55 protein-coding genes, 1 pseudogene and 1 riboswitch (1 of these 57 only partly in view) are annotated in these 57322 nt (G+C 61.3%); of the genes and pseudogenes, 14 read left to right on the top strand and 42 right to left on the bottom strand.

Features of this window, described 5'->3' with window-relative positions:
* The 6 genes from FY112_RS36415 to soxR all read right to left on the bottom strand — a co-directional run.
* A protein-coding gene (locus FY112_RS36415) for an NADH-quinone oxidoreductase subunit NuoF (protein ID WP_151520489.1) crosses the window boundary here: on the bottom strand, positions 1-1085 show its 5' portion. The gene continues 472 nt to the left of window position 1, outside the view; the window shows 1085 of its 1557 coding nt (coding positions 1-1085); it begins with the start codon at positions 1083-1085; the stop codon falls past the left edge of the window.
* A complete protein-coding gene (locus FY112_RS36410) occupies positions 1082-1561 on the bottom strand; it encodes a formate dehydrogenase subunit gamma (RefSeq protein ID WP_017962350.1) in 480 nt (159 codons plus the stop codon). Before FY112_RS36410 ends, FY112_RS36415 begins: the two co-directional genes overlap by 4 nt.
* Positions 1562-1695: 134 nt before the next feature.
* Positions 1696-2589, bottom strand: a complete 894-nt coding sequence (locus FY112_RS36405) for a LysR family transcriptional regulator (RefSeq protein WP_003543441.1) — start codon at positions 2587-2589, stop codon at positions 1696-1698.
* 184 nt (positions 2590-2773) lie between these two features.
* Positions 2774-3121 carry a metalloregulator ArsR/SmtB family transcription factor gene (locus tag FY112_RS36400; protein ID WP_151520509.1) on the bottom strand — a complete coding sequence of 116 codons (348 nt, stop codon included), beginning with the start codon at positions 3119-3121 and terminating at the stop codon, positions 2774-2776.
* A 103-nt stretch (positions 3122-3224) separates the two neighbouring features.
* Positions 3225-3995 carry an SDR family oxidoreductase gene (locus tag FY112_RS36395; protein WP_151520508.1) on the bottom strand — a complete coding sequence of 257 codons (771 nt, stop codon included), beginning with the start codon at positions 3993-3995 and terminating at the stop codon, positions 3225-3227.
* 121 nt (positions 3996-4116) lie between these two features.
* The gene (gene soxR, locus FY112_RS36390; protein WP_151520488.1) at positions 4117-4581 is read right to left on the bottom strand and encodes a redox-sensitive transcriptional activator SoxR; all 465 of its coding nucleotides are present in this window, start codon (positions 4579-4581) and stop codon (positions 4117-4119) included.
* Between the two features lie 310 nt (positions 4582-4891).
* A riboswitch (TPP riboswitch) is annotated at positions 4892-5005 on the top strand.
* Between soxR and FY112_RS36385 the strand changes: the two genes are divergently transcribed.
* The 6 genes from FY112_RS36385 (at position 4996) to FY112_RS36360 (ending at position 10658) form a co-directional block, all read left to right on the top strand.
* Entirely contained in the window at positions 4996-5628 is a 633-nt protein-coding gene (locus FY112_RS36385) for a YkoF family thiamine/hydroxymethylpyrimidine-binding protein (protein WP_151520487.1), read from the top strand. It overlaps the preceding riboswitch by 10 nt.
* A gap of 89 nt (positions 5629-5717) precedes the next feature.
* Positions 5718-6524 (top strand): ABC transporter permease, encoded by an 807-nt coding sequence (locus tag FY112_RS36380; RefSeq protein WP_131720001.1) that lies wholly within the window; start codon positions 5718-5720, stop codon positions 6522-6524.
* Positions 6521-7333 (top strand): ABC transporter ATP-binding protein, encoded by an 813-nt coding sequence (locus FY112_RS36375; RefSeq protein ID WP_131720000.1) that lies wholly within the window; start codon positions 6521-6523, stop codon positions 7331-7333. The genes FY112_RS36380 and FY112_RS36375 overlap by 4 nt, the downstream gene beginning before the upstream one ends.
* Before the next feature lie 67 nt (positions 7334-7400).
* The gene (locus FY112_RS36370) at positions 7401-8411 is read left to right on the top strand and encodes an ABC transporter substrate-binding protein (RefSeq protein ID WP_131719999.1); all 1011 of its coding nucleotides are present in this window, start codon (positions 7401-7403) and stop codon (positions 8409-8411) included.
* Positions 8412-8532: 121 nt separating this feature from the next.
* The gene (locus FY112_RS36365) at positions 8533-9753 is read left to right on the top strand and encodes an acyltransferase (protein ID WP_151520486.1); all 1221 of its coding nucleotides are present in this window, start codon (positions 8533-8535) and stop codon (positions 9751-9753) included.
* 167 nt (positions 9754-9920) lie between these two features.
* On the top strand, positions 9921-10658 hold the full coding sequence (locus FY112_RS36360; RefSeq protein WP_151520485.1) for a sugar transferase: 738 nt from the start codon (positions 9921-9923) through the stop codon (positions 10656-10658).
* 111 nt (positions 10659-10769) lie between these two features.
* Here the strand turns inward: FY112_RS36360 and FY112_RS36355 are convergent, their stop codons facing one another.
* From FY112_RS36355 to FY112_RS36295, 13 genes are all read right to left on the bottom strand, one after another.
* Complete coding sequence (locus tag FY112_RS36355; protein ID WP_132611258.1) at positions 10770-11177, bottom strand: F0F1 ATP synthase subunit epsilon; 408 nt, start codon at positions 11175-11177, stop codon at positions 10770-10772.
* Positions 11177-11416: a hypothetical protein gene (locus tag FY112_RS36350; protein ID WP_003543462.1), complete on the bottom strand. Its 240-nt coding sequence runs from the start codon at positions 11414-11416 to the stop codon at positions 11177-11179. The genes FY112_RS36355 and FY112_RS36350 overlap by 1 nt, the downstream gene beginning before the upstream one ends.
* Positions 11416-12852: a F0F1 ATP synthase subunit beta gene (gene atpD, locus FY112_RS36345; RefSeq protein ID WP_017962360.1), complete on the bottom strand. Its 1437-nt coding sequence runs from the start codon at positions 12850-12852 to the stop codon at positions 11416-11418. The genes FY112_RS36350 and atpD overlap by 1 nt, the downstream gene beginning before the upstream one ends.
* Positions 12853-12875: 23 nt before the next feature.
* A complete protein-coding gene (locus FY112_RS36340) occupies positions 12876-13760 on the bottom strand; it encodes a F0F1 ATP synthase subunit gamma (protein ID WP_131644488.1) in 885 nt (294 codons plus the stop codon).
* Between the two features lie 28 nt (positions 13761-13788).
* The gene (gene atpA, locus FY112_RS36335; RefSeq protein ID WP_131619955.1) at positions 13789-15318 is read right to left on the bottom strand and encodes a F0F1 ATP synthase subunit alpha; all 1530 of its coding nucleotides are present in this window, start codon (positions 15316-15318) and stop codon (positions 13789-13791) included.
* The gene (locus tag FY112_RS36330; protein WP_181018331.1) at positions 15318-15884 is read right to left on the bottom strand and encodes a F0F1 ATP synthase subunit delta; all 567 of its coding nucleotides are present in this window, start codon (positions 15882-15884) and stop codon (positions 15318-15320) included. The genes atpA and FY112_RS36330 overlap by 1 nt, the downstream gene beginning before the upstream one ends.
* 255 nt (positions 15885-16139) lie before the next feature.
* Complete coding sequence (locus FY112_RS36325) at positions 16140-16529, bottom strand: DUF4345 family protein (RefSeq protein ID WP_027666861.1); 390 nt, start codon at positions 16527-16529, stop codon at positions 16140-16142.
* Between the two features lie 80 nt (positions 16530-16609).
* Complete coding sequence (locus tag FY112_RS36320; protein ID WP_151520484.1) at positions 16610-18826, bottom strand: primosomal protein N'; 2217 nt, start codon at positions 18824-18826, stop codon at positions 16610-16612.
* A 106-nt stretch (positions 18827-18932) separates the two neighbouring features.
* Positions 18933-19823: an ABC transporter ATP-binding protein gene (locus tag FY112_RS36315; protein WP_151520483.1), complete on the bottom strand. Its 891-nt coding sequence runs from the start codon at positions 19821-19823 to the stop codon at positions 18933-18935.
* Positions 19820-20854 carry an ABC transporter ATP-binding protein gene (locus tag FY112_RS36310; protein ID WP_151520482.1) on the bottom strand — a complete coding sequence of 345 codons (1035 nt, stop codon included), beginning with the start codon at positions 20852-20854 and terminating at the stop codon, positions 19820-19822. Before FY112_RS36310 ends, FY112_RS36315 begins: the two co-directional genes overlap by 4 nt.
* Positions 20855-20858: 4 nt before the next feature.
* On the bottom strand, positions 20859-21716 hold the full coding sequence (locus tag FY112_RS36305; protein WP_017962367.1) for an ABC transporter permease: 858 nt from the start codon (positions 21714-21716) through the stop codon (positions 20859-20861).
* 6 nt (positions 21717-21722) lie between these two features.
* The gene (locus FY112_RS36300; RefSeq protein ID WP_029870994.1) at positions 21723-22727 is read right to left on the bottom strand and encodes an ABC transporter permease; all 1005 of its coding nucleotides are present in this window, start codon (positions 22725-22727) and stop codon (positions 21723-21725) included.
* 67 nt (positions 22728-22794) lie between these two features.
* Positions 22795-24696, bottom strand: a complete 1902-nt coding sequence (locus FY112_RS36295) for an ABC transporter substrate-binding protein (protein WP_131719994.1) — start codon at positions 24694-24696, stop codon at positions 22795-22797.
* Between the two features lie 351 nt (positions 24697-25047).
* Between FY112_RS36295 and FY112_RS36290 the strand changes: the two genes are divergently transcribed.
* Positions 25048-26676 carry a beta-xylosidase gene (locus FY112_RS36290; protein ID WP_151520481.1) on the top strand — a complete coding sequence of 543 codons (1629 nt, stop codon included), beginning with the start codon at positions 25048-25050 and terminating at the stop codon, positions 26674-26676.
* Between the two features lie 59 nt (positions 26677-26735).
* On the opposite strand, the gene FY112_RS36285 is transcribed toward FY112_RS36290, so the two are convergent.
* Together FY112_RS36285 and FY112_RS36280 are read right to left on the bottom strand one after the other, a co-directional pair.
* Complete coding sequence (locus FY112_RS36285) at positions 26736-27407, bottom strand: GntR family transcriptional regulator (RefSeq protein WP_131619961.1); 672 nt, start codon at positions 27405-27407, stop codon at positions 26736-26738.
* Between the two features lie 31 nt (positions 27408-27438).
* Positions 27439-28464: a Gfo/Idh/MocA family oxidoreductase gene (locus FY112_RS36280; RefSeq protein WP_151520480.1), complete on the bottom strand. Its 1026-nt coding sequence runs from the start codon at positions 28462-28464 to the stop codon at positions 27439-27441.
* 240 nt (positions 28465-28704) lie between these two features.
* Here FY112_RS36280 and FY112_RS36275 point away from each other — a divergent pair, with 240 nt between their 5' ends.
* From FY112_RS36275 to FY112_RS36265, 3 genes are read left to right on the top strand one after another with little or no spacing between them, the layout of a single operon-like run.
* The gene (locus FY112_RS36275; protein WP_151520479.1) at positions 28705-30417 is read left to right on the top strand and encodes an IlvD/Edd family dehydratase; all 1713 of its coding nucleotides are present in this window, start codon (positions 28705-28707) and stop codon (positions 30415-30417) included.
* Positions 30414-31286, top strand: coding sequence for an amidohydrolase family protein (locus FY112_RS36270; protein WP_151520478.1), 873 nt, complete (start codon positions 30414-30416; stop codon positions 31284-31286). The genes FY112_RS36275 and FY112_RS36270 overlap by 4 nt, the downstream gene beginning before the upstream one ends.
* A gap of 14 nt (positions 31287-31300) precedes the next feature.
* Positions 31301-32233 carry a dihydrodipicolinate synthase family protein gene (locus FY112_RS36265; protein WP_131619965.1) on the top strand — a complete coding sequence of 311 codons (933 nt, stop codon included), beginning with the start codon at positions 31301-31303 and terminating at the stop codon, positions 32231-32233.
* Here the strand turns inward: FY112_RS36265 and FY112_RS36260 are convergent.
* Both FY112_RS36260 and FY112_RS36255 read right to left on the bottom strand, forming a co-directional pair.
* The gene (locus tag FY112_RS36260) at positions 32214-32711 is read right to left on the bottom strand and encodes a GNAT family N-acetyltransferase (RefSeq protein WP_151520477.1); all 498 of its coding nucleotides are present in this window, start codon (positions 32709-32711) and stop codon (positions 32214-32216) included. The two genes, FY112_RS36265 and FY112_RS36260, sit on opposite strands and share 20 nt — an antisense overlap.
* 14 nt (positions 32712-32725) lie before the next feature.
* Entirely contained in the window at positions 32726-33676 is a 951-nt protein-coding gene (locus FY112_RS36255) for a GNAT family N-acetyltransferase (RefSeq protein ID WP_131619967.1), read from the bottom strand.
* 139 nt (positions 33677-33815) lie between these two features.
* Between FY112_RS36255 and FY112_RS36250 the strand changes: the two genes are divergently transcribed.
* Together FY112_RS36250 and FY112_RS36245 are read left to right on the top strand one after the other, a co-directional pair.
* Positions 33816-34751 (top strand): tyrosine recombinase XerC, encoded by a 936-nt coding sequence (locus FY112_RS36250; protein ID WP_131619968.1) that lies wholly within the window; start codon positions 33816-33818, stop codon positions 34749-34751.
* Between the two features lie 181 nt (positions 34752-34932).
* The gene (locus FY112_RS36245) at positions 34933-36009 is read left to right on the top strand and encodes a TraB/GumN family protein (protein ID WP_151520476.1); all 1077 of its coding nucleotides are present in this window, start codon (positions 34933-34935) and stop codon (positions 36007-36009) included.
* Between the two features lie 131 nt (positions 36010-36140).
* On the opposite strand, the gene lpdA is transcribed toward FY112_RS36245, so the two are convergent.
* The 16 genes from lpdA to sdhC all read right to left on the bottom strand — a co-directional run bounded on the left by lpdA (position 36141) and on the right by sdhC (position 53304).
* Positions 36141-37547 carry a dihydrolipoyl dehydrogenase gene (gene lpdA / locus FY112_RS36240; protein WP_151520475.1) on the bottom strand — a complete coding sequence of 469 codons (1407 nt, stop codon included), beginning with the start codon at positions 37545-37547 and terminating at the stop codon, positions 36141-36143.
* A gap of 97 nt (positions 37548-37644) precedes the next feature.
* Positions 37645-38397, bottom strand: a complete 753-nt coding sequence (locus FY112_RS36235; protein WP_151520474.1) for an SDR family oxidoreductase — start codon at positions 38395-38397, stop codon at positions 37645-37647.
* On the bottom strand, positions 38394-38924 hold the full coding sequence (locus tag FY112_RS36230) for a hypothetical protein (RefSeq protein ID WP_151520473.1): 531 nt from the start codon (positions 38922-38924) through the stop codon (positions 38394-38396). Before FY112_RS36230 ends, FY112_RS36235 begins: the two co-directional genes overlap by 4 nt.
* On the bottom strand, positions 38921-39664 hold the full coding sequence (locus FY112_RS36225) for a DUF4241 domain-containing protein (protein WP_151520472.1): 744 nt from the start codon (positions 39662-39664) through the stop codon (positions 38921-38923). Before FY112_RS36225 ends, FY112_RS36230 begins: the two co-directional genes overlap by 4 nt.
* A gap of 13 nt (positions 39665-39677) precedes the next feature.
* Complete coding sequence (gene odhB / locus FY112_RS36220; protein ID WP_131619971.1) at positions 39678-40955, bottom strand: 2-oxoglutarate dehydrogenase complex dihydrolipoyllysine-residue succinyltransferase; 1278 nt, start codon at positions 40953-40955, stop codon at positions 39678-39680.
* A gap of 39 nt (positions 40956-40994) precedes the next feature.
* Entirely contained in the window at positions 40995-41303 is a 309-nt protein-coding gene (locus tag FY112_RS36215; protein WP_011653809.1) for a YciI family protein, read from the bottom strand.
* Between the two features lie 15 nt (positions 41304-41318).
* Positions 41319-44303: a 2-oxoglutarate dehydrogenase E1 component gene (locus FY112_RS36210; protein WP_131644501.1), complete on the bottom strand. Its 2985-nt coding sequence runs from the start codon at positions 44301-44303 to the stop codon at positions 41319-41321.
* Between the two features lie 171 nt (positions 44304-44474).
* Positions 44475-45377: a succinate--CoA ligase subunit alpha gene (gene sucD, locus FY112_RS36205; protein ID WP_151520471.1), complete on the bottom strand. Its 903-nt coding sequence runs from the start codon at positions 45375-45377 to the stop codon at positions 44475-44477.
* 19 nt (positions 45378-45396) lie between these two features.
* Entirely contained in the window at positions 45397-46590 is a 1194-nt protein-coding gene (sucC, locus tag FY112_RS36200) for an ADP-forming succinate--CoA ligase subunit beta (protein WP_151520470.1), read from the bottom strand.
* Between the two features lie 36 nt (positions 46591-46626).
* Positions 46627-47589, bottom strand: coding sequence for a malate dehydrogenase (gene mdh / locus FY112_RS36195; protein WP_003543522.1), 963 nt, complete (start codon positions 47587-47589; stop codon positions 46627-46629).
* A 177-nt stretch (positions 47590-47766) separates the two neighbouring features.
* Positions 47767-48930 carry a cell division protein ZapE gene (gene zapE, locus FY112_RS36190; RefSeq protein WP_151520469.1) on the bottom strand — a complete coding sequence of 388 codons (1164 nt, stop codon included), beginning with the start codon at positions 48928-48930 and terminating at the stop codon, positions 47767-47769.
* Between the two features lie 47 nt (positions 48931-48977).
* Positions 48978-49487 carry a protease inhibitor Inh/omp19 family protein gene (locus FY112_RS36185; protein WP_151520468.1) on the bottom strand — a complete coding sequence of 170 codons (510 nt, stop codon included), beginning with the start codon at positions 49485-49487 and terminating at the stop codon, positions 48978-48980.
* Between the two features lie 384 nt (positions 49488-49871).
* Positions 49872-50651, bottom strand: a complete 780-nt coding sequence (locus FY112_RS36175) for a succinate dehydrogenase iron-sulfur subunit (RefSeq protein ID WP_003567268.1) — start codon at positions 50649-50651, stop codon at positions 49872-49874.
* A gap of 18 nt (positions 50652-50669) precedes the next feature.
* The gene (sdhA, locus tag FY112_RS36170; protein ID WP_151520466.1) at positions 50670-52511 is read right to left on the bottom strand and encodes a succinate dehydrogenase flavoprotein subunit; all 1842 of its coding nucleotides are present in this window, start codon (positions 52509-52511) and stop codon (positions 50670-50672) included.
* A gap of 6 nt (positions 52512-52517) precedes the next feature.
* Entirely contained in the window at positions 52518-52898 is a 381-nt protein-coding gene (gene sdhD, locus FY112_RS36165) for a succinate dehydrogenase, hydrophobic membrane anchor protein (protein WP_131628299.1), read from the bottom strand.
* A 10-nt stretch (positions 52899-52908) separates the two neighbouring features.
* Positions 52909-53304 (bottom strand): succinate dehydrogenase, cytochrome b556 subunit, encoded by a 396-nt coding sequence (sdhC, locus tag FY112_RS36160; RefSeq protein WP_151520465.1) that lies wholly within the window; start codon positions 53302-53304, stop codon positions 52909-52911.
* Between the two features lie 315 nt (positions 53305-53619).
* Here sdhC and FY112_RS36155 point away from each other — a divergent pair, with 315 nt between their 5' ends.
* Entirely contained in the window at positions 53620-54111 is a 492-nt protein-coding gene (locus tag FY112_RS36155) for a hypothetical protein (RefSeq protein ID WP_151520464.1), read from the top strand.
* A gap of 127 nt (positions 54112-54238) precedes the next feature.
* Here the strand turns inward: FY112_RS36155 and FY112_RS36150 are convergent, their stop codons facing one another.
* From FY112_RS36150 to FY112_RS36140, 3 genes and pseudogenes are all read right to left on the bottom strand, one after another.
* Positions 54239-54592 carry a RidA family protein gene (locus tag FY112_RS36150; protein WP_131628296.1) on the bottom strand — a complete coding sequence of 118 codons (354 nt, stop codon included), beginning with the start codon at positions 54590-54592 and terminating at the stop codon, positions 54239-54241.
* Positions 54593-54835: 243 nt separating this feature from the next.
* Positions 54836-55705, bottom strand: coding sequence for a LysR family transcriptional regulator (locus FY112_RS36145; protein ID WP_172426319.1), 870 nt, complete (start codon positions 55703-55705; stop codon positions 54836-54838).
* 130 nt (positions 55706-55835) lie between these two features.
* Positions 55836-56071: pseudogene (locus FY112_RS36140) on the bottom strand (TOBE domain-containing protein); the annotation flags it as partial.
* A 181-nt stretch (positions 56072-56252) separates the two neighbouring features.
* Between FY112_RS36140 and speB the strand changes: the two are divergent.
* On the top strand, positions 56253-57314 hold the full coding sequence (gene speB / locus FY112_RS36135) for an agmatinase (protein ID WP_179039174.1): 1062 nt from the start codon (positions 56253-56255) through the stop codon (positions 57312-57314).
* The last annotated feature ends 8 nt before the right edge of the window (positions 57315-57322 follow it).

Genomic DNA, 57322 nt, shown 5'->3' with positions numbered 1-57322 from the left:
TCTCCGAGCGAAAGACCGAAGGCCGTCTCAAAGAGGCCGCCATATCTGACATTGCCGGCAATCTGCAGCGGGATGGTGCCGCGTGAGCGGCCCATGCCGAAATCGCGGTAGAAGGCCGCACCCTTTTCCATGATGACCGGCACCGAAGCCAGCGAGATCACGTTGTTGATGACGGTCGGACAGTTAAACAGCCCCTTATGCGCCGGCAGCGGCGGCTTGGCACGCACGATGCCGCGCTTGCCCTCGAGACTGTTGAGCAGCGCCGTCTCCTCGCCGCAGACATAGGCGCCGGCGCCGGTGCGCACTTCGATATCGAAGGCGCGGCCAGAGCCGAGCACCGATGGTCCGAGAATGCCGGCCTGGCGCGCGATGCCGACGGCCTCGGTCATGACAGCGATCGCATGCGGATATTCCGAACGCGTATAGACGAAGCCCTTGGTCGCCCCGGTCGCGAGCCCTGATATCGCCATGCCCTCGATCAGCACGAAGGGATCGCCTTCCATGATCATCCGGTCGGCAAAGGTGCCGCTGTCGCCCTCATCGGCATTGCAGACGATATATTTGCGTTCGCCGGCGGCATCGAGAACGGTCTTCCACTTGATGCCTGTTGGAAAGCCGGCGCCGCCGCGTCCGCGCAGGCCGGAATCGGTGATTTCCTTGACGATATCGACTGGTGTCATCGAAATGGCGCGACGAAGGCCGGCAAGACCGCCATGCGCCTCGTAATCGCCAAGCGAAAGCGGATCGGTGACGCCGCAGCGGGCGAAGGTCAGGCGGGTCTGTTCCTTGAGGAACGGGAGGTCTTCAACCTCCCCGAGACAGAGCCGATGCTCGCCTCCATCAATCATCCCGGCGTCGAACAGATCAGGCACATCTGTCGCCTTCACCGGTCCATAGCCGATGCGCTTGCCGTGGACCTCGACCTCGACCAGCGGCTCCAGCCAGAACATTCCGCGCGAGCCGTTGCGCACGATCTCGGCATCGAAGCCGCGGGCGGCGATCTCCTGGGCAATCGCCTTTGCCACCTTTTCGGCCCCGAGCGCCAGCGCTGCGGCATCGCGCGGAACATATATCCTGACCGTCATCGGCGTGCCTCCGCGACGAGTTCCACCACCGTCTGATCGTCGACCCGGCCATAAACCTCGCGGTCGAGCATCGCCGCCGGCGCACAGGCGCAGAGCCCGAGACAATAGACCGGCTCCAGCGTCACGCCGCCATCGAGCGTCGTCTGATGAAAATCGATGCCGAGCAGCGCCTTGACACGTTCGGCCAGCGCATCGCCGCCCATCGACTGACAGGCCTCGGCGCGACAGAGCTTCAGCACATGCCGGCCGGCGGGATGGTCGCGATAATCGTGATAGAAGGTCACCACGCCATGCACCTCGGCGCGGGAGAGGTTCAATTCCTCCGCGATAACAGGCATCGCTTCCTGCGGCACATAGCCGAATTCTTGCTGAACCTCGTGCAGAATGGGAAGCAGCGGCCCTTCGAGAAAGCGAAGATCGGCGACGATGGCTCGGGTGCGTGCTGCAATATCGCCTTCGGCGATATGAATGGTCATAAGGCAGCCCTCCCAGCCGCTTGCTCGTTGCGAAATAGCGGGCCTCCCCAGCCGAGTGCTATTCCGTAACCACCATCTCAGGGAAGCAGCCGGCGATCAATAAAGCTATCTCGTTGCTTGATAGGTTTTTTCTATCAAAGTTCTTCATCTTGCACGAGCACTCTTGCTTCATGCAGCAAAGCCGAGACAAGCGGCGTGAAGGGCTCGCGATAAGGCGCAACAAGGCCGACCAGATGATGCGCCTCCGGCTCAACGATCGGGATCATGCGGATTTCCACCGGAAATCCGAAGGATTTGGCGACGTTGCGCGGCATGATGCTCGCCCAGCGTCCAGTCCTGACATGCGAGAACAGCACGATCATCGAGTTGGATTCGAGCGTCGGATGCGCTGTGGCGCCTGCTTCCGTCAAGTGGCGATTGATGATCCGGCGGTTCTGCATGTCGGCAGTCAATAGACAAAGCCGAAGGTCACCGATCTCCCGCCAGGTCACGTTGTCGCGATCGGATAGCGGGCTGCCGGCAGCCGTGATCAGATTATAGCGCTCGGCATAGAGGGGAACGGTCGTGACGCGGCCGAGCGGCTCGTTTTCGAGATAGGTGATGCCGGCATCGATTTCGAGGTTTTCGAGCATGCTCAGCACCTGCAACGAATTTCGCGAGACGATCGAGAAAGTCACGCCGGGATGCCGCTCCTGAAAGGGCGTGGTGATGCGCGACAGCATGGCAAGCGCGGTCGGAATGGCGGCGAGGCGGATGTGGCCGGAAAGGCCGCGGCGCGCAGCGCGCATCTCCTCGCGCATGGTGCGGGCATCGCCGACGATGCGCCGGGCCCATTCGAGCACCCGCTGCCCCTCCGGCGTCAGTCCCTGGAACCGCGAACCGCGCTGCACCAGCATGACGCCGAGCTGATCCTCGAGCTGCCGGATGGCCGCCGAAAGCGTCGGCTGCGAGATCCCGCACTCCTCCGCGGCGCGGCCAAAATGTTTTTCGTTGGCAAGGGCGATGAAGAATTCCAGCTTGTCGATCATCCGGTCTCCCGATCCGGCATGATATCATCCGGGTCAGTTCATCTTTGACGCAGCAGCCGTGCGCCGCAAGGGCGATCTCTAGATCAGGATGATTTTAGGCCCGATCGGCCTAAAATCTGAATCCTGATCTAAATCAAAGAAATAGAGCATGATGTCGTCCGAAAACCGCGCACACTTTTCGGCATCATGCTCTAACTGTTTCTGCAGCCGGTAAAAGATCGAACAGCGATTCGAGGAAGGCAAGCACGCTGACATTGCCGATGCTGTAATAGACCAGCCTGCCCTGGCGGCGCGTATGGACCAGCCCTTCTAGCCTTAACCGCGCCAGCTGCTGCGAGACCATTGCCTGCTGGATGCCGAGGATATTTTCGATCTCACCCACCGTCCGCTCCTCGTTCGCCAATATGCAGAGGATCAGAAGTCGGGTCTGGTGCGCTAACGCTTTCAGCAGATCGCTCGCTTCATGGGCTTTTCCAGCGAGTTTGTGCAATTCCTGGCCGGACATCCCCGGCTCGGGTTTGGGCAACGGCATTCGGTATCTCGGAAGGGAGGCAATGGGGTAGATCAGCACAATAGCATATTCGCACAAGCGAATTGGTCAAAAGTGATGAAATGTCAAAAAAGGTCCAAACAAATCAGCAGATAAGCTGACCTCCATTGATCTCAATCACCTGTCCGGTGATGTAGCCCGAGAGCGAGGGAGCCGCCAGGAATAGGTAGGCCGGAGCACAATCCTCCGCCGTGCCGAGCCGCTGCAGGGGGATGGATTTTCTCGTCTGCTCCAGCTTTTCGCGGGAGGAATAGCGCTCATGGAAATCCGTCTCGATCGTTCCCGGCGATACGCAATTGACGCGGATTCCGTCCGGTGCAAGCTCACGGGCAAGCGCCTTGGAATAGGTCGCAACGAAGGCTTTCGAAGCCGAATAGATAGAGGAACCGGGGCTGCCGCCGGTCAGCGCCGAAATCGAAACGGTGTTGACGATGGCAGCACCACCAGCCGCCTTCAATGCCGGCAGCAGCGCCCGCGTCAGCGCCACCACCGATGTCTGGTTGAGCCGCACGACCGCCTCATATTCTACATCGGTGAGCGTGGCAGCGGGAAAACGACCAAGCATGGTGCCGGCATTGTTGACCAGCACATCGACCTTATCGAAGAAGGCGAGAACATCCTCGGCAAATTGCGCGGCGCCACCGACTGCGGAGAAATCGGCATTAAGCAGCAGCGCCCGTCTTTCGGCTTCAGCCGTCAGCAGGAAATCCGGCAGGTCGCGTCCCGGCTTGCGCCCGGTATGGACGATCACCTTCGCGCCGCAGTCCAGGAACTGCCGGGCCACTTCAAGGCCGATGCCGCGGCCGGCACCGGTCACCACGACATTACGATTTTCGAACAGTCTGGGATGGAACACGAAGCCGTCCTCCTTGCGGACAGTGCCGCCGGTTGCGTCAATCGCCCTTAACATATGAGCGCGCCGACCGAAAGAAAGGCGCGCATCGATCTTTCCGGAAAGACGTAGCCCTTCGGGAAGACTAGCTTTCGGTCTCCAGAAGCCGCGCGCCCGGCCCTTCCTTGCCGAGCCGGTCGCAGGGATTGCGCAACGGACAGCTTTCGATCGACAGGCAGCCACAGCCGATGCAGCCGGTCAGACGGTCGCGCAGCAGGCTAAGCCGCCTGATTCGCGCGTCGAGATCATCCTTCCACAGCGCCGACAGCGTCTGCCAGTCGGCCACGGTCGGCGTGCGTCCCTGCGGCAGGGACTCGAACGCCGCCTGGATTTCCGAAAGTGGAATGCCGACACGCTGCGCCACCTTGATGATGCCGAGCCGGCGAAGCACATCGCGCCCATAGCGCCGCTGATTGCCGCGAGAGCGGATGCTCGAGATCAGCCCCTTGGTCTCGTAAAAATGCAGCGCCGAGACGGCCAGGCCGCTGCGCTCCGCCACTTCGCCGACCGTCAGGAGCTTGCCGAGCGGCGCTGCCGGAATTGTATCCATGCCTCTTGACCTCAAGATTAGTTGAGGTTTTATAACCCTTGCTCCTGCAATCGTAAAGTCCGCTAAGGATGCTCTATCACTTTGAATCTGCGCATATCCTTTTCCGAAAATCGATTCCGATTTTCGGGGTTATGCACTAGCCGCCTGAGGGAGGAAGCTCCGGTTCCGTTCCCGGCAGGTACGGAACCATTGGGAACACCCGGGCAGATCCTCCGCCCGGGTGTTTTCCGTCACATCCGGTTCATTCCGACCGCACGGACGGGTTCGCAATTTTGCTGTTGCGGGGAGAAAACCCCGGTGATAGTTTCCGCGCAAATAACAGGGGAGCTCCGTATTGCCGGGGCTGAGATGTGAGGCGCAAGCCTCTGGACCCTTCAAAGCTGATCTGGGTAATGCCAGCGGAGCGAGGTTCAGATGTTCTCAGGCGCACAAGTGTCACTCTATCCGATGTCCGACAATTTCGTCGGCATCATTCTCGATGCCGTCAAGGCGCTGGATCCCTATCGCGACCGGCTGCGTATCGAGACCGATGACATCTCCACACTGCTGGTCGGCCCGCCTGACATTCTCTTCGCCGCCATGCACGATCTTTTCGTCGCCGCCGCAAAGACCGGCGAGCATTGCGTGCTGTCCGCTGCCGTTTCACGCGGCTGCCCCGGCGAGCCCGACGACGCCATCTGCGGCGTCAACCCCTCCCTCGGCCAGGCGGAGCCGCTTGCCGAGCGTATAACAGCCGCACTTGCCGCCGTTGACATCACCGCCGAAACCGGACAGCCGACCGCTGCGCAATTCTCGCTCTACGTCATGGGAACCGGCACCCATATGGACGAGATCTGTGGCTGCATCGACTTCCTGAAGCGCTCCGGCACCTTCGACCGTGCCAAGAATTTCTGCACCAGGCTCTCTGGCGACGCCGGCGCCGTCTTCGCCACCATTCGTGAGGCCTTCCTTCGCTTCGGCGACCCCGAGGGACATGTGACCCTCGACATCACGGTGTCCGCCAATACAGCGCCGCGCGTCTTTTCAGACGCGCGAAGGACGCTGTAGCACTTTAAATTGCTGCATAATTTATCCTTAAATCGATTCCGATTTAAGGAATTATGCAGTGCCCGACGAAAGCTTGAAATCGAACGCTGATGATACCGTCAAAACCATCGGAATCGCGCCTTGCCGCGCTCCGCGCCGCTCTCTACCGGGGCATACCCGCCTTGCTTGCCGGCTGCGCCTTTTTGGCGGCATGGGAACTCTATGTCGATCTCTCCGGCATCAAACCATCCATCCTGCCGGCGCCTTCGCGCATCGTCATGCAGGGCTGGCTGAACCGCGAGGGACTGATTGCCAATACCTGGCCCACGCTCGGCGCGACACTCGGAGGTTTCGCCCTGTCGCTGGCCTTCGCCTTTGCCGCCTCGATCCTCATGGATTTCGTGCCCTTCATGCGCCGGGCATTGCTGCCGATCTTCATCGCCAGCCAGACCCTGCCGCTGGTGGCGATCGCGCCCCTCGTCGTCCTTTGGTTCGGCTTCGGCCTGTTGCCGAAGATCCTGCTGGTGGCGCTCGTCACCTTCTTCCCGCTGCTCGTCGCCTTGCTGCAGGGCTATGAATCGACCGACCGCGACATCGCCGAATTGCTGAATTCGATGAAGGCGAGCCGTTGGCGCATTTTTTGTCTGGCACGGCTTCCCTCCTCGCTGCCTTATTTCTTCGCGGGCCTGCGGATCTCGATCACCTATGCCGTCGTCGGCGCGATCTTTGCCGAATATGCCGGTGCCGCCCGCGGCCTCGGCATCTATATTCTCAACGCCAAGAACAATTTCCGTCCCGATCTCGTGCTCGCCGCCGTCGTCGTCAGCGCCGTGCTGACACTCTGCCTCTTCGGAGCGACGCTGATGATCCAGCGCCTCGTCATGCCCTGGCAGCCATCCGGGGAGCAGCGCCGATGAGCGATGCAATGGTTGAACTGCGCAACATCTCGAAGTCCTTCGACGGCATGAAGGTGCTGGACGATATTTCACTCGCTGTCGCAAGCGGCGAGTTCGTTTCGATCGTCGGCCCATCCGGCTCCGGAAAATCGACGGTGCTGAGGTTGCTGACCCAGGCGCTTCGGCCCGATTCCGGCACCATGCTTTTCAAGGGCGCGCCGCTGGAACAGGCGCCGCATTCCTTCGCCTTCATGCCGCAACGCGATGCACTGATGCCCTGGCGCCGGATCATCGACAATGCCGCACTCGGCCTGGAGGTGCGCGGTATGAGTCGCCGCGCGGCCCGTGCCGCCGTAGCGCCTCTGTTCGAGCGCTTCGGCCTTGCAGGCTTCGAGCACCACTATCCCTCCGAACTGTCAGGCGGCATGCGCCAGCGCGCCGCGCTGCTGCGCACCGTCGTCCAGACCCAGGACATGCTGCTGCTCGACGAGCCTTTCGGCGCGCTGGACGCGCTGACGCGCACGCAGATCCAGGAATGGCTGCAGGGCATGTGGACCGAACACCGTTGGACGGCGCTGTTGATCACCCATGATGTTCGCGAGGCCGTGTTCCTCTCCGACCGGATCTACGTGCTCTCGGCTCGTCCGGCGCGTATCATCCGCGAATTCCGCGTTCCCCTGCCCCGTCCGAGAAGCATTGCCGATCTCGGCTCGCCGGCGGCCCAGGCGATCGAAACCGAAATCCTGCAAACCCTGCTTCATCCGCTAGAACAGGATGATTTTAGGCCGGTCGGCCTAAAATCTGAATCCTGTTCTAATTTAAAGAGTTAGAGCATGATGTCGTCCGAAAACGCTCACACTTTTCGGCATCATGCTCTAGAGACCTGAGGAGGTAACCATGCTGCTTCTCACCCGTCGCCAGACGATCTTCGCCGCCATCGCCGCAAGCCTCGCCGGCCGCCCCGCCTTCGCCCAATCGGCGCCCGCAAAGGTTCGCATCGCGCTCGACTGGACGCCCAACACCAACCATATCGGCATCTATGTCGCCAAGGCGAAGGGCTTCTATGCCGATGCCGGGCTCGATGTCGAGATTCTTCCCTTTGCCGACACCAGCGCCGGAACGCTGGTGTCAAACGGCGTTGCCGATTTCGGCATCAGCAGCGAGATCGAGACCCTCACGCAACGCGCTGGCGGCGGTGACGTGAAGATGGTCTACGGCGTCGTCCAGACGGAAACCGCACGCCTGATCTTCAAGGGCGGACGCGACGACATCAAGAGCCCCAAAGACCTCGACGGCAAGACCTATGGCGGCTTTGGCGGCACCTGGGAGAGCGCGCTGATCTCCGCGATGATCCGCAATGATGGCGGCAAAGGCGACGTCAAGACCGTCACCCTTGGCACCTCCGCTTACGAGGCGCTGGACAATGGCTCGATCGATTTCACGCTGGAGATCTACACCTGGGAAGGCATCGCCGCCGAACTGGAAAACCGGAAGATCGGCCGCTTCCACTATTCCGATTATGGCATCCCCGACGAGCAGACGACGGTCATCGTCTCCAGCGACGCCTATCTCTCCGCAAGTCGAGAACACGCCCGCGCCTTCATCCAGGCGACACGAAAGGGTTATGCCTACTCCGTCGACCATCCCGACGAAGCCTGCGACCTGCTGATCTCTGGAAGCAACGGCGCACTGATGAATACGGAACTGGTAAAGGCTTCTCAGAAGGCATTGATCGAGGGGCACTTCCTGAAATCCGAGGCCGGTCTGATCGGTAAGCTCGACCCGGCAAAGGCCGAGGCCCTCGGCAGCTTCCTGATGGAGAATGGCATTCTGGTCGATGCGAATGGCGCTGCACTCAAGGAGAAGCCGGACTTTTCCACCTATTATACCAACGAACTTCTCGACTGAGCCCAACGCCTGCCTTGCCCGTCGCGGCTTTCCGCTGCAAAGTCCCAGACCCGAAGCATGATGTCGTCCGAAAACCGCTCACACTTTTCGGCACCATGCTCTGGGTAGGGCGGGGGACAAGATGCGACAACAGGAGAGACTGGCCGGAGCGGACTTTCTGCGCGCGACGGCCTGTCTGCTGGTGCTCGCCCACCACTTCGCGCTGCGGCTGGATATGCGCAGAATCCCCGACGAACTCGGACCGACCGCAAACATCCTCCGCTTCGGCAATTTCGGCGTCGCCGTCTTCTTCGTGCTCAGCGGCTTTCTGCTCGCCCATCCCTTCTGGCGCGCGCTCGACGCGGGCAGCGACATGCCCAACCTGCGGCATTACACGATCCGCAGGGCGGCGCGCATCGCTCCGGGCTTCTGGTTCGCCGCCACCGTCGGCTTCGCGCTCAGCCTGACGCTGCTTGCCTTGCCGCTGACGCCTGAGCTTGTGCTACGCTACGTCTCCGGGCTGCTGTTCATGAGCCAGTGGCATTGGCGCACCTTTTTTCCTGTCGAAGCCGACGGGCCGCTCTGGTCCATTCCCTTCGAGGTCACCAGTTATGTGCTCCTGCCGGTCTGCTTTCTCCTGCTGTTTCGTTTGCCATTCCTGAGGCAGCGCCCGTTGCTTGCCCGCTTCGCCTGGCTTTGCGTCATCACGGGCGTACTCCTCGCCCATGTGCTCATCCTGACCCTCTTTCCGCTCAACGACATCGAACGCGGCTGGCAGTACGGTCTGCAGGGCGGGGCGAAGGAGTGGATGCCGAGATATAATCCGATCGGCTTCTTCGCCGTCTTCGCGCTCGGCGCGCTTGCCGCTGGCGTCGAGGTCATGCTGCCAAGAAGGCGTTCCTCCTGGTTCGATGCCGCAGCGCTCCTCGGCCTCGCCATTGCCGCCTACCGCCTCGTCATATCACCCGGCGGCTCGGCCGAAGCTTACGGCTGGCTCGAAATCCCCTACGGTTTTCCGGTCTTTCCGCTGGCGGTCGCAACGGCGCTCGTTTCGCTCAGTCATTCGCAACACCTGGGCAGGCTGCTCGACAATGCTCCGGTCCGGTATATCGCGAAGATCTCCTTTGGCATCTATATCTGGCAGGAGGTCATCTTGTTATTGATCCAGAGGCTCGATCGAGGCTCGTTCGGCTTTTCCTCTGAAAATGTCGTCACCGGCTGGCTGCAATCTTGCGGACTGGCGGCAGCGCTCATCCTTCTCATCGCAAGCCTCAGCTACTACCTGTTGGAAAGACCAGCGATCCATTTCGGAAACCGGCTGACATCGCGTCAATCCAATCGGGCTACTCCTTTCAAAGTATAAGTTTCGCATAAGCGCAACTACACGCATTAAGGTTAACGCCGAATACTCCCATTTTTGGCGTCTTTAGGGTTATCAAATTCTTATTTATACCGATGACAAACGATACGTGACCATGTATTTGTCTCCTTGTTGTTCAGTATCGCATCTAAGCTTGTGGACCTTGCGTAATGAATGCTTTTACTTCGAAGACGAATCCACGCTTCGATCCGTCTCAGCGTCAGGACAAAATCAAGACCCTGGTTATAGCGAACTCCAACATTCGCCAGCCGGATAGCTTTTCCATTATCGAAAGAAAGATGGCTGTGCGGCTCGGCGTGAAGCGGTTGATCGACATCGTCGCCTCAGTCAGCGCTCTCATCGTGCTGGCGCCGCTTTTTCTGGCAATCGCTCTTTTCATCAAACTCGACGATGGTGGTCCGGTGTTTTTCCGCCAGATCCGCTGGGGGCTGAACGGCCGGAAGATCACAGTCTTCAAGTTCCGGTCGATGCGCGCGGAAGCTTGCGATCCCAGCGGCATTCAACAAACCGTCAAGGGCGACAGCCGGGTGACCGGCATCGGCGCGCTGCTCCGCAAGACCAATATCGACGAGCTGCCGCAGCTTTTCAACGTCCTCAGGGGTGAGATGTCGTTGGTCGGCCCGCGCTGCCACGCCATCAATATGCGGGCGGCCGGCCGGCTCTACGAGGAACTGGTGCCGGACTACCACCACCGCCACATCATGCGCCCCGGCATCACCGGCCTTGCGCAGACGCGCGGCTGGCGCGGCCCGACGGCGCGGCCGCTGGCAGCGCGCGCTCGCATCGCCTGCGATATCTATTACGTCAGGAATTTCAGCCTGCTGCTCGACCTGAAGATCCTGTTCAAGACGGTCGTCATCGAGCTGCGCGGCGGCACCGGCTTCTGAGACGATCCGGCAACGCGGCAATATCGGCCGCTTCTTCATTTCAGGCCAGAGAAACAGACACAAGAAAGGCGGCTGTCGCAGCCGCCTTTCATCCGTCGCAGTCGGTTGCGATCAGTCTTGTTGAACGACGCCGCGCAAGTGCGTCAGTTCCATGATGAAATGCTCGAGCTTCGACTTGTGCTCGTGCAGCTCGGCATGTTCGAGTTCCTGGCGGGCAGCCTCGATGCGGCGGGTCAGCTCGTCCTTGTGGAGCTCCTCGACCGGAACCGCGGATTCGGCAAGCAATGTGCAGCCGGTCGGCAAGATATCGGCAAAACCGCCGAACACCACGTAGTCCTGCTTCTTACCCGAGGCCGAACGCACGCTCACGACACCCGGCTTGATCGTCGTCATCGTCGGCGCATGGTTTGCCATGACCGTCATCTCGCCTTCAGTCGCGGGGATGACGACCTCGGTCACCATCTCCGACAGCAGCAGACGCTCCGGCGAAACGAGCTCAAAGTTGAAATTGTCAGCCATCAGTGACTTACCTTCTCGGCTATGGCTTTCGCATCTTGCAATTTAGTCCCGCAGAACGGGCAGTGCATTATCGCCTGATCGAGATAACCGAGGCCTTCCTCGCTCTGGACCAGACCCACCACCATCATCAGCACGCCATTATCGGCGCGGTAGACGGTCGGCGCCGCTGGTTCCGGAAGATCCGCCACGACCCCTTTCAAGGAGTCGCAGCAGAATATCTCGTCTAGCGCATCGCTCATTAAGCAGCTGCGAGCTTCTTGGCCTTTTCGACCGCTTCTTCCATCGAGCCGACCATGTAGAAGGCAGCTTCCGGCAGATGATCGTATTCGCCGTTGACGAGGCCCTTGAAGCCCTTGATCGTGTCTTCGAGAGCAACCAGCTTGCCGGGCGAGCCGGTGAAGACTTCGGCGACGAAGAACGGCTGCGACAGGAAACGCTCGATCTTGCGGGCGCGGGCGACGGCAATCTTGTCCTCTTCGGACAATTCGTCCATGCCAAGGATCGCGATGATGTCCTGCAGGGCCTTGTAGCGCTGCAGAGTCGACTGGACCTTACGGGCGACGTCGTAATGCTCTTCGCCGACGACCATCGGGTCGAGCATGCGCGACGTCGAGTCGAGCGGATCAACCGCCGGGTAGATGCCCTTTTCGGCGATCGAGCGCGACAGAACCGTCGTTGCATCAAGGTGAGCAAACGAGGTTGCCGGTGCCGGGTCGGTCAAGTCGTCGGCCGGAACGTAAATGGCCTGAACCGAGGTGATCGAGCCTGTTGTCGTCGTGGTGATGCGCTCCTGCATCTGGCCCATGTCGGTTGCGAGCGTCGGCTGATAACCAACGGCCGACGGGATGCGGCCGAGCAGAGCCGACACTTCGGAACCTGCCTGCGTGAAGCGGAAGATGTTGTCGACGAAGAACAGAACGTCCTGACCCTGGTCGCGGAAGTGTTCGGCAACCGTCAGGCCGGTCAGGGCGACGCGGGCGCGGGCGCCCGGCGGTTCGTTCATCTGACCGTAAACAAGTGCCGCCTTCGAGCCTTCGCCGCCGCCATGCTTGTTGACGTTCGATTCGATCATTTCGTGGTAGAGGTCGTTGCCTTCGCGGGTGCGTTCACCGACGCCTGCGAAAACCGAGTAACCACCGTGCGCCTTGGCGACGTTGTTGATCAGTTCCATGATCAGAACGGTCTTGCCGACGCCGGCGCCGCCGAAGAGGCCGATCTTGCCGCCGCGTGCATAGGGAGCCAGAAGATCGACGACCTTGATGCCGGTGACGAGGATCTGCGATTCCGTCGACTGCTCGACATAGGACGGCGCATCCTGGTGGATGGCGCGCTTGTGAGCGGTGACCAGCGGACCGGCTTCGTCGACCGGCTCGCCGATGACGTTCATGATACGACCGAGCGTTTCGTTGCCGACCGGAACCATGATCGGAGCGCCGGTATCGGCGACTTCCTGGCCGCGCACGAGACCTTCGCTCGAGTCCATCGCGATGGTACGGACGACGTTTTCGCCAAGGTGCTGCGCAACTTCGAGAACCAGGCGGTTGCCGTGGTTGGTGGTTTCCAGCGCGTTCAGGATCTTCGGCAGTTCGCCTTCGAACGCAACGTCGACGACGGCGCCGATAACCTGGGTGACTCTGCCGACAGAGCCGATCTTGGGGGTAGCTGCCTCAGCCATTTTCTGACCCTCTTTTCCTAGCCTCAGAGCGCTTCCGCGCCCGAAATGATTTCAATGAGTTCCTTGGTGATCTGCGCCTGACGCTGGCGGTTGTAGCTCAGCGTCAGCTTGTTGATCATCTCACCGGCATTACGCGTCGCATTGTCCATAGCGCTCATCTTGGCGCCCATCTCGCCTGCGACGTTCTCAAGGAGCGCGCGGAAGATCTGGACGGAGATGTTGCGCGGAATCAGATCTTCGAGGATCGATGCCGGATCCGGCTCGTATTCGTAGACGGCGCCTGCATGTGCGGTATCTTCGGTCTGCACAGCTCCCGTCGAAGCCGGGATGAGCTGCTGCGCCGTCGGGATCTGGCTGATCACCGACTTGAACTCGGAATAGAACAGCGTGCAGACGTCGAACTCGCCGGCAGCATACATCTCGATGATGCGCTTGCCGATCTGATCCGCATTCTCGAAGCCGACGCGCTTGACGTCGCGCAATTCCTTACGCTCGATGATGAGCGAGGCGAATTCGCGGCGAAGGATGTCGTGACCCTTCTTGCCGACGGTGAAGATCTTCACCGTCTTGCCTTCGGCAAGCAGCTTGCGGACATGTTCGCGTGCAAAGCGTGCGATCTGCGAATTGAAACCGCCGCAAAGACCACGTTCGGCCGAGCAGACCACCAGCAGATGGACCTTGTCCTGGCCGGTGCCGCTCATCAGCGTCGGCGCGCCGTCGGCATCGGTGACGGCCTTGGCGATGTTCGCCAGAACCGCACCCATGCGCTCCGAATAAGGCCGGGCGGCCTCGGCCGCCTCCTGCGCACGCCGAAGCTTCGCCGCGGCGACCATTTTCATCGCCTTGGTGATCTTCTGCGTCGCCTTGACGGAGGCGATCCGGTTTTTCAGATCCTTAAGTGAAGGCATCCGTGATCCGTCCTAACTTAGGGCCTGATTACGAGAAAGACTTTGCGAAGCTATCGAGAGCAGCGGTGAGCTTGCCCCTGGTATCGTCGCTGATTGCCTTTTCCGTGCGGATCGCGTCGAGGATGGCGGAGCCTTCCGAACGCAGATATGAGAGGAAGCCCTGCTCGAACTTGCCGACCGAAGCGACCGGCAGCTTGTCGAGATAGCCGTTGACGCCAGCAAAGATCACGGCGACCTGCTCTTCCGTCTTCAGCGGCGAGAACTGCGGCTGCTTCAGGAGTTCAGTCAGGCGTGCACCACGGTTCAGCAAGCGCTGCGTCGCAGCGTCGAGGTCCGAACCGAACTGGGCGAAGGCGGCCATTTCGCGATACTGCGCGAGTTCGCCCTTGATCGAGCCGGCAACCTGCTTCATCGCCTTGATCTGCGCCGACGAACCGACGCGGGAAACCGACAGACCGACGTTCACGGCCGGGCGAATACCCTGATAGAACAGGTCGGTTTCAAGGAAGATCTGGCCGTCGGTGATCGAGATGACGTTGGTCGGAATGAAGGCCGACACGTCGTTGCCCTGCGTTTCGATGACCGGCAGAGCGGTCAGCGAACCGGCGCCCATGTCGTCGTTCATCTTCGCAGCGCGCTCGAGCAGGCGCGAGTGGAGGTAGAAAACGTCGCCCGGATAGGCTTCGCGGCCCGGCGGGCGGCGCAGCAGCAGCGACATCTGGCGGTAGGACACGGCCTGCTTGGACAGGTCGTCGTAACCGATCAGCGCATGCATGCCATTGTCACGGAAATATTCGCCCATGGCGCAGCCGGCAAACGGTGCCAGGTACTGCATCGGCGCCGGATCGGAAGCGGTGGCGGCAACGATGATCGAATATTTCAGCGCGCCGCGCTCTTCGAGCACCTTGACGAACTGGGCGACGGTCGAACGCTTCTGGCCGATGGCGACGTAGACGCAGTAAAGCTTTTCGCCTTCCGGACCGTTGTCGTGAATGGCCTTCTGGTTGAGGAAGGCGTCGAGAAGGATCGCGGTCTTGCCGGTCTGGCGGTCACCGATAACCAGCTCGCGCTGGCCGCGGCCGACCGGGATCAGCGCGTCGATGGCCTTGAGGCCGGTCGACATCGGCTCATGAACCGACTTGCGCGGAATGATGCCAGGAGCCTTGACGTCGACGCGCGAACGGCGCGTCGCGTTGATCGGGCCCTTGCCGTCGATCGGATTGCCGAGCGCGTCGACGACGCGGCCGAGCAGTTCCGGACCGACCGGAACGTCAACGATGGCGCCGGTCCGCTTGACGATGTCGCCTTCCTTGATGTCGCGGTCGGAGCCGAAGATGACGACGCCGACATTGTCGGATTCGAGGTTCAGCGCCATACCGCGGATGCCGCCCGGGAACTCGACCATCTCACCGGCCTGGACATTGTCCAGACCATAGACACGAGCGATACCGTCACCGACGGAGAGAACCTGGCCGACTTCCGAGACTTCTGCCTCTTTGCCGAAATTTTTAATCTGGTCTTTGAGAATTGCGGAAATTTCCGCGGCGCGGATATCCATCAGCCAACCTCTTTCAATGCGAGCTTAAGGGTAGAGAGTTTGGTACGAAGAGACGTATCAATCTGACGGGACCCGACCTTCACGATCAGACCACCAAGAATTGACGGATCAACCGTGACGGCAATCGTCACGTCTTTGCCGGTAACGCCCTTGAGTGCCACCTTCAATTCGGTTTCCTGCGCTTGCGAAAGCGCATGTGCCGAGGTGACCTCGGCGGAGATTTCACCGCGATGGTTCGCGGCGATGATGCGGAAGGCCTTGATCATGCCCGGCAGGGCGAACAGGCGGCGGTTGCGCGCCACGACCTTCAGGAAATTGGCGAAGAAACCGCTGATGCCGGCCTTCTCGCTGATGGCGACGATCGCCTTCAGCTGGTCTTCAGCGGAAAAAACCGGGCTTGCGACGAAACGCTTCAGATCGGCGCTCTCATCCAGCATCGCCTGGAAATGGTCAAGATCGGCGGTGACGCTGTCGACGACGCCCTGCTCGAGCGCCAGTTCGAAAAGCGACGAGGCATAGCGTTCTGCAACACCAGAAGTAAGCTGGGACGTGTCTGCCACTGGCACAAATTTCCCTGATTTCAACCCAAAATCCGGCTCTCGGCGGGCGCCGAACCTATGATCTTGAATTCGTTTTGATTTCCCCCAGAAATCACAAGAGAAGCCTCTTGCTTCTTCCGAAATTCGGGGTCCGTCTAACATAGGATGTTCGGACTCGCAACACGCGTAATGCCCGAATACGCCTTTCACATGAATTTCTGTCTGCAAAATCGCGCAATGGCCTGAAAGCAGGCCGAAGAAGCCGTCTGCCGGCAGCGAGAGTCACGTCTGGGTGAAGCCGAAAACGTAGAGCAGCGGTAGCGCGGCCAAAGCGATCTGCACAACCAGGAGTAAATAGTTGACGAGATTACTCCCTTTATCGGACAGGATCGAGATGACGCGGGCAAAGGCAGCCATCGCGAAGGAGGCGCCGAGCGCCATATAGATCCAATCCTGGGCGAGCATGATCGCCGACAGCCCGAAGCCGAGATAGAAACCGCCCATCGAGCGCCCCTCGCCGAAGCCTTCCGGCCGCCCCTCCTGCGCCTGCAGACCGAGAAGACGGAAAGTTTGGCCCGGCGCAAACATCATGATGAAGCCGGCGAGCGCCGTGAAAGCGGCGGAGCAAAAGGCAAGCTGCTCGCCAAGCTCCGTCGGAAAGTAAAACTCCATGCGTCAGCCCCAAATCACCCGGATGAATCAGTGTTTTATGGCATGCGCCGAAAACGGAGGGAATGGCGGCACCATTTGATTTAGAGAAAACTCTGCGGATCGATATCCAGCTGCACCTGCACCGATCCGCGCTCTTTGGGCGATTGCGACAGCATCGCCCGCAGAAATCCCTGCATGTCAGAGTTCCGCCGGCCGTGCACCAGAAGGCGGAAGCGGTGGCGGCCGCGCACCAGCGCGAGCGGCGCTTCGGCCGGACCGAGTACCGAGATGCCCGACACCTGCGGTGCGGCACTGCGCATGCCGCGCGCATGGTTTTCGGCGTCGTGGCGGGTTTCAGCCGAAACGATGATCGAGGCGAGCCTGCCGAAGGGCGGCAACAGGGCGCGTTCGCGTTCGGTGATCTCGCGCTCGTAGAAAGCGTCGGAATCGCCGGAGACAATTGCCTGCATGACAGGATGCTGCGGCTGATAGGTCTGCAGCAACCCATGGCTCTTGAGGCCGGTGCGCCCGGCCCGCCCGGTTACCTGCGACAAGAGCTGGAAGGTGCGCTCGGCCGCGCGCGGGTCGCCATTGGCAAGGCCGAGGTCGGCATCGACGATGCCGACCAGCGTCATCAGCGGAAAGTTGTGGCCCTTGGCGACAAGCTGGGTGCCGATGACGATATCGGCTTCGCCCTTGGCGATCGCTTCCAGCTCCAGCCGCAGCCGCTTCACCCCGCCCATGATATCCGAGGAGAGAACGATCGTCCGCGCCTCCGGAAAATGCCGTTCGACCTCCTCGGCGATGCGCTCGACGCCTGGCCCGCAGGCGACGAGATGGTCGAGCGTGCCGCATTCCGGGCATGCCTCCGGCGTGCGCTCGGCATGGCCGCATTGATGGCATTGCAGCTGCTTGCGGAAGCGATGCTCCACCAGCCAGCTCGAACATTGCGGGCATTGGAACCGGTGGCCGCAGACCCGGCAGAGCGTCAGTGGCGCATAACCGCGCCGGTTGAGAAAGAGCAGCGCCTGTTCGCGCTTTTCCACCGTCTTGCCGATCGCCCGGATCAGTACCGGCGACAGGAAGCCGCCCCGCTCCGGCGCGTGCCTGCGCATATCGACCAGATGCAGGTCCGGCATCGCCGCATCGCCGAAACGCGTCGGCAGGTGCACGGTGCTGTAGCGGCCGCTCTGGCCGTTGACCTGGCTTTCGACCGACGGCGTCGCCGACACCAGGATGACGGGGAAATCGCCGATGCGGCCGCGCACGACGGCCATGTCGCGAGCATTGTAGAAGACGCGATCCTCCTGCTTGTAGGCGGGATCGTGTTCCTCGTCGACGATGATCAGGCCGAGATCCTCGAAGGGCAGGAAGAGCGCCGAGCGGGCCCCGGCCACCACCCGCACTTCGCCGGTCACGGCCTGGCGCCAGACCTTTTCGCGCATACGCGGCGCAAGATCGGAATGCCATTCAGCAGGCTTTGCCCCGAAGCGGTCCTGAAAGCGCTCCATGAAACTGGCCGTCAGCGCGATCTCCGGCAGCAGGATCAGCACCTGCTTGCCGCGTTTCAGCGTCTCGGCAATCGCCTCGAAGTAGACCTCGGTCTTGCCGGAGCCGGTTACCCCGTCGATCAGCGACACCGAAAATTCGCCCTTGCGGACATCGGAAACGATCTCTTCGGCCGCCTGCTTCTGCGGCCCTTCGAGACGTGCTGCCGCAAAATCCGGATCCGGCATCGCAACCACCGGCGGCGACGGCAGGAATATCGCCTCAAAAATGCCGAGCGTGATCAGCCCATCGACGACACTCGTCGAGACACCCGCCGCATGCGCAAGGCCGCTGCGTGTCCAGGAAAAGCCGTCGGAGGCCGTATCGAGCACCCGGGCGCGCGCCGGCGTCATCCGCTCCGGTTCGCCGCCGACGAGCTTCAACCCTTCCACCATCGGTTCCGGTTCGAAGGCGTTCGGTGCCCGCAGCGCCATGCGCGCGACGAGGCCGGGCGGCGAGAGCGTATAGGTCGCCACCCAATCGATGAAATCCCGCATCTCCCTGGCAAGCGGCGGGCAGTCGAAGACATGGCTGATCGGCCGAAGCTTCTTCGGATCGATACCGTCCTCGCCGCCGTCCCAGACGACGCCGATCACCTGCCGCGGACCGAGCGGCACCTGCACGACCGAGCCGGGCTCGACCGCCATGCCATCCGGCACCGAATAGGAATAGGGTTTTGGCGCCGGCATCGGCACCAGCACTGGAACCGTTCGGTTCGCGGGCGGTGCCTCGAAAAGCGCGCCAAAGAGATCGGACGAATCTGTGCTCATCGCGCGAGACCATGCCCGCAAAACGATAGAATTGGAACCGCAAAGACGGAGCGACGCGTTCCGGGTCGTCGCGACGATTTAAACAGTGAAGCTCAGAAATAGCGCTTCACCTGGCAAGGCGGTCGCCACTGCCGGAAGTGGCTTCATTTGTTTCGGCATTGCGCTGCCGCAGGCGCAGGATCGCCGACGCCTCGCGCGGATTGGGCGGCAGGACAGCGTTCTTCAACGCGATCGAATAGGCGTGTTTCGGATGTTCCAGCACGTCCCTGGCATCGCCGCTCTCCACCACCACCCCCTTGCGCATGATCACCACGCGGTCGGAAATGTAATAGGCCGTCGCAAGATCGTGGGTGATGTAGACGATCGAGACGTTGAGAGCATCACGCAGATCGCGGAAGAGATTGACGATCGACATGCGCAGCGATGCGTCGACCATCGAGACCGGCTCGTCCGCCACGATCAGCTTCGGCTCGGGTATCAGCGCACGGGCGACGGCGATGCGCTGCAATTGGCCGCCTGAAAGCTCATGCGAGAAACGACCTTTTATCTCCGCCATCGACAGGCCGACGCGTTGGAGGGCAATGTCGGCAAGCGCCTCTTTCTCGGCGCGGCTCTTTGCTCCCTTGAAGCGATGGGCGGTGGCCAGCAGATACTCATCGATCCGCGTCAGCGGATTGAAAGCTTCGAACGGATTTTGGAAGACCGGCTGGACCTTGGCCATGAAAGCCTCGCGATCTCTGCGGGAACGCACCGCCTTCACATCCGTACCGTCGAAATGAATGCTGCCCCGATCGGCCTTTTCGCTGCCGAGGATCATCTTCGCCAGCGTCGATTTTCCGGAGCCGGATTCGCCGACGATCGTGAATATCTCGGGCTTGTCGGCGCTGAGCGCAAAGCTGACATCGTCGACCGCCTTCATCTTTTCGCGCGAGAAGAAACCGCCGATCGGAAAGAGCTTGGTCACATGGTCGAGTTCGAGAAGGAAATGGCTGCTCATTGGATCTGATACCCCCCGGCACGGAAGCACGCGACCCGCCCTCCGGTGGCGCTCGGCAGCATGGCCGGCACTTCACGTGCGCATTTGTCGATCGCGATCGGACAGCGCGGATGGAAACGGCATCCCGAAGGCGGATCCGAAAGTGCCGGCGGCTTGCCCCTGAGGCTTTTCCGCGTCGAGACGTCGCCAATGCGCGGCAGGCTGCCGATCAGGTGGACGGTATAGGGATGCTGGGGATTGTCGAAGATCGCCTGCGTCGGCCCCTCCTCCGCCAGCCGTCCCGCATACATGATGGCCAGCCGGTCGGTGATGGCGGCATGCACCGACATGTCGTGGGTGACGAAGATGACCGAGGATTGCATGCGGGCCTGCACTTCCTTGATCAGCGCCAGAACGTCCTGCTGCACGAGCACGTCGAGCGCCGTCGTCGGCTCGTCGGCGATGATGAATTCCGGCTCGCAGACAGTGGCGAGAGCAATCGTCAGACGCTGGCGCATGCCGCCCGAAAGCTGGTGCGGGAAGGCTTCGAGCACATGCGGATCGAGATGCAGCCTGGCAAGATGCGCCTCGACGCGCGCCCGGAAGGCGGCGGGATCGAGGTTCATATGGCGGGAGGCGAAATCGGTGAAGGCGTGTTTGACCCTTCTGACCGGGTTCAGCACGTTCATCGAGCCCTGCATGATGTAGGAGAGGTGACGCCAGCGTGCCGCCTTCATCTTCGCCGGTTCGCCATAGACATCGATCGGACCGTCGGCAAAATTGAATTTCACCGTTCCGCCGACGACGCGCATCGGCGGACGGATGGCGCCGGCAAGCGTCTTGATCAGCGATGTCTTGCCGCTCGAGGATTCGCCGGCAATGCCGTAGATCTCGTTCCTGCGGATGGTTAGGCTGATATCGTCGACTGCACGGATCTCCCGCCGCACGCCGAAATAGTCGTTGACGTAATAGCATTTCAGCCCGTCGATCGTCAGTGCGTCCATGGCGTTTTCGGCAAGGGTCAAAGGCTGCGTCCTCATCAGGTTCTGCATTTCCTCAAGCTCCCATGCGGGCGAGCCGCGAGCGCGGATCGATATATTCGTTCACCGACATGGCGAGCATGAACAGGCCGAGGAACAGAATGACGACGAAGAGCATCGGAAAGGCGACCCACCACCATATCCCCGATACCATCGCGGAATGCGCATTGGCCCAGTAGATCATGCCGCCGATGGTCGGCCGGTTGATGTCGGAAAATCCGAGCACCGAGAGCGTTACCTCGAGACCGATCGCCCAGATCATGTTGTTCATCGTCGTGAAGAAGACGATCGGCATGACATAGGGCAGGTGTTCGCGGATGAGGATCTGCGGTGTGCGCATGCCCGAGAAGACCGCGTGCCGGGTGAATTCCCGCTGACGGAGAGACAGGGCGACGGAACGGATCAGACGGCTGTCATGCGTCCATCCGAGCAGCGCTGCGGTGATCGCCAGCATGAACCAGGTCATCTGGTCGCGGAGCACGAAGACCAGAAGCAGCAGGATCGGAATGTTCGGCAGTGCGCCGAGCGTATCGTTGACCGCCATGATGATCTGGTCGGTCCGGCCGCCGATATAGCCGGAGATCAGCCCGACGGCGATGGCGATGATGCGGCTGACGAAGGCGACGATGATGCCGAAGAACAGCGTATTGCGCATCGAGGCGGCGATCTGCCAGAAAACCTCCTGGCCACGCGAGGTGGTGCCGAGCCAGAATTCTGCCGAAGGCGGCATGTCGGGCGCAACCACATAGATGGCATTCTCGTCATAGGGCGAGAAGAACGACGCCGCGATCAGCGCCAGAATGATAGAGATCAGGATGGTTCCGAGCAGGAACTCCTTGTTGTAGCGCAGCAGGTCTCTGAGGACTTTGAACATCACGAATTACCCCAGTTTCACGCGTGGATCGATCAGCGGATAGATGATGTCGATCACGAAGACCGCGGCGGCAACCGCGATGATGGCGATGGTGGTGACACCGAGCACGAGGCTGTAATCGCCGGAATAGATGCCGGAGATCAAAAGCTTGCCGATCCCTGGATAATTGAAGACGAACTCGACGATGACGGCGCCGCCGAAGACATTGCCGAGACTGAGTGCCAGGCCGGTGACCTGCGGCAGCATGGCGTTGCGCGCCACATATTGCGAAAAGATGCTGCGCGAGCGCACGCCGCCAAGTTCGGCATAGACGACGTGGTCGTCAGTGACGATGTTGGAAACCAGCGAGCGCATCGAGATGAACCAGCCGCCGATGCCGACAAGCACGAGGGTCAGGGCCGGCAGGATGCCGTGTTCGATCACCGAGCTGATGAAGGCCCAGTTGAAGGCCGGCGCGAGATTGACCTGCGCGCCGTCGCTGATCGGCAGGATCGGCCAAATGAAACCAAAGAGGATCACCAGGCTGAGACCGATGATGTAGGTCGGGATCGGCTGCAGCGCCATGATGACGATGCCGGCAACCTTCAGCAGCTTGCTGCTGCGGAAATAGCCGGCAAGCGCGCCGAGAAAATTGCCGATGATCCAGGAAATGATCGTTGCGAGCGTCAGAAGCCCGACCGTCCAGGGCAGTGCCCGGCCGATGACGGTCATCACGGGGGTCGGGAAAGAGGAGAGAGACGGGCCGAAATCGCCGGTCAGGACACGGCCCCAGAAGGTGAAATACTGGTCGAGCAGCGGTCCGCCGGTTCCGTAGAGCTCACGCAGAGATTCGCGAAGGATTTCGACGGCCTGCGGATCGGTGGAGCCGAAGCTCGTCAATAGCGATACGGTCTGCTCGATCGGATCGACGGGCGAAAAATGCGCGATCAGGAAGGCCAGCGTGATGCCGGTGAAGACCACGAAGAGAAATTGCAGAAAGCGTTTTGCCGCATAGATCAGAAAGCCGTTCATGACATCGACCCTTCAATAGCAGAACGGAAACAGCCGGCGGCCGGCTGTTTCCTTTGTTGTGCCTCGATCAAGGCTTCGGCGCATCCGGATTGGCCTTCAGCCCGACCACCATGTAGCGAATGTTCGACCAGTTCGGACCCGAGGCCGAATAGGGATTGTCGGCGCTCGGATAGTTGGTCCAGTAGGTCGTATCGAGCGGTGCGAACTTGTTGTAGGCCATCAGCGGGATCATCGGCATTTCCTCGACGGCAAGCTTCAGGAAGTCCTGGCCGAGCTTGGCGACATCGGGCGAATCGAAGGCGATCGATCGATTGCGCTCGATGAGCTGGTCGAGGCGCGGATCCTGCCAACGCTGCAGATTGCGCGGCGGCTGGATCTGCCCGACCGGCTTGATGAACTCCGAATGATAGCTGTCGAGGAAGAAGGAGAGGTCGGGATGACCGCCCCAGGTCTCGATGCTCCAGTAGATCGCCGTCTCGAAATCGCCGGTGCTGAGGCGCTGGCCATTGGTCGGGCCGGCGACATCGACCTTGGTCGCGATCCCGGCTTGCGACCATTGCTGGGCAATCACCGTGCCGGCGCGGGCAAGCGTCGGGATGGCATCGCCTTCCACCTGCAGGCGGATCGAAAAGGGCGTGCCGTCAGGCTTCACCCACTGGCGGCCGCTCTTCTTGAAGCCGGCCTTCTGCAGCAGCTCGGTCGCAGCCTCAACGTCCTTTTTCCACCAGCCGAAGCCGAAGGTGCGCTGCAGCTTGGCAGGATCGGTCGGGATCTGATCGGCCCATTGGCCGCGCACCATATTGGCGATCTGCGCCGAGATGTTCGGATCGTAGGGCTTGATCTTGCGGGATCCGGTGTCGAGCTCGAAATTCGTCAACCAGTCCTGCATCGGTGCATAATAATCGTCCGGGGCAGAACCCGTCGGCGGCGTGGCAAGGGCGGCGATATTGGCCGCGCCGCGGTAGGAACCGAGCGCCACTTCACGGATATCGATCAGCAGAGCGAGAGCCCAGCGCACGTCCTTGTTGTCGAAGGGCGCCTTCTTCGTATTGAAGAGAACGGAAGGCAGCGTCGGGTCCGGATGCGCGAAAGGAAAGCCCTTCAGCCAGGAGGCTGTGGTCTTGCTGTCACGCATGATCGAGAACATGCCCTCGGGCGCCATGTCGTTGATGACGTCGAGATTGTGGTTGCGTTGTTCGATGACGCGGGCCTCCGGATTGCCGGCCGCACGATAGACGACGTATTTGACCTCGGGCGGTTGTGCCGCAGCCAGGCCGATCGACGTGCGCTGCCAGTCGTCGCGCAGCTTCCAGATCGTCCAGTTGCCGCCCTTGTCATAGCTTTGCAGCTGGTAGGGCCCGAGTGAAACCGGCGGATTATTGTTGAAGGACAGCGGATCTGCGGTTTTCTCGAAGACGTGCTTCGGCATGATCCAGGCGGCATTCCAGCGCACCGTGAAAAGCGTATGGAAGCGCGAGTTCGGCTTCTTCAGATGGAAGACGACCGTCTGCGGATCCGGATTTTCGATGCTCGCGACATTGACGGTGAACGGTGCGCTCCATGCCATGCCGGGATGATCGATCTGCGTCTGCACGGTATAGACCACGTCGTCACTGGTGAATTCGACGCCGTCGCTCCAGAAGATGCCCTTGCGCAATTTCACCGTCATCTCGGTGAAATCGGCGTTGTAGCTCGGCGGTTCGCTGGCCAGCGCATTCTGCCAGGCATCCTTGCCGCCCTCTGGATTGATGAACCACAGCGTATCGGTGGTCAGCTGCTGCAGGCCGTTGAGGTTTGCCGCCGCCCCGCCGCCCGGAGCCCAGAGGTTGAACCAGTCGGCATTCTGCTGCGGCGTACCCTGGATGATCAGCGTTTCATTGCGCGGTATGCCGGCAATGAAATCCTGCGCAAATGCCGGAAGGGCCACGAGCGACAATAAGGCAATGGCTGCATATTTACGGAACTTCATCGGATGTTCCTCCTCCTCAACTCGCCGCGGCGAGCACTTCCCGTAATCAATTGACGATGGCGTCCAGCGAACCCCTGCCTGCACGTGCCGCAGGGACACATGCACTCCTCGGCGGCGGGCGAACTCACGCCACAGTTATCGACAATTTTTTGAGAAACGGCAACTGATAATTTTGAAGACTATAAAAAATAGCGCATTTTCAGGCGTTTTTGACGCATGGCAGCGACGTGCGTTTTTATATTATTGACAAAGAGAGCATTTGGCTTAGCTTTTGCGGCGAGCGCGGCGCCCTCCCAAGAGGCCGCACTTCATCACCAGATAGGTCGGCTGCTTTCGGGAGGAGGCTTTGGCATGACCGTTCAAGAGGACACCAGGATGAGCAGCCCCTATGACGTGACAATCTCCGTTCACGCCAACCGGCCGACCGGCAAATACGAACCCTTATGGAACTGGTTCGGATACGACGAACCGAACTACACTTATTCCCCGCATGGCAGGAAATTGCTCAAGGAGCTTACAGAGCTTAGCCCGGAGCCGCCGCGCATCCGCGCGCACAATCTTCTGACCAGCGGCGACGGCCTGCCCGCGCTCAAATGGGGTTCGACCAATGCCTATACCGAAGATGCGAACGGCAATCCGGTCTATGATTGGACGATCATCGACAAGATTTTCGACACCTATGTCGAAGCCGGCAACATTCCGCTGATTCAGATCGGCTTCACGCCCGAAGCGCTCTCCGATTTCGACGGTCCCTATCGTCACCGATGGGAACCGGCCGACAAATACGCAACGATCACCAGCGGCTGGACGGCCCCGCCGAAGGACCTGAAGAAATGGGGCGACCTGATCGAAGCATGGGCGCGCCATCTGGCCGAAAGATATGGCGAGGACGTCGTTTCAAGCTGGCCATGGGAAGTGTGGAACGAGCCCGACGGCCACTACTGGACCGGCACCATCCCGCAATTTTGCGAAATGTATGACGTCAGCGCCAAGGCCTTGAAGCGCGCGCTTCCGAACGCCCGCGTCGGCGGTCCGCATACCTGCGGCGCCTTTGCCAACGAAAAGGCCCAGACCTTCCTGCGCGCCTTCCTCAAGCACGTCGTCGACAACAAGTCGCCGATCGATTTCCTCGCCTTCCACGCCAAGGGCAATCCTGTGATCTACGAGGGTCACGTGCGGATGGGCCTGCACAAGCAGCTCCGCGACATCGAGACGAACCTCGCCATCATCAATGAGTTTCCGGAACTTCGGCACCTGCCCGTGGTGATCGGCGAATCCGATCCGGAAGGCTGTGCCGCCTGCTCCGCACGCGTCCATCCCCAGAACGGCTATCGCAACGGCCCGCTCTACGGCGTCTATGTCGTCGAGAGCATGATCCGCACTTATGAGCTTGCAAGCCGCGCCAACATCCACATCGAAGGCGCGGTCACCTGGGCCTTCCTCTTCGACGACCAGCCCTATTTCGACGGCTTCCGCGATCTTGCCACCAACGGCGTCGACAAGGCTGTTCTCAACGGCTTCCGCATGCTCGGCAAACTCGGCGGCGAATGGCTGGAATCGGAAAGCGATTATCGCCGTGATATCGAAGATATCATGAGCCATGGCGTTCGCGGCAAGCCCGATGTCAATGTCGTGGCGACCCGCGACGACAAGGGTGTTTCCATTCTCGTCTGGCACTACCACGACGATGATGAAGCCGGGCCGTCCGCCGACATCACGGTCAATCTCGACGGCTGGGGCGACAAGTCCGCCTCGCTCAGGCATTTCAGGATGGACGAGGAGCATTCCAACGCCTTCGGCGTCTGGAAAGCGATGGGCAAGCCGCAGAATCCGGCCGGCGAAGACTATGCCAGGCTGGAAGCCTCGGGAAAGCTCGCCGAGATCGACGGTCAGGCGTCGGTCAAGGTCGACGACGGCAAGATCGCCCTCAAAGTCTCCCTACCGCGTCAAGGCGCGTCTCTCCTGCGCCTCGATTGGTGAGCCGGTAGGCGAAGGGAGCGCAATCGAATGATTGCGCTCCCTTTCAAAGGCCAGCCCGGTCAATTGTCGCTGACATAGGCAAGATAGCGTTTCTTGCTCGGCTGCAGATGATCGACACAGAGCTGGGCGAGAACCCAATTATCCCCACCGCGCAACATCTCGATCATCAGCCGGTGGTGTTCATGCGAGATGCGCAACGATTCCTTGCTCGACATCGAATTGGCGCGCACCGGCAGGCTGAGCCGCATGTAGAGCTCGATCGATTGCACGAGATGGGCATTGCCGCAGGCGCCGAAGAGCGTCAGGTGGAATTTGTCATTGGCCTCGTGCACACCCCTGAGATAGCCGGATTCGATGTGGCGGCCATGCTCCTCGTGCAGCGCCAGAAGCTCCTCGATCAATGTCTCTGGCGCCGGCAGCCTTATCCACAGTGCTGCCTGCCGTTGCAGCAATTCCCGAACGTCGTAGATTTCCTGAACCTGGCGAGCAGTCAGCGAACGCACGGTCGCCCCCTTGTTGCGCTCCCGAACGACGATGCCCATCGTCTCGAGCTGCACGATCGCCTGCCGGGCGAAATGGCGCGTGACGTGAAAGCGGGCAAGAAGCGCGTCTTCGGTCAGACGGGCTCCGGGCGCAAGCCGCCCGAAAATGATGTCCTCCTCCAGCGCGCGGGCAATGCTTAGATCATCGTGCTCGGCGCCGTCTTCGCGGCTTTCGTTGAGCGTCTGCAAATGTCATCTCCTCTGATGGCGGCGGGCCATGTTACAGTGGATTGCGTTCCGGGTCGAACCGGCTCAGGCGATAGATATCCTCGACAAGAGCAAGCGTTTTGATGTTATCGTCCGGCGATGTCTCCATCGCCACCCTTCCATCGAGGCTGTCGAGGAAATGCGCAATGGTCGCGTCATAGGCGCCTTGGTAGGTCTCGTCAGGATCGAAGCTGTCCCGGCGCTGCTGCGCACCCTCGGCCGAAAGGAGATTGCCGTTAAGTTCGACCGTGCCACGCGCCCCGAAGATGCGCAGGTGATCGCGCGGCGCTGGCGGCGCGCCATGGACGGCGAGATTGGCGTTGATGGTGACGAGAACGCCATCGCTCGTCCGGCGCAGAACGACGCTTGCGACATCCTCAGCAACGATATCGCGATTGCTCCTCTCGAGCCGGGCACTGACCACTTCCATCTCGCCCAGAAGATATCTCAGCGTATCGAGATGATGGATCATAACCTCCATGACCAGCAATCGCTGCTGCGTCCGGAAGAACGGCTGGCGCACCAGCGCCGGTCTCTTTCCCTCCGCATCCGCGATCATGCCGCTGGACAGGAATTCGAACTGCACCTGGCGGATCTCGCCGGCAAGCCCCTCGTCGAGCCACGCCTTCAGCCGTCGATAATAAGCGCGGAACCGCCAGTTCTCGTGGATCATCAGCCTGCCCCTGCCGGAAAGGCTTGCCAACAGATCGACCGCCTCGCCGTAGGAGGGTGCGAGCGGCTTCTGGCAGATGATGTCGAGGCCCTCTGCCGCCGCCAGCCGGACCAGTTCGACATGGAATCCCCGCGGCGCGCAGATATCAACGGCATCGAGTTGCTCGGCATCCAGCATCGCCTGCGCGCTCGCATAGCTGCGCGCGATATCGAAGGCGGCAAGCCGGGCTTCGACGGCGCTCGGCGACGGGTCGGCAATCGCCACGACCTCGGCTCTTTCCGATTGCCGCATCCATGCAGGCAGATGGTAGGCACTGACCCAGCCGGCCCCGATCATGCCGATACGCCGTCGTCCCGTTCCCATTATGGCGCTTCCTCTTCATACAATCTCGTTTTATCAATAATCTATCCCGCTTCTTCGCAAAAGCCAATCGCATGGCTGCGGAACGAAAGCGCGAATGTCGCAGATTTCCGTTGTATTTTATGGTGATCGCCGAGGAAATAAAAAAATGCGACACGGGTATGCCATCTTATTTATTGACAATCTGCCGTATCCCTCTACCCTGACGCCACGGCCATGGATCAATTTGGCGAGGGAGGAACAGGTTTGTCGAACGGTCTTCGCCGCAAGCTGACGAGTTATGGCGATCAGGGATTCTCCCTTTTCCTGCGCAAAGCATTCATCAAGGCCATGGGTTATTCGGACGATGCGCTCGACCGTCCGATCGTCGGCATCGCCAATACCTACAGTGATTTCAATCCCTGTCACGGCAATGTGCCGCAACTGATCGAGGCAACCAAACGCGGCGTGATGCTGGCGGGTGCGATGCCCATGGTGTTTCCGACGATCTCGATCCACGAGAGCTTTGCCTCGCCGACTTCGATGTACCTGCGCAATCTGATGGCGATGGAAACGGAAGAGATGATCCGCGCCCAGCCGATGGATGCCGTCGTCCTGATCGGCGGCTGCGACAAGACCCTGCCGGCCCAGATCATGGCGGCCGCCAGCAGCGAGATACCGGCGATCTTCCTGCCGACCGGCCCGATGGCAGTCGGCCACCACAAGGGCGAACGGCTTGGTGCCTGTACGGATTGCCGCCGTTTCTGGGGACGCTTCCGCGCCGGAGAGATCGACGAGGCCGAAATCGCCGAGGTCAACAACAAGCTGGCCAGCTCGATCGGCACCTGCACCGTGATGGGCACAGCGAGCACCATGGCGAACCTGACCGAGGTCATGGGGCTCTGCCTTCCCCGCGCCGGTTCGGCGCCCGCCGTCGAATCCGAACGGGTCCGCCTTGCCGAGGAGACGGGCCGTGTCGCCGCGCGTCTCGCCATGGATGAGGCTGCCCCGACGGTGCGCGATATCCTGACGCCGCAGGCAATCCGCAACGGTCTCGTCGCGCTGCAGGCGATGGGTGGCTCGACCAACGCCGTCGTCCATCTTGCCGCAATCACCGGCCGCCTCGGCCTGCGTCTCGACATGGCCGAACTCGACCGGCTGGGCCGAAGCATTCCCCTGCTCGTCGACCTGCAGCCCTCCGGCCAGCATTATATGGAGCAGTTCCACGAGGCGGGCGGCGTCCCGGCTCTGTTGAAGGCGGTGCGCCATGAAATCGACGGCAGCGCGCCGACGGTCTATGGCAAAACGATCGGCGAAATCATCGACGATGTCGTCGACGAACCGGGCCAGACCATCATCCGCACCGTCGAGAAACCGTTGAAGCCGATCGGAACGATCGCCGTCCTGTTCGGCAATCTTGCGCCGCGCGGCGCCGTCATCAAACAATCGGCTGCCTCCAAGGACCTGCTCCAGCATATCGGCCGCGTCGTGGTCTTCGATTCCGTCGAGGATATGACGCTGCGCATCGACAGCGACGATCTCGACGTCCATGCCGATGACGTTCTGGTTCTGCGCAATGCCGGACCAAAGGGTGCACCCGGCATGCCGGAAGCCGGCTATCTACCCATCCCCCGCAAGCTGGCGCGGCAGGGCGTGAAGGACATGGTACGGATTTCCGATGCCCGCATGAGCGGCACGGCCTTCGGCACGATCATCCTCCATATCGCGCCTGAAGCCGCAGATGGCGGCCCGCTGGCGATCGTCCGCACCGGTGATCGCATTCGCCTCGACGTCGAGGGCCGGCGCATCGACCTCGATATCGATCAGGCGGAATTCGATCGTCGCATGCTTGATGTCGTCAATCGGCCCTCCCCGGCCCCGGCGCGCGGCTATGCGAAGCTCTATCAAGAGCGCGTACTTCAGGCCGACGAAGGCGCCGACTTCGACTTCCTGCGAAGCGAGGAGCTCGACGCGCGATGAGCGCCGCTAATATGGAGGCACCGCTTTGCCTGCCCCGCCGGCCGCTGACGCGGCTGCCGCGGGCGGCACTGCCGCAAGGCACGGTCGATACGCATTTCCACGTCTTTCGCGCCGGCGCCCCGCTCAACACCCCACGCAGCTACACGCCTGACATCGCGACGATTGCCGACTGGATCGAATTCTCCGGCAGCCTTGGCATCGCCAGGGGCGTAATGGTGCAGCCAAGCGTCTATGGCCTCGACAACAGGGTGCTGCTCGAGGCGCTGGCCGCCTATCCAGATCGTCTGCGCGGCATCGTCGTCATCGATCCCGAAACCGCAGAAACCGAGATAGAGCGGCTCGACCGGCTCGGCGTGCGCGGCGTGCGGATCAATACGCGCAACAAGGGCGGCCTCCCACTCGCCGCCGCCAGGACACTGGCGGAAAGCATTGCCCCTCTCGGCTGGTCGCTGCAGTTGCAGATCAATCCCGAACAACTTCCCGATATTGCGGCAACGCTGTCCGGCATCCGCCTGCCCATCGTCATCGACCATCTCGGCTTCATTCCGCTTGCCAGAGAGACGAGATCATTGCATGTCGATGCGCTGAAAAGACTGATGGACAGAGCCGAGGCCTACGTCAAAGTCACCGCGCCCTATCGTCTGACGAAGGATGTGAATTACGACGGTTTTGCCGAGGTCGCCTGCGCTCTTGCCGCCAGCCATGCGGAAAGGCTGCTCTGGGGCAGCGATTGGCCGCACACCGAATTGTGGGACGGCATGCCCGATGACACTGAGCTGGTAGAGACCATGCAGACCGCCATCGACGACCCCGCGGTTGCTGAAAAGATTTTTGTTCGAAATGCCGAAGCGCTGTTCTTCGGCCGCTGAATTGGAGAGCACCAATGGCCAGACTGACTGAAGATGCCAAGGGCGTCTATGTGATCGCCGTAACCCCCTTCACCGATGACGGCGCGCTCGATCTCGCCAGCATCGACAGCATGGTCGATTTCTACGAAGGTGCCGGTGTCACCGGCCTGACGGTGCTTGGGCAGCTCGGTGAGGCTCCGAAGCTGACCGCCGAGGAATCGCGGACAGTCGTCGAACGGGTGCTGAAGCGCCTCGACGGGCGCCTTCCCGTCGTCGTCGGCGTGTCGGCGCCAGGCCTTGCGCCGATGAGCGAACTCGCCGAAGCCGTCATGGACCAAGGCGCTGCCGGTGTCATGGTTGCGCCGCCCTGGACCGTCAAGACCGACGATCAGGCTTTCGCCTTCTACCAGTCGGTCGGCGAGGCCCTTGGCAATACGCCCTTCGTGCTGCAGGATTACCCGCTCACCACCAATGTGACGATCGCGCCCAAGATCATCGAGCGCATCGTCAACGAGGTGCCGAATTGCGTCATGCTCAAGCACGAGGATTGGCCGGGTCTTTCGAAAATCTCAGCACTTCGCGCCGCCAGCGACAAGGGCACCATGCGGCGCATCTCCATCCTCTGCGGCAATGGCGGGCTTTTCCTGCCCGAAGAGATGGGCCGCGGCGCTGATGGCGCCATGACCGGCTTTTGTTATCCCGAGATGATGGTTGGTGTCGTCGAGGCATATACAGCCGGAAATCCCGATCGCGCCCATGCGATCTTCGATGCCTATCTCCCGCTCGCCCGCTACGAACAGCAGCAGGGCATCGGCCTTGCCTCGCGCAAATATGTGCTTGCTAAGCGCGGCGTGATCAAGTCCGCCACCCTGCGCAAGCCGGGCGCCAAGCTCTCGGCGCTCGATATTGCCGATGTCGAGCGCTTGCTGGCGCGACAGGCCATCCGCCTCAAGGAGATCGGGGCGTAACGCACCGGCGCAAATCCGAAGCCGCTGGATCATCGCTATGGTGCTGCAGCGCGAACAGATGGGTATGTCCATCTCGTCCGTCAGGCTGAAACCCGAGCGACTCCCAGAACCTCGCCGCACCATCGTTTCCCGCATGAACGGTGACGACGATGCAGAAGGAACGCGCATGGTCGAGCAGAGCCAGGGCAAGCACCCGGCCGATGCCGCGCCCGCGCATTGCGGGATGAATATAGAAACGTCGCATCCGCAGCGCCCCTGACATGGCCGTTTCGACGGTCATGCCGCCGATGCCGACGAGCGCGTCATCGACATAGGCGCCAAGCAGCCTTTCGCCGTCACGCTGGAACCTGTTGTCGCCGATCGACCATTCATCGATAAGGCGGGCGACATGGCGATGGCCCTCCCGCCGGGCCTCGCTTTCGAGATCTGCGATCTCCTGCGGCAATCGATCGCGGAGCCTGCGGATATCGATCGTCATGGCAATGCCGGTGGTTAGATTGCAGGAACCGGAATCTCGCGGCGCGTCGCCGCAACCGGCAGGCCGACCGGCATGAAACTCGCGTCACCATCGACTGCCATGTCATGCAACGTATGTTTCTCCAGCGCTTTCGTCACCTCGTTGAGGTCGCCGTCCAGCTGCTCGGCCGGAATGAGATTGCCGATGACGAAATCGAAGCGGTCGCCGCGTTTGTTCAGCAGTTCGTGGAACACGGTCATGTCGCGAAGCTCCGTCGACCATTTCGCCAGCCAGTAGAACAGGCCGGAATTGCGTGCGGTCATATGGACGGGAAGGATCGGCAGATTGTATTTGCGCGCCAGCCCGACGGCCGAGGTCTTCCACGGACGTTCATTCAGCCGGCCGTTCGCCCAATAGGCGATGCGGCCTGAGGGAAAGAGCACTGTCGCCTTGCCTTCTTTCACCGCATGGTTGGTCAGCTGCAGCGTCTCACGCGCTTTCAGTTTGCTCTTGTGCTCCTCCCGCCATTCGACGGGGATGATCATCTCGGCAAACCGCGGATTGACGCGGATGGCATCGCGATTGGCAAAGAACATCATGTCCGGCCGTCGCGTTTTCAAAAGATCGAACACGGCAACGCCGTCGGCGATGCCGGTCGGATGGTTGCTGACGAGGATGAAGCCGCCGGTATCGGGAATGCGTTCGCCATTGGTGATGCCGATGTCGAGTTTCAGCACGTCGCTCAGATATTCGAACGACTGGAAGCCCGGCATTTTGGCGACTGCATTGGCAAATTCGAGCGCCTTGTTGTAGCGCAGCAGCGTATAGAGGAACGGCCGCATGACCGGCCAGAGCGGATTTTTCACGATCCTCTGGCCGCGTTCGGCAATCAGCGTATCGACGATATGACCGGGCTTTCCCTGTGAAACGAGAGCGATCGCTTCCGCGAGCTGTCCGAAAGCCGTCATGGAATCGCGCCGTGCCATGAAAGATCCTGTCTATGGGGTATAAGCTATCGCAGTAGAATATGATCGAAGGATGACAATGGCTTGGCCGGCATTAGCAATTCCATAACTGTTCCTGCTCCAAATTGGCGGACTTGAAGGCAAAATCAAGGCGCGCAACGTGAACGAACTGCTTGTTATCGCCGATCAGCGCCTGATGGCGGAACGGGCCGCGTGGCTCGAAAACCTCGCCAGTGAGCGCCGTCTTTCCGAGCACACGCTCGACGCTTACGAGCGCGATACCCGCCAGTTTCTGACCTTTCTGACCGGCCATCTCGCCGGCCCGGTGACGCTTGGCGATATCAGGGAGTTGCGCTCCGCTGATTTCCGCGCCTTCCTGGCGGCCCGGCGCAAGCAGGGCTCCGGCGCCCGATCGCTCGGCCGCAATCTCGCCGGTCTTCGCTCCCTGCTGCGCCATCTCGAAAAGAAGGGCCTGGTCAACGCCGCCGGCGCTGCCGCGGTGCGCTCGCCGAAACAGCCGAAATCACTGCCCAAGCCGCTGTCGGATACCCAGGCGATCACCGTCGTCAGCGACGACGCCCAGCTCCATGACGAGCCCTGGATTGCTGCGCGCGACGCGGCTGTCATGACGCTGCTCTACGGCTGCGGCCTTCGCATCTCCGAAGCGCTGGACCTTACTCCCGCCGACTTGCAGAAGGGCGCGACGACTCTCCGCATCACCGGCAAGGGCAACAAGACGCGGCTGGTGCCGCTGCTCTCTGTGGTCTTTGATGCCGTCGAGAAATACCGCGCGCTCTGCCCATACCATCTCGAAGGCGGCGAACCACTGTTTCGCGGCGCCCGCGGCGGCAAGCTGCAGGCAGCGATCATCCAGCGCACCATGCAGAAGATGCGCAGCGCCTTCGGTCTGCCGGAGACGGCGACACCGCATGCATTGCGCCACTCCTTCGCCACCCATCTGCTTGCCGGCGGCGGTGATCTGCGGACCATTCAGGAACTGCTCGGCCATGCCAGCCTTTCCACAACACAGGTCTATACCGGCGTCGATGCATCGCGGCTGCTCGAGGTGTATGATCGGGCTCATCCGCGCGCCTAGCGCATCGGCCCGGAAATCGGAATCGATTTTTGGAAAGCACGATGCGTTGATTTAAAGTGCCTCGCCATGAATCCGATTTGATGTGATGCGCTTTAAGTTTCGTTAACGCATTCTCTTAAAGGAATATGCGCAAGCCGGGCGTAGAGCATGAAGCCTATAGCATGTGATCGGAACACCCATCATGACGACATCAATCGGCCGCCGGACGTCTCACCTCCCAGTGCCGGCCAATCTGTTGCTCTGGCTGATCGCAGCCTTTCACATGCTGCTTCTTGCCGCCCTGTTTGCCGCCTTCCTGACGGCAAGGCCGGCAGCAGCCGGAGACGTCGCCTGCACCGGCCGGAATCTGATGGTCGAGCTGCAGCAGAACGACCCTACCCGCTACGCGGAGGCGCTGAAGGAAGCCGACGCCACGCCGAACGGCAAAGGCATCTTCTGGAAGATCGAGAAGCCGGGACTCGCACCCTCGTGGCTGCTCGGCAGCATGCATGTCACCGATCCGCGCGTGCTTGCCCTGCCGCCGCGCGCCCAGGCAGCCCATGACGCCGCCGACACGATCATCATCGAATCCGACGAGATCCTCGATGAGCGGAAGGCGACCGCCGCCCTGCTCGCAAAGCCGGAGCTGACGATGTTCACCGACGGCACGACGATCGACAAGCTGCTTTCCCCCGAGGATTACAAGCGTCTCGAAACCGGCCTCAAGCAGCGCGGTATCCCGATCAGCGCCGTTTCCCGGATGCGGCCCTGGATGATTTCCAGCGCCGTCGCCCTGCCGGCCTGCGAAATCGCCCGCAAGGCAAAAGGCGCGCAGTTCCTCGACCAGAAGATCGCCACCGATGCCATTGCCGAAGGCAAGCAGGTCAAGGGGCTGGAAACTCTTGCCGAACAGATCCAGGCCATGGCCGATCTGCCGGTCGAATTCCATCTGAAATCCCTGATCCAGACGCTGGAACTTGGCGACAAGATGAGCGACGTCGTCGAGACCATGACGGATCTCTACCTCTCCGGCGACATCGGCATGACCATGCCGATGCTGAAAACCGTGACACCGGAGGAAGAAGGTGAAAACAGCGATTATGCCGCCTTCGAGCAGCGCGTCATCCTTGACCGCAACAAGGTGATGGCCGAGCGCGCAGCGCCCATCCTCGACAGCGGCAACGTCTTCATGGCCGTCGGCGCCCTGCATCTGCCCGGCAAGGACGGTGTCATCGAACTGCTGCGCCAGCAGGGCTTCACCGTGACCGCGGTGAACTGAGGCCGCCGGCGGTCAGCTGGTCGTCATTCGACCAGGCACGCTGCTTTCCAACAGCATTGATACGCGCACCCAATAAAACAGCCGCCCGCCTTACGGCAAGCGGCTGTATGCGTTGTTATGAATATGTGAGATCACATATGGATCGGCTTGAAGAAGGTTGCGAGCGCAGCCTCTTTCACCGCTTCCGACATCGTCGGATGCGCGTGGCAGGTACGGCCGAGATCTTCCGACGAACCAGCGAATTCCATCAGCACGGCGATCTCGTGGATCATCTCGCCGGCGCCGAAGCCGACGATATGGCCGCCGAGCACCCGGTCGGTTTCCTTGTCGGCAAGGATCTTGACGAAGCCGTCGGTCGCCAGCATCGCACGCGCCCGGCCGTTCGCCGTGAACGGGAACTTGCCGACCTTGTAAGCGACGCCTGCCGCCTTCAGCTCTTCCTCGGTCTTGCCGACGGAAGCGATTTCCGGCTGGGTGTAGACGACGCTCGGAATGACCTCGTAGTTCACATGGCCATGCTGCCCGGCGAGGATTTCGGCAAGCGCCACGCCCTCGTCTTCCGCCTTGTGCGCCAGCATCGGACCCTTGACCACATCGCCGATCGCATAGATGCCGTCGACATTGGTCTTGTAGTGGCCATCGATCTCGACACGGCCACGATTGTCGAGCGTAACACCGGCCTCTTCGAGGCCAAGACCTGCCGTATAGGGCTTGCGGCCGGTGGCAATCAGGACGACCTCGGCGTCGAGCGTCACCTTGTCGCCGCCCTTAACGGGCTCGAAAGTGACCTTGGCGCCCTTGTCGCCCTTTTCGACGCCGGTGACCTTGGCGCTGAGATTGAAATCGATGCCCTGCTTGGCAAGCATACGCTGGAATTGCTTGGAGACCTCGCCATCCATGCCGCCAAGGATGGTGTCGAGATATTCGACGACGGTGACTTTGGCGCCGAGGCGCGACCAGACGGAACCGAGCTCGAGGCCGATGACGCCGCCGCCGACGACGATCAGCGTTTCCGGCACCTTCTCCAGCGCGATGCCGCCGGTGGACGAGATGATGGTCTTTTCGTCGATTTCAACCTGCACACCGGGAATGCCGGCGACGTCGGAGCCGGTGGCGATGACGATGTTCTTGCCTTCGATCTCCTGCACCTTGCCGTCATCGGCGGTGACGGAGACCTTGCCGGCCGAGACGATCTTGCCGGTACCCTGGAAGGCATCGATCTTGTTCTTCTTGAAGAGGAAGGCGACGCCGTCGACATTCGACTTCACCGTCGCATCCTTGTGGGCCATCATATTGCCGAGATTGAGCGTCGGCGCCGAGACGTCGATGCCGAGCGCGCTCATCCCGTGGCCGGCCTGATGGAACATTTCGGAGGCATGCAGCAGCGCCTTCGACGGAATGCAGCCGACGTTCAGGCAGGTGCCGCCATAGGTCGCCCGCTTTTCGACGACGGCGACCTTGAGGCCAAGCTGGGCCGCCTTGACGGCGCAGACATAGCCGCCCGGGCCGGTTCCGATAATGATCACATCGTAGGACATTGCTTCTTTCCCTTTGGATTTTTGTTTAGTCGGCCGCGCGCGATATCAGGCCGAGGAATTCGAAAAGATATTGCATGCTGTTTTTCTCGCTGTCGTTCTAGCGGCCGCCGCTCACATTGAGGATCGCGCCGGTGATATAGGAAGCCGAAGGTGACAGAAGATAGAGGATCGCATCGGCCACCTCCTCGGGCGTGCCCGCGCGCTGCATCGGGATCGACGGCGCCAGCTCGCGCGGCCGATCCGGCAGGCCGCCGGAGGCATGAAGGTCGGTTTCGATGACGCCGGGCCTTATCGCATTCACGCGGATACCCTCGGCTGCGACCTCGCGCGCCAGCCCGACAGTGAACGTGTCGATCGCCGCCTTCGAGGCGGCATAGTCGACATACTGCGTCGCCGAACCGAGGACCGCCGCCATCGACGAGATGTTGACGATCGCCCCGCCCTTCCCGCCGTGCCGGCTCGACATGCGGCGTATGGCCTCTGCCGCGCAGAGTATCGACCCGGTCACATTGACGCGCAGCATGCGCTCGATCCGCTCTACCGACATCTCGTCGACGCGCTGCGGATAATCTACGATGCCGGCATTGTTGACGAGCCCGTCGAGCCGGCCGAAATGCCGGTCGACCGCCGCAAACATCGAGACGATATCCGCAGCCTTCCCGACATCGCCTTGGATTGCCACGGCCTCGCCGCCGCCTTCAGCGATCGAAGCCACGACCGCATCCGCGGCTTGACGGTTGGCGGCGTAGTTCACCGCGACACGCCAGCCCTGGCGCGCGGCGAGCCGTGAAGCTGCAGCGCCGATGCCTCGGCTTCCGCCGGTAATGAGAACAACAGGTGTATCGCTCATGTCGCACACTCCTTAAATGTCAGCACGTCCCACGGTGCCACCACGGCCTTGCCCTCGCCCCAGGCGCTGGATTCGCGGATGGCAGGACCAAGGCCGGGGAGCACGATCTTTTCGGCCGCCTCAGCGCCTTCGGGTTGCAGATTGTCCATCTCCCCCTCGGCATCCACGCCATAGACGGCGCCCTGCCAGACCGTACAGGCATTGAGATCGGCGCCGGTTGCGTCGCCTTCGGGGCAGTTGAACATCAGGATGCCGATGGCGCGCACCGGATCTTCCGATGGCATGACATAACCTTCCATCACGACAGGTGTCTTCAGTGCGCTGACCTTGAACTGGTTGCTGGCGGAGGCCGACGGTGAATTCAACGGCAAAAAGCGCAATTCAAAGGCACCATCGCGATCGCCATAGACGGCCTGCTCCTGCTTGCATGCGGCACCGAAGGTGGACGCCGGAACGACGAAAAACGCGGCGGCTGCGATTGCAGCCACGCCTGTCCGTCTCGTCCTGATCCCGGTCCTTCCCCTCATTGCAGCTTCGGCTCCTTGCGCCCGTCCGCATTCTCGACAACGCTGAAATCCGTCAGCAGCACCAGCGCGCGGCCATGCCTGTCGAGCCCCCAGAAGACAGGATAGAAACCGTCACCCCAGCCGCTCCAGAACACCGCGACATTGCCTCGTCTGCCGGCGACCGGCCGGTGCAGCGCATAGATGCCCTTGCTGGCGTCGAGGTCCGACGCCAGCACGTCGTCGTAATAGTTGACGTCGGAATCCGCTTTCTGCGCCTGGGCCTCGCGCTCTTCGATCAAATCAAGCGTATCGGCATCCATGTAGCAGCCGAGACCGGCATCGACGGGATAGCCGAAAATCTCGCCGTCCTTCAGCGTTGCCGGCTCCTGCCCTGGCAGGACCGCAAGCTCCCAACGATCCGGCTTGCCCTCGGCAAACCGCATGCTGGCAGCGGCGATGCGCCCGAAGGCCTGGTAGAGCGTTACCGGATATTCGCCCGGCGCGACCGTTCTTGCGAGTGCCGGACGGTCGGGCTGAGCGAGGGGATCGGCGGCAACGATGCGCCCCGATGTCAGCTCGACATTGCCCATATGGATGACGCCGATCGACCGGCCGGAAAGCTCGGCATCACCAAGCGCCACCAGCTCGAAATTGCTGCTTGCCTTGCCGATATCCCAGCCGGCAGCCGATGTGGAGACCGGGACATGCGCGGCGGCAGCGCAAAAAAGAAGGCGCGCCGCTCGCATGATCCGGTTCCGCATCGAAAGCGCTCCCTTAGAGATCGAGAACCAGACGTTCCGGATCTTCCAGGCTTTCCTTGACGCGCACGAGGAAGGTGACCGCTTCCTTGCCGTCGACCATGCGGTGATCGTAGGACAGCGCCAGATACATCATCGGACGGATGACCACCTGGCCGCCGATCGCAACCGGCCGCTCCTGGATTTTGTGCATGCCGAGAATGCCGGACTGCGGTGCGTTGAGGATCGGCGAAGACATCAGCGAACCGTAGACGCCGCCATTGGTGATGGTGAAGGTGCCGCCCTGCATGTCGGCCATGGAGAGCGAGCCATCACGGGCTGCCTTGGCAAGACGGCCGAGCTCCTTCTCGATTTCGGCGATCGACATCTGGTCGGCGTCGCGGATGACGGGAACGACGAGACCTTTGTCCGTGCCGACGGCCATGCCGACATGGCAGTAGTTCTTGTAGATGACGTCGGTGCCGTCGATTTCGGCGTTGACGGCCGGCAGTTCCTTCAGCGCATGCGTCACCGCCTTGGTGAAGAAGCCCATGAAGCCAAGCTTGACGCCGTGCTTCTTCTCGAAAATGTCCTTGTACTTGTTGCGCAGGTCCATGACTGCCTTCATATCCACCTCGTTATAGGTGGTCAGCATGGCGGCAGTATTCTGCGCATCCTTGAGGCGCTTGGCGATCGTCTGGCGCAGGCGCGTCATCTTCACGCGCTCTTCGCGCGAGGCATCCTCGACCGTCGACGGGCCACGCGCGGCGGCAGGCGCCGCCGCCGGTGCGGCCGCCGGAGCGGAAATACCCTTGGCAACGGCGGCGATGACGTCGCCCTTCAGCACTTGGCCGCGCTTGCCGCTACCGTCGACCTGATCGGCGGAAAGGTTGTTTTCAGCAAGCATCTTCGAAGCTGCCGGTGCCGGCGGCATGGTGGAGACGGAGGCGCTCGACGACGACGCAGCAGCGGCGGCAACCGCCGGCTGGGCCGGAGCAGCAGCGGCCGGTTGGGCGGGAGCCGGAGCAGCAGGCGCGGCGGCCGGTGCAGCAGCAGCCGGCGCGGCAGCAGCGGCAGCGCCTTCGGCGATCTGGCCGAGCAATGCGCCAAGGCCGACAGTCTCGCCGGCAGCGACAACGATTTCCGAAAGCGTGCCGGAGGCGGGTGCTGGAACTTCGATGGTCACCTTGTCGGTTTCAAGCTCGAGAATCGGCTCGTCGGCCTTGATGGCGTCGCCGACCTTCTTGAACCAGGTGCCGACGGTTGCCTCGCTGACGGATTCACCGAGAGTTGGAACGCGGATTTCTGTGGCCATTGTTCAGATCCTGATTTCGTGTGTTTTCGTTTATGCGTTTCAGACGGCGGGCGGCCGCGAGATGATCGAGGGCATCGGCAGGATGTCGAAACGGAAACCGAAGCCGGAAGCGATGATCGGATCGCCGTCGGCAAGAACCTGCGCCGCCGCCTGATCCTCGACCTCGACGATCGCCATGCCCCAGGCGCCTTCACCCTCGAAGACGGGGCCGACGATAATCGCCGATCCCGCAAGAGCGTTCCGATGCCAGTATTCGGCATGGCGTTTCATCGCCGCCATTTCCTCCCCGGTCCCGTCATGCGGGAAAGTGGGGCGCGGCGGCTGCAGTCTCAGAAAGAAATAAGCCATTGCGCCCCCCGTGTTTTAACCGCCCAATGCATCCTCAAGGAATGCGGCGAGCTGCGACAGATGCTTGGACATCAGACCCGTCGCCGGCGAGGCGGCGGCCGGACGGCCGGTATAACGGACGCGCTGGTATTTCGCGTCGATATGGGCGAGTACCCATTCGAGGAAGGGGTCGATGAACGACCATGCGCCCATGTTCTTCGGCTCTTCCTGGCACCAGACCATCTCGGCATTGCGGAAGCGCGACAGCTCGTTGATCAGCGCCTTTGCCGGGAACGGATAGAGCTGCTCGACACGCAAGAGATAGATGTCGTCGATGCCGCGCTTTTCACGCTCTTCGAGAAGATCGTAATAGACCTTGCCGGAGCACATGACGACACGGCGGATCTTGTTGTCCTTCTGCAGCTTGATCGGGCCGTCCTTGATCACCTCGGCATCGTCCCAGAGCAGGCGATGGAAGGCGGATTCGCCGGCCATTTCGGCAAGCGTCGAGACCGCCCGCTTGTGGCGCAGCAGCGACTTCGGCGTCATCAGGATCAACGGCTTGCGGAAGTCGCGCTTCAGCTGCCGGCGCAGGATGTGGAAGTAGTTCGCCGGCGTGGTGACGTTGGCGACCTGCATGTTGTCTTCAGCGCAAAGCTGCAGGAAACGCTCGAGGCGGGCCGAGGAGTGTTCGGGACCCTGACCTTCATAGCCGTGCGGCAGCAGGCAGACGAGGCCCGACATGCGCAGCCACTTGCGTTCGCCCGACGAGATGAACTGGTCGAAGACCACCTGCGCGCCGTTGGCGAAATCGCCGAACTGGGCTTCCCAGAGCGTCAGCGCATTCGGGCGGGCGAGCGAATAGCCATATTCGAAACCGAGCACGGCCTCTTCCGAAAGCATCGAATTGATGACTTCGTAGCGCCCCTGCGTCGGCGAAAGATTGGCAAGCGGGATGTAACGCTCTTCGTTTTCCTGATCGTAGAGAACCGAGTGACGCTGCGAGAAGGTGCCGCGTTCGCAATCCTGGCCGGAGAGGCGGATCTTGCTGCCTTCGACGCAGAGCGCACCGAAGGAGAGCGCTTCGGCCATAGCCCAGTCGATACCCTCGCCGGTGGCGATCATGTTGGCGCGGTTTTCCATGAAGCGCTGGATCGTGCGGTGCGCGTTGAAGCCCGCCGGGATCTCAGAGAGCTTGCGGCCGATCTCCTTCAGCGTCTTCATCGGCACCGCGGTCTTGCCGCGGCGCTGCTCGTCGGCATTGTCGGCCGTGCGCAGGCCCGACCACTCGCCGTCCAGCCAGTCGGCCTTGTTCGGCTTGTAGTGCTGGCCAGCCTCGAACTCCTGCTCGAGATGCGCGCGCCAATCGGCCTTCATCTTCTCGACTTCGCCTTCGGTAAGCAGGCCCTCGGCGACGAGACGGGCTGCGTAGAGCTGCAGCACGGTCTTGTGGCCGCGGATCACCTTGTACATCTTCGGCTGCGTGAAGGACGGTTCGTCGCCTTCATTGTGGCCGTAGCGGCGGTAGCAGAACAGGTCGAGCACAACAGGCTTGTGGAACTTCATGCGGAATTCGGTGGCGATCTTCGCCCCATAGACCACCGCTTCCGGATCGTCGCCGTTGACGTGGAAGATCGGCGCCTCGATCATCTTGGCGACGTCGGACGGATAAGGCGACGAACGCGAGAAGGCCGGGTTCGTCGTGAAACCGATCTGGTTGTTGATGATCACATGCATGGTGCCGGCGACGCGGTGGCCGCGCAGACCGGAAAGGCCGAGGATTTCGGCAATGACACCCTGGCCGGCAAAGGCCGCGTCGCCGTGGATCAGCAACGGCAGCACCTTGGCGCGTTCGGAAAGCGGGATGATGTCGCCGTCCCAGACGGTGGCGGTCATATCCTGCTTGGCGCGGGCCTTGCCCATGACGACCGGATCGACGATTTCGAGATGCGACGGGTTCGCCGTCAGCGAAACGTGGATCTTGTTGCCGTCGAATTCGCGGTCGGAGGAGGCGCCGAGATGGTACTTGACGTCGCCCGAGCCCTCGACCTCGTCGGGAGCGGCCGAGCCGCCCTTGAACTCGTGGAAGATTGCGCGGTGCGGCTTGCCCATGACCTGGGAGAGCACGTTCAGGCGGCCGCGATGGGCCATGCCGAACAGGGCCTCCTTGAGGCCGAGCTGGCTGCCACGCTTGAGGATCTGCTCCAGCGCCGGGATCAGCGATTCGCCGCCGTCGAGGCCGAAGCGCTTGGTGCCCTTGAACTTGACGTCGAGGAACTGCTCGTAGCCTTCGGCTTCGGCGAGCTTGGCGAGGATTGCCTTCTTGCCTTCCGGCGTGAAGGCCACACCCTTGTCCGGCCCTTCGATGCGCGCCTGGATCCACGCCTTCTCTTCGGGATTGGAGATATGCATGAATTCGACGCCGAGCGTCGAGCAATAGGTGCGCTCAAGGATCTCGATCATCTCGGGGATGGTCGCGTATTCGAGGCCGAGCACGTTGTCGATGAAGATCTTGCGGTCGTAATCGGCGGCCGTGAAGCCGTAATTCTCCGGCGAGAGCTCGTGGTAGTCCTCAACGGCAGCAGCGATGCCGAGCGGGTCGAGCTTGGCATGCAGGTGGCCGCGCATGCGGTAGGCGCGGATCATCATGATGGCGCGCACGGAATCGCGCGTCGCCTGCAGCACGTCGATGCCGTCGGCAGGCTTGCCCTGAGCTTCGGCCTTGGCCTTCACCTTGGTCTCGATGACCTTCTCGACGATGCCCCAGTCGCCGTCGAGAGCCGATACCAGATCGCCGCTTGCCTGAAGCGGCCAGTTCTTCTTGCGCCAGGAAGCGCCCTTGGCCGCCCTTTTCACATCGCTGGGATCCTCTTCCAGCGCCTTGAAGAAGGACCGCCACTGATCGTCGACCGATGCCGGATCTTCTTCGTACCGCGCGTAGAGCTGCTCGATATAGGCAGCGTTGGCGCCATCCAGAAACGAGGTGATCTGAAACTGCTCGTTGGCTTCTTGCCGTGCCATGGTGATATGCGGACGCTTCCGTCCGCCTCCTGACTTTGATGAATTTGCCGGTTTGATGGCCGGCTGCCGCATTCCGATTGCCGCCTGTCCGCGGCGCATCTGCTGTCTCGTGTTGTCGAGGCCGGGCGGAAGGCGCAGATACCGTTCCTCCGCCCGGTCTATATAGGTGGCTTAGCCCTTGAGGACTTCAACCAGCGTCTTGCCGAGGCGGGCCGGAGAGGGCGACACCTTGATGCCTGCCGATTCCATCGCCGCGATCTTCGATTCCGCATCGCCCTTGCCACCGGAAACCACAGCGCCGGCATGGCCCATGGTGCGGCCCTTCGGCGCCGTACGGCCGGCAATGAAGCCAGCCATCGGCTTCTTGCGGCCCTTCTTGGCTTCGTCCTTGAGGAACTGGGCTGCGTCTTCTTCAGCCGCACCGCCGATTTCGCCGATCATGATGATCGACTGGGTGGCTTCGTCGGCCAGGAACATTTCCAGGACGTCGATGAACTCGGTGCCCTTGACCGGATCGCCGCCGATGCCGACAGCCGTCGTCTGGCCGAGACCTTCATTGGAGGTCTGGAAGACGGCTTCATAGGTCAGCGTACCCGAACGGGAAACGATACCGACGGAACCCTTGCGGAAGATCGAGCCCGGCATGATGCCGATCTTGCATTCTTCCGGCGTCATGATGCCTGGGCAGTTCGGCCCGAGCAGGCGCGACGTGGAACGCTCGAGGCGAGCCTTGACGCGAACCATATCCAGGACCGGGATACCTTCGGTGATGCACGTGATGAACGGGATCTCGGCGTCGATAGCTTCGATGATAGCATCGGCGGCTCCTGCCGGCGGAACATAGATGACAGACGCGTCGGCGCCGGTCTTTTCCTTGCCCTCGGCAACGGTAGCGAAGATCGGCAGGCTTTCGCCCTTTGCGCCGGTCCAGGTTTCGCCACCCTTCTTCGGGTGGATACCACCGACCATCTGGGTGCCGTAGTAGGCAAGCGCCTGTTCGGTGTGGAACGTGCCGGTCTTGCCGGTCAGACCCTGAACGAGGATCTTGGTGTCTTTATTGACGAGAATAGACATTCTTTCAGATCCTTCAAAATTAGCCGTTGACCGCCGCGACGATCTTCTTGGCCGCATCGTCCAAGTCGTCAGCCGCCGTGATCGCCAGACCCGACTCGTTCAGGATCTTCTTACCGAGCTCGACATTGGTGCCCTCAAGGCGCACCACGAGCGGAACCTTGAGGCCAACTTCCTTGACCGCGGCAATCACGCCCTCGGCAATGACGTCGCACTTCATGATGCCGCCGAAGATGTTGACGAGAATGCCTTCGACCTTGGGGTCTGCGGTGATGATCTTGAAAGCTGCAGCAACCTTCTCCTTGCCGGCGCCGCCGCCGACGTCGCAGAAGTTAGCCGGCTCCTTGCCGTAAAGCTTGATGATGTCCATCGTCGCCATGGCAAGGCCTGCACCATTGACCATGCAGCCGATGTTGCCGTCGAGAGCGACATAGGCGAGGTCCCACTTCGAGGCCTCGATTTCCTTGGCGTCTTCTTCGGTCTCGTCGCGCAGCGCCTTGACGTCGTCGTGACGGAAGAGCGCATTGCCATCGAAAGACATCTTGGCATCGAGGACGCGCAGGTGGCCGTCCTTCATGACGATCAGCGGATTGATCTCCAGCAGAGCCATGTCCTTCTCGCCGAAGGCCTTGTAGAGCATCGGGAAAAGCGTCTTGGCATCTTCGGCGGCAGCACCCTCGAGCTCAAAAGCCTTGGAGATCGCAGCAACGTCGGCAGCCGTCACGCCGGCTTGCGGATCGATGGCGATCGTCTGGATCTTCTCAGGCGTGTCGTGGGCGACAGCTTCGATGTCCATGCCGCCTTCGGTGGAGACCACGAAAGCCACGCGACCGACCGAGCGGTCGACCAGCAGCGAGCAATAGAGCTCGCGAGCGATGTCCGCGCCGTCTTCGATGTAAAGCCGGTTGACCTGCTTGCCGGCTTCGCCCGTCTGCGCCGTCACCAGCGTGTTGCCCAGCATTTCCTTGGCATGGGCGACGACTTCGTCGATCGACTTGGCGAGACGCACGCCGCCCTTGGCTTCCGGCGACAGTTCCTTGAACTTGCCCTTGCCGCGGCCGCCGGCATGGATCTGGCTCTTGACCACGTAAAGCGGACCGGGAAGCGACTTGGCGGCGGCCTCGGCTTCTTCAACCTTGAGAATAGCCACACCTTCGGCAACCGGCGCGCCATAACCCTTCAGCAGAGCCTTGGCCTGATATTCATGAATGTTCATGGGTGTATCCCTGTTTCGATTACTTCAGCCCATCGACTACTTGAGGGCAGGCGCGATATTGATGCAGGCTTCGCAGAGACCGGCGACGGCGCCGACGGACTTGTCGAAGGCTTCCTTCTCGGTCTTGTTGAGGTCGATCTCGATGATGCGCTCGACGCCGCCGGCGCCGATGACGGTGGGAACGCCGACATACATGTCCTTGACGCCGTACTGACCGGAGAGGTGGGCTGCGCAGGGCAGGACCCGCTTCTTGTCCTTGAGGTAGGATTCGGCCATCTCGATCGCCGAGGCGGCCGGGGCGTAATAGGCCGAGCCGGTCTTCAGCAGGCCGACGATTTCCGCGCCGCCATCACGGGTGCGCTGGATGATCTCTTCGAGGCGCTCCTTGGTGACCCAGCCCATGGTGACGAGATCGGTGAGCGGAATGCCGCCAACCGTCGAATAACGGGCGAGCGGCACCATCGTGTCGCCGTGGCCGCCGAGAACGAAGGCCGTGACGTCCTGGACGGACACGTTGAATTCCTTGGCGAGGAAAAGACGGAAGCGCGAGGAGTCGAGAACGCCGGCCATGCCGACGACCTTGTTGGCGGGGAGGCCGGAAAACTTCTGCAGCGCCCAGACCATGGCGTCGAGCGGATTGGTGATGCAGATCACGAAGGCGTTGGGGGCATATTTCTTGATGCCGGCGCCGACCTGCTCCATGACCTTGAGGTTGATGCCGAGAAGATCGTCGCGGCTCATGCCGGGCTTGCGGGCGACGCCCGCCGTGACGATGCAGACGTCAGCGCCTTCGATCGCGGAATAGTCGCTGGCGCCTGTCAGATTGACGTCGAAGCCTTCGACCGGCGACGACTGGGAAATATCGAGACCCTTGCCCTGGGGAATGCCGTCCGCGATGTCGAAGAGAACGATGTCGCCCAGTTCCTTCAGGCCGGCGAGGTGCGCCAGCGTGCCACCAATCATGCCAGAACCAATGAGTGCGATCTTGTTACGCGCCATTTTCGCTGTTTCCTTTGCGATCAAATTCGTCGAACGGACGCGCAAGGCACCGCCCAATGACGCAATCGCATAGACCCAAAGCCCAAAAATGGCAATCCATTAATTTTGATGCAGCGTTTTCAATCGTTTAGATACAAAAAATCTTACGTAAACGTAAGATATTCTGTCACCAAATTGTTACTCTGCGGCGCGTTTTTCATGGTGCAGCGCAAGATATTCCGCACTGCGCATCTCGAACAGGCGCGATGCCGTGCGGTCGAATTCGAAGCCCTCGGTGCCCCGGCGATGCAGCAGCAGTTCCTCCGGCATGGCCGCCGCGGAAATGTAAAGCCGCACGGCATGATCGTAAAACGTAGCGACCAGAATGATGAAACGCTTGATCTGGTTCCGCTTTTCCGGCCCGAGCAAGGGAATGTGATCGACGAAGACCGTATCGAAACGTTCGGCGATCGCCAGGAAGTCGACCGCCCCGAGCGGCTTTTCGCAGAGATCGGCGAAAGAGAACCGCGCCATGCGGTCGACGGCGAGCGGCACATGGATGTGGCGCCCCTTCATCGGAATATCCAGCGGCTGCGCCTTGCGCCCATGCAGCGCCTGCGTCCAGGACGCATCCATCGCCATATCATTATGCTCGTTGATCGGCACCAGATAGACCGGCTGGCTGTTCAGCTTCCCCATCCGGTAGTCGGTCGGCGAATCCAGGGTGACGATATCGACATGCTGCTTGAGCAAGGTGACGAAGGGCAGGAAGAGGCCGCGATTGAGGCCATCCCGGTAGAGATTGTCAGGCTCGACGTTCGAGGTTGCGACCAGCACGCATCCGCGCGCGAAAAGCTCGGTAAACAGCCGCGACAGGATCATCGCATCGGCGATGTCGGTGACGGTGAACTCGTCGAAGCAGAGCAGTTCTGCTTCGTCGTAGAGCGCTGCGGCGACCGGCGGCATCGGATCGGCCTGCTTCGTCTCGCCGTTCTTGAGCTTCAGCCGGTGCGCCGCGATGCGGTTATGCACATCCGCCATGAATTCGTGGAAATGCGCCCGGCGTTTCTTCCGGCACGGAGCCATGGCGAAGAACATGTCCATCAGCATGGTCTTGCCGCGCCCGACGCTGCCGTGGATGTAAAGCCCCTTGATGCCGTCGGCGGATTTCTTCTTGGCGGCAAACAGCCAACCGAGCGCGCTCGACTTTGCCGCCGGCCGCCGCTGCTTCAGACCGGCAAGCACCCGGTCGAGGCTCTTTGCCACGTCCATCTGAGCGGAATCGACCTGGAGCGCGCCCGATGCGGTCAGCGCTTTAAGCTGTTCGCAGACGCTGAGCGCATAATCCGGCATTGGTTGCATGAGGGCATATCCGCCTGTCAGTCAACGGCGCAGACCCGCCGGAACATTTACCGGCTGAGACTGATCGACTGACCTGTGCTCGTCTGTCCCTCAAAGCGGTTGTCGGCCGTCTTGTAGACGCTGCCGAGCTGGTTGCCCGAGCGGTCCTTGAGCAGCACCTGTTTGCCGGCGACCTCCCAGGAGCCCATCGCCGTCAGCTCGCCGACGCAGCCACGCGTTCCGCCGCGCGAACCGCTGCCGAGATTGGTCAGCGTCAGGAACATGTCGCAGCTACCGTTGACACGCCAGCTTCCGACCATCGATTCCTTGGTGATATCGAGCGCATTCGCGGCCATTGCGCCGGGCTGAGCGCCCGGCATCGGCGCCGTCGTCGTCGGCGCGGCCGGAAACTGCGAGCTGCCGGTCGGCGGCGGAAGCTGCCCGCCCTGCACCGAGGGCACCGGCTGTGCCGTCAACGGCGCCGGGCCGGCACTGGAGCTGTAATCATATGCCGTACGCTGACAACCGGCTAGCGACAGAACCACCACCAGACCTGTCATCGCATATCGCAACTGCATCATCATACTCCTGAATTCGGCCATTGCCGTAGAGAAACGGGCGTGAGACAAGTCCGATTATCGTAATTCGCTTTGGTTAATCAAGTCGGGCGGCATAAATTGCCCGTGACAACAACTAACCGAAAAACGATACAGTTCAACTGTCCCGCTGCAAAACTTCCTGCACATAGAATTTGTCAGCAAGGTGTTATGCGCGTTCATCTCTGTCAGGATCCCTGTCGAACGCGCGCAATGTCTCGGAATAGCGCTCAGGTGCATCCTGCAGAAGGATTGCACCGGGACCGATGCGGAGGCCCTGTTCGCGCACCGAGGTAAGCCGCGACCTGATCCCGGTGACGGCTTCGGGATCGAAGCCGTCTCTTCCGCCATCGGTACCGAGGCTGATCAAACCCGGCGCTCGACCATCATCTTCTTGATTTCGGCGATCGCCTTGGCCGGATTGAGGCCCTTCGGGCAGGTCTGCGCACAGTTCATGATCGTGTGGCAGCGATAGAGGCGGAACGGGTCCTCGAGATTGTCAAGGCGCTCGCCGGTCGCCTCGTCTCTGGAATCGATTAGCCAGCGATAGGCCTGCAGCAGAACGGCCGGACCGAGATAGCGGTCGCCGTTCCACCAGTAGCTCGGACAGGAGGTCGAGCAGCAGGCGCAAAGGATGCACTCATAGAGGCCGTCGAGCTTCTGCCGGTCCTCGTGGCTCTGCTTCCATTCCTTGGCCGGCGCCGGCGACACCGTCTTCAGCCATGGCTCGATCGAACGATGCTGGGCATAGAAATTGGTGAGGTCGGGAACCAGATCCTTGACGACGGGCAGATGCGGCAGCGGATAGATCTTCACCGCGCCCTTGATATCGTCGAGGCCCTTGGTGCAGGCGAGCGTGTTCGTGCCGTCGATATTCATCGCGCAGGAGCCGCAGATGCCCTCGCGACAGGAACGGCGCAGCGTCAGCGTCGGATCGATCTTGTTCTTGATGTAGAGCAGACCGTCGAGCACCATCGGCCCGCAATCGTCGACATCGATGTAGAAGGTGTCGATCGACGGGTTCTGACCGTCATCCGGGCTCCAGCGATAGACGCGGAATTCACGGGTGTTCTTGGCACCCGCCGGCTTCGGCCAGACCTTGCCTTCGCGCATCTGAGAATTCTTGGGGAGAGCGAGTTCAACCATGTCCGGTTCCTCTTGAGATCAGTACACGCGAGCCTTCGGCTCGATCTTATGCGGATCGATGCCTTCGGCAATGAGCTCGGTGTGAACCGGCCGGTAGTCGAGCTTGACGTCGCCGGCCTCGTTGACCCAGGCGAGCGTGTGTTTGCGCCAGTTGACGTCGTCGCGGCCGGCGAATGCACCCTCGGTATAATCCTCGCGTGCATGCGAACCGCGGCTCTCCTTGCGGGCCTCGGCGCCGTAGATCGTCGTGATGGCGTTGGCCATCAGGTTCTGCAGCTCCAGCGTCTCAACCAGGTCCGAGTTCCAGATCATCGAGCGGTCGGTGACCTTGATGTCCTTCATCTCGCCCCAGATTGCCGAGATGCGCCGGCAACCGGATTCCAGCGATTCCTGGGTGCGGAAGACGGCGGCGTCTTCCTGCATGGCGCGCTGCATCTTCTCGCGCAGTTCCGCCGTCGGCGTGCCGCCGCTGGCGTGACGCAGGCCGTCGAAACGGTCCATGATCTTGTCGCAGGCGGCGACGTTGAGATGCGGGATCGGCGCTGCGCGGTCGATCACCTCGCCGGCGCGGATCGCAGCGGCGCGGCCGAAGACCACGAGGTCGATCAGCGAGTTGGAGCCGAGGCGGTTGGCGCCGTGCACCGAGGCACAGCCGGCTTCGCCGACTGCCATCAGGCCGGGAATGATCCGTTCCGGGTTGGCACCGTCGGCGTTCAGCACTTCGCCCCAATAATTCGTGGGAATACCGCCCATATTATAGTGAACGGTCGGCAGAACCGGGATCGGTTCGCGCGTGACGTCGACGCCTGCGAAAATCTTGGCGCTCTCGGAAATCCCCGGCAGGCGTTCATGCAGAACGGCCGGATCGAGATGATTGAGATGCAGGAAAATGTGGTCCTTCGCCTTGCCGACACCGCGGCCTTCGCGGATTTCCAGCGTCATGCAGCGCGAAACGACGTCGCGCGAGGCAAGATCCTTGGCCGAAGGGGCGTAACGTTCCATGAAGCGCTCGCCCTCGGAGTTGACGAGGTAACCGCCTTCGCCGCGCGCGCCCTCGGTGATCAGACAGCCCGAACCGTAGATGCCGGTCGGATGGAACTGGACGAATTCCATGTCCTGCAGCGGCAGGCCGGCGCGCGCCACCATGCCGCCGCCGTCGCCGGTGCAGGTATGGGCAGACGTTGCCGAGAAATAGGCGCGGCCGTAGCCGCCGGTTGCCAGCACCACCATCTTGGCGGCGAAGCGATGGATCGTGCCGTCATCGAGGCACCAGGCAACGACGCCGATGCAGCGGCTGCCGTCTTCCGACATGATCAGGTCGAGCGCGAAATATTCGATGAAGAATTCGGCATTGTTGCGCAACGATTGGCCGTAGAGCGTATGGAGGATAGCGTGGCCGGTACGGTCGGCAACGGCGCAGGTGCGCTGGACCGGCGGGCCTTCGCCATAATTCTGCATGTGGCCGCCGAACGGGCGCTGATAGATCTTGCCTTCCTCGTTGCGCGAGAACGGCACGCCGTAATGCTCGAGCTCATAAACCGCCTTCGGCGCTTCCATCGTGAGATACTGCATGGCGTCGACGTCGCCGAGCCAGTCGGAACCCTTGACGGTATCGTAGAGGTGCCATTGCCAGCTGTCCGGCGTCATGTTGCGCAGCGAGGCGGCGATGCCGCCCTGGGCCGCGACCGTATGCGAGCGGGTCGGGAATACCTTGGTGATGCAGGCCGTGCGGAAACCCTGCTCGGCCATGCCGAGCGTGGCGCGCAGGCCGGCGCCGCCGGCGCCGACGACGATCACGTCGTAGGAATGATCGACATACTTGTAGGCTTTGCCGTTCTGGGCGGGTGAAGTCGGTGCCATATCAGCTTATCCTACGAATGCGATTTTCAGAATGGCGAAGAGACAGAGGCTGGCGATCAGGATCGCAAAGAACGTGTTCAGCATCAGCAGAGCGACCTTGCCGAATTCGCCATGCACGTAGTCCTCGATGATGACCTGCATGCCGAGCCTCATGTGGATGACGCCGGAAATCACCATCAGGCCCATGACGACCGCGACGAAGGGGTTCGACAGCGCGCGGACCACATCCGCATAGGGCGCGCCGGCATAGGCGAGCATGAAGATGACGAAGAAGAGGATGAGCGGAACATTGGCGACGGCCGTCAGCCGCTGGCGCCAGAAATGATCCGTGCCGTCCTTGGCGGAGCCGAGCCCGCGAACCTTGCCGAGGGGGGTGCGCATATCCATGAGAGGACCTTCAGAAGCGAATGAGGAAGCCGATCACCCAGACCAGCACGGTCAGACAGAGCGACCCGATGATGTTGGCGATGGCGAGCTTGGTCGAGAACTCTTTCCCGAAGCCATAGCCGAGATCCCACATGAAGTGGCGGAAGCCGCCGAGCATATGGTGCAGCAGCGCCCAGGTATAGCCGAGAAGCACGAGCTTGCCGAGAAGGCTGCCGAGCACCCAGTTGGCCCAGTCATAGGTGCCCTGGCCGCTTGCCGCCGCGATCAGCCACCAGGCGACGAGCAGCGTGCCGACGTAAAGCGCGCTACCGGTAATGCGGTGAACGATGGACATGACCATGGTAGGAATAGGTTTGTAGATTTGCAGATGCGGCGATAGGGGCCGGTTATTTGTCACGTTCGCCATCAGAACCTCGCGGCGGCTTCTCTGCGCTCCCGGATTTCGGAGCATGCTCAGTCAACCACACGAATGACAAAATTCTCTGTGTGCGTTGCATCAATTGCGACGTTTAATCACCGGGAACGCCGACGACAAGCACAATCGCTGTCTGCTTTTAATTTAATCGATTCGCGTTACCGGGAAGTTTGCAGGCTAAAGAAACTGGTCTTTTCCGCTCAAATTTTGTGCCGGTTGTCCGAGCTGAATGGACAAGCTCCGGCTTTTGGCGCAATCTGGCGTTAACGATTTGTTAGGGATCGGAATTCCGGAGGCCGGCCACCCATGTTTCGCAGTCTGTCCGCAGTCGCCCTGCTTGCCCTGTCCGTGCTTGCTGCACTTCCCGCCGAAGCCGGCGACCGCCGTCATGATCGTCGCTTTTCCGACCACCGCCACGCTTTTCATGGCGGACTGCTTCTCGGCGAACGTGTGAACTGGCGCAATCGCGGCATCCGTTTCGACAATGCCCATCGATATCGGAACCGCAAAGAACGGATGCCGTTCCTGAAACAGTTTTCCTCGCCGGCGACCAATCGCGTCACCCGCAACAATATCATCGTCGTCGTACCCCAGGCGCAGAGTGACGGCGGCGACACCTATGCTGGTACGTCTTACGTCTATCAGGCCGATGGCGGAACCTATGTCGGCGGCGAGCGCTATGGCTTCTATCCTCCCGCGCGGCTTGAGCCGCTGGCCCCGAAGGCAACGGTCATCGATATTGCAGTGCAGGACGATCCCTGCGCCTACGAGGCCAATGTCTGCGTCATCCGGCCTTAAGCATGTCGCGCAAAAGTGTGCAGCGGTTTTGCGACAACGACATGCGTAAAATCAAAGACCTAAAGCGCGAGGAGCGAATCTGAAAGATCGCGACGCGCTTTAGAGCATGATGCCGAACGCAGGCGGCTCAAATGTGCCCGGCCCCACTCTTTCGCGACGCGGCTATGTCAATGCGGATGGCGCACATCGGCGGGAGATTCTTGTCCTCAAACGTCGCCCGCCGTGGCGTTCCGCTCTCCGGCATCCAAGCATCCCAGGCTCTGTTCATTTCCTCGAATGAGGCAAGGTCCCTGAGCCAGATGTTGGCGAGAATGATCTCTGACTTGTCGGTACCTTCGCGCAGCAGCATGTCATCGATGCGCTCCAGTATTTCGTTGGTTTGCGCCGTCACGCTCGCTCCCCTCGTGAGGTTTGCGACCTGGCCGGGCAGATAGGTGGCAGCCGCGCGGAGAGTTTCGTCAACTTTGGCTTGCCCGATCATCGTATTCGCAGACTTCCATGAATGCTTGAGATTGGGCCGTCGACCCTTCATGGATCACTGTGGGGCTTCGCTCGCCAGTCCGGTAGAGCGAATTAAATTGACCCGATATAATGGAAGCTGAACGCTCCTAGAACAGGATTCAGATTTTAGGTCCGGTCGGCCTAAAGTCTGAATCCTGTTCTACATTAAAGAGTTGGAGCATGATGTCGTCCGAAAACCGATCACGCTTTTCGGCATCATGCTCTAGCTGGACAATATGGCCGTATGCCGCGAAATGAAGTCCACAAGGTAGCGCGCGCCTTCGGCCGTCTCGGACTGAGCATAGAGACCGATTTCGATGCGCACCGGACCGGGCAGATCTGCCGATCTGTCAAGTGTCCGGCAGCCCTCCGGTTTCGTGGTGAGCATCATTGGCGCGATACCGATACCGACGCGAACAGCGGTCGCCATGGCGACCAGCGTCGATGCGACGCACGCCGTCTTCCATTTGACGTTCCGCTGGGACAACGCCGCGATCGTCGGGAGCGTCCAGGGACACTCCTCCTCGAACATAATGATGGGAAGCGGTTTTTCCGCATCCACCACGAAGTCGGATCTGACCGTCCACATCAAATATTCGGTCCAGATCAGGGTCGGTTTTCGCGAGAGGCAGGTGATGTCGCAAACCACGAGATCCAGCTTCCTGTCTTCAAACAGTTTGGCGAGGCGGCGATTCGGCTCGACGATGATGTCGATCTCGACCTTGGGGTTCTGGGCTCTGAAGGCACTAAGAATGTCGATCAGGTGGCCGGCTGCGAAGTCCTCAACGACGCCGAGGCGAATGCGGTCCTCGATCATCTTGCCTGTCAGTCTTTTCCCGACCTCGTCGCTGAGGGCGACCATTTCACGGGCATAAGCCAGCATGATCTGCCCATGGCTCGTCAACTCGAGGCCTCTTGACGAACGCGAAAACAGCGTAACGCCGACAAGCTCCTCCAGCTTGCGGATCTGCATGCTCACAGCCGCCTGCGTTCTGTTCAGCTTGACGGCTGCCCCATTGACGGTGCCGATCTCCGCGACGGTCAGAAATGCACGAAGCAGATAGGAATCAAGATCAAGCATCAGAAGCCGCATTCCATACTTTGTGGCGCTCGAGAGCCGAGGGCCTCTCTGCCTCTAAGCGGATACTGGACGAACCATGTTCTTCCCGCAACTGGCGATCCTTAGCCGGGCGCAATACAAGCTGCGCCACGTCAATGCCAGCTTATCGCGCGAACAGAACCATGCCTCGGGCGGAATGGAAACGCTGATCTCCTGCCCACGAGCGAAGGCTATGTCTGGGCGGTTCGGGCAAGCCGAAATTATGCGGTCGCCACTGGCGAGGTCCAGAACGAGATGCCTGAAGGCACCGAATGTCACGACGTCGGCAACGCGTCCGGGCATGGCTCCGGCACCCGGAGCGCCGGATATCTCGACGCTTTCCGGCCTCACGCAGATCTCGAAAATTCTCGCCGGGTTATAAAGTTTTCTGAACATACCGATGGACGCACCACCCGCATCGCGGAGCCTCGGCAGATCCAAGCTATCAAGAATCGTTATATCCCCTCTCGAATTTTCGCGGTTCCAAGAGAAGCGTGCGGCGCTGATGATGATGGCAGCATCAATACCGTGGGAGCCTGCCTTGACCATTGACCGGGATTTTCTGGAAGACTTGAGAAAGCGCTTCGGCAGCGCTGCAGGCGGGGAGATGGAAGATCCGCACTTCCGCGCCGTGGCGGCGAGCGTATTCAAGGACGGCGACAGCCGCAAATGGCCCTTCGCCGACCCTGCGACCTTTCTGGACGCCTGTTTCATCGAGAACGGCTTGCGGTCCGAGGTGCTTGAGGCGCTTGACGTGGCTCTGATCGGCGTGCCGATGGACCTCGGCGTCACCAATCGCGCCGGCGCACGGCTGGGGCCGCGGGCCGTCCGGGCGGTCGAGCGTATCGGTCCCTACGAACATGTTCTGCGTGTCGCGCCGATGGGAGGGCTAACGGTCGCCGATGTCGGCGACGTGCCGATGCGCAGCCGGTTCGGCCTGGCCGAGTGCCATGCCGACATCGAGGCCTGCTACCGGATGATCGCGGCAACCGGGGTCATCCCGCTGTCGGTCGGCGGCGACCATTCGATCTCCGGCGCCATCCTCAAGGGCCTGGCGGCCAGCCAGCCGGTAGGCATGATCCACATCGACGCTCATTGCGACACCGCCGGCCCCTATGAGGGCTCGAAGTTCCATCACGGCGCGCCCTTCCGCGAGGCGGTTCTGGCGGGCGTGCTCGATCCGAAGCGTACGATCCAGATCGGTATCCGCGGCGGCGGCGAATATCTCTGGGAGTTCTCCTTTGCCTCCGGCATGACCGTCATTCACGCGGAGGAGGTGGCGGAGATGGGGCTCAAGGCCGTGATCGCAAAGGCTCTGGAGGTTGTCGGCGCCGGTCCGACCTATCTCAGTTTCGACGTGGACAGCCTCGATCCGGCCTTCGCGCCGGGAACCGGCACGCCGGAAGTCGGCGGGCTTCAGCCGAGAGAGGCCCTGACCCTGCTGCGCGGCTTCAAGGGCATCAACCTCGTCGGCGGCGACGTCGTGGAAATCGCGCCGCAATACGACAACACCACCAACACCGCGCAGATCGCCGCCCAGGTCCTGTTCGAACTCCTGTGCCTCGCGACGTTCAGTCCCGCGGTCAGGACAAAGCTGACCTGAGAACCAGC

Source organism: Rhizobium sp. PEPV16 (genome assembly GCF_008919455.1).
GTDB lineage: Bacteria > Pseudomonadota > Alphaproteobacteria > Rhizobiales > Rhizobiaceae > Rhizobium > Rhizobium leguminosarum_Q.
Note: the sequence above shows the minus strand (reverse complement) of the source record. Positions and strands in the feature narration are given on the sequence as shown.

Coding starts and splice junctions, on each gene's coding strand:
- sdhC (WP_151520465.1), bottom strand. CDS start 53,304: ATGGCGAACGTGACAAATAACCGGCCCCTATCGCCGCATCTGCAAATC.
- FY112_RS36315 (WP_151520483.1), bottom strand. CDS start 19,823: ATGAGCAGCCATTTCCTTCTCGAACTCGACCATGTGACCAAGCTCTTT.
- FY112_RS36380 (WP_131720001.1), top strand. CDS start 5,718: ATGATACCGTCAAAACCATCGGAATCGCGCCTTGCCGCGCTCCGCGCC.
- sdhA (WP_151520466.1), bottom strand. CDS start 52,511: ATGGCACCGACTTCACCCGCCCAGAACGGCAAAGCCTACAAGTATGTC.
- FY112_RS36295 (WP_131719994.1), bottom strand. CDS start 24,696: ATGAAGTTCCGTAAATATGCAGCCATTGCCTTATTGTCGCTCGTGGCC.
- sucC (WP_151520470.1), bottom strand. CDS start 46,590: ATGAACATTCATGAATATCAGGCCAAGGCTCTGCTGAAGGGTTATGGC.
- FY112_RS36405 (WP_003543441.1), bottom strand. CDS start 2,589: ATGATCGACAAGCTGGAATTCTTCATCGCCCTTGCCAACGAAAAACAT.
- FY112_RS36255 (WP_131619967.1), bottom strand. CDS start 33,676: ATGGCACGGCGCGATTCCATGACGGCTTTCGGACAGCTCGCGGAAGCG.
- atpD (WP_017962360.1), bottom strand. CDS start 12,852: ATGGCTGAGGCAGCTACCCCCAAGATCGGCTCTGTCGGCAGAGTCACC.
- mdh (WP_003543522.1), bottom strand. CDS start 47,589: ATGGCGCGTAACAAGATCGCACTCATTGGTTCTGGCATGATTGGTGGC.
- FY112_RS36265 (WP_131619965.1), top strand. CDS start 31,301: ATGGCCAGACTGACTGAAGATGCCAAGGGCGTCTATGTGATCGCCGTA.
- lpdA (WP_151520475.1), bottom strand. CDS start 37,547: ATGTCCTACGATGTGATCATTATCGGAACCGGCCCGGGCGGCTATGTC.
- sucD (WP_151520471.1), bottom strand. CDS start 45,377: ATGTCTATTCTCGTCAATAAAGACACCAAGATCCTCGTTCAGGGTCTG.
- FY112_RS36350 (WP_003543462.1), bottom strand. CDS start 11,416: ATGAGCGATGCGCTAGACGAGATATTCTGCTGCGACTCCTTGAAAGGG.
- FY112_RS36230 (WP_151520473.1), bottom strand. CDS start 38,924: ATGAGGGGAAGGACCGGGATCAGGACGAGACGGACAGGCGTGGCTGCA.
- FY112_RS36385 (WP_151520487.1), top strand. CDS start 4,996: ATGTTCTCAGGCGCACAAGTGTCACTCTATCCGATGTCCGACAATTTC.
- sdhD (WP_131628299.1), bottom strand. CDS start 52,898: ATGGATATGCGCACCCCCCTCGGCAAGGTTCGCGGGCTCGGCTCCGCC.
- FY112_RS36185 (WP_151520468.1), bottom strand. CDS start 49,487: ATGCAGTTGCGATATGCGATGACAGGTCTGGTGGTGGTTCTGTCGCTA.
- FY112_RS36365 (WP_151520486.1), top strand. CDS start 8,533: ATGCGACAACAGGAGAGACTGGCCGGAGCGGACTTTCTGCGCGCGACG.
- FY112_RS36290 (WP_151520481.1), top strand. CDS start 25,048: ATGACCGTTCAAGAGGACACCAGGATGAGCAGCCCCTATGACGTGACA.
- FY112_RS36270 (WP_151520478.1), top strand. CDS start 30,414: ATGAGCGCCGCTAATATGGAGGCACCGCTTTGCCTGCCCCGCCGGCCG.
- FY112_RS36305 (WP_017962367.1), bottom strand. CDS start 21,716: ATGTTCAAAGTCCTCAGAGACCTGCTGCGCTACAACAAGGAGTTCCTG.
- FY112_RS36215 (WP_011653809.1), bottom strand. CDS start 41,303: ATGGCTTATTTCTTTCTGAGACTGCAGCCGCCGCGCCCCACTTTCCCG.
- FY112_RS36235 (WP_151520474.1), bottom strand. CDS start 38,397: ATGAGCGATACACCTGTTGTTCTCATTACCGGCGGAAGCCGAGGCATC.
- soxR (WP_151520488.1), bottom strand. CDS start 4,581: ATGGATACAATTCCGGCAGCGCCGCTCGGCAAGCTCCTGACGGTCGGC.
- FY112_RS36355 (WP_132611258.1), bottom strand. CDS start 11,177: ATGGCTGACAATTTCAACTTTGAGCTCGTTTCGCCGGAGCGTCTGCTG.
- FY112_RS36225 (WP_151520472.1), bottom strand. CDS start 39,664: ATGCGGAACCGGATCATGCGAGCGGCGCGCCTTCTTTTTTGCGCTGCC.
- FY112_RS36175 (WP_003567268.1), bottom strand. CDS start 50,651: ATGGTTGAACTCGCTCTCCCCAAGAATTCTCAGATGCGCGAAGGCAAG.
- FY112_RS36375 (WP_131720000.1), top strand. CDS start 6,521: ATGAGCGATGCAATGGTTGAACTGCGCAACATCTCGAAGTCCTTCGAC.
- FY112_RS36360 (WP_151520485.1), top strand. CDS start 9,921: ATGAATGCTTTTACTTCGAAGACGAATCCACGCTTCGATCCGTCTCAG.
- FY112_RS36370 (WP_131719999.1), top strand. CDS start 7,401: ATGCTGCTTCTCACCCGTCGCCAGACGATCTTCGCCGCCATCGCCGCA.
- FY112_RS36340 (WP_131644488.1), bottom strand. CDS start 13,760: ATGCCTTCACTTAAGGATCTGAAAAACCGGATCGCCTCCGTCAAGGCG.
- FY112_RS36410 (WP_017962350.1), bottom strand. CDS start 1,561: ATGACCATTCATATCGCCGAAGGCGATATTGCAGCACGCACCCGAGCC.
- FY112_RS36310 (WP_151520482.1), bottom strand. CDS start 20,854: ATGCAGAACCTGATGAGGACGCAGCCTTTGACCCTTGCCGAAAACGCC.
- FY112_RS36260 (WP_151520477.1), bottom strand. CDS start 32,711: ATGACGATCGATATCCGCAGGCTCCGCGATCGATTGCCGCAGGAGATC.
- odhB (WP_131619971.1), bottom strand. CDS start 40,955: ATGGCCACAGAAATCCGCGTTCCAACTCTCGGTGAATCCGTCAGCGAG.
- atpA (WP_131619955.1), bottom strand. CDS start 15,318: ATGGATATCCGCGCCGCGGAAATTTCCGCAATTCTCAAAGACCAGATT.
- FY112_RS36325 (WP_027666861.1), bottom strand. CDS start 16,529: ATGGAGTTTTACTTTCCGACGGAGCTTGGCGAGCAGCTTGCCTTTTGC.
- FY112_RS36210 (WP_131644501.1), bottom strand. CDS start 44,303: ATGGCACGGCAAGAAGCCAACGAGCAGTTTCAGATCACCTCGTTTCTG.
- FY112_RS36155 (WP_151520464.1), top strand. CDS start 53,620: ATGTTTCGCAGTCTGTCCGCAGTCGCCCTGCTTGCCCTGTCCGTGCTT.
- zapE (WP_151520469.1), bottom strand. CDS start 48,930: ATGCAACCAATGCCGGATTATGCGCTCAGCGTCTGCGAACAGCTTAAA.
- FY112_RS36150 (WP_131628296.1), bottom strand. CDS start 54,592: ATGATCGGGCAAGCCAAAGTTGACGAAACTCTCCGCGCGGCTGCCACC.
- FY112_RS36245 (WP_151520476.1), top strand. CDS start 34,933: ATGACGACATCAATCGGCCGCCGGACGTCTCACCTCCCAGTGCCGGCC.
- FY112_RS36320 (WP_151520484.1), bottom strand. CDS start 18,826: ATGAGCACAGATTCGTCCGATCTCTTTGGCGCGCTTTTCGAGGCACCG.
- FY112_RS36400 (WP_151520509.1), bottom strand. CDS start 3,121: ATGCCGTTGCCCAAACCCGAGCCGGGGATGTCCGGCCAGGAATTGCAC.
- FY112_RS36145 (WP_172426319.1), bottom strand. CDS start 55,705: ATGCGGCTTCTGATGCTTGATCTTGATTCCTATCTGCTTCGTGCATTT.
- FY112_RS36300 (WP_029870994.1), bottom strand. CDS start 22,727: ATGAACGGCTTTCTGATCTATGCGGCAAAACGCTTTCTGCAATTTCTC.